This is a genomic window from Nocardia sp. bgisy118 (genome assembly GCF_057708605.1).
This window is the reverse complement of record NZ_JBYISM010000031.1, coordinates 57672-115342: the sequence shown is the minus strand read 5'-3', so window position 1 is coordinate 115342 and position 57671 is coordinate 57672. Positions and strand designations below refer to the sequence as shown.

At 67.4% G+C, this 57671-nt stretch carries 33 protein-coding genes (2 of these 33 cut by a window edge); 13 read left to right on the top strand and 20 right to left on the bottom strand.

The features are described from left to right. Window positions 1–137, bottom strand: the beginning of a protein-coding gene (locus AC3EO7_RS30590; protein ID WP_431971910.1) for an ABC transporter permease. Its footprint begins 673 nt before the window's first position; the window shows 137 of its 810 coding nt (coding positions 1–137); it begins with the start codon at window positions 135–137; its stop codon lies off the left edge, out of view. A 238-nt stretch (window positions 138–375) separates the two neighbouring features. On the opposite strand from AC3EO7_RS30590, the gene AC3EO7_RS30585 reads away from it, so the two are divergent. After that, window positions 376–912, top strand: a complete 537-nt coding sequence (locus AC3EO7_RS30585; RefSeq protein WP_435593109.1) for a hypothetical protein — start codon at window positions 376–378, stop codon at window positions 910–912. A gap of 23 nt (window positions 913–935) precedes the next feature. Here the strand turns inward: AC3EO7_RS30585 and AC3EO7_RS30580 are convergent, their stop codons facing one another. The 3 genes from AC3EO7_RS30580 to AC3EO7_RS30570 form a co-directional block, all read right to left on the bottom strand. Continuing rightward, window positions 936–2288: a cytochrome P450 gene (locus AC3EO7_RS30580; RefSeq protein WP_435593108.1), complete on the bottom strand. Its 1353-nt coding sequence runs from the start codon at window positions 2286–2288 to the stop codon at window positions 936–938. A 90-nt stretch (window positions 2289–2378) separates the two neighbouring features. After that, on the bottom strand, window positions 2379–2933 hold the full coding sequence (locus AC3EO7_RS30575; protein WP_431971913.1) for a DJ-1/PfpI/YhbO family deglycase/protease: 555 nt from the start codon (window positions 2931–2933) through the stop codon (window positions 2379–2381). Between the two features lie 83 nt (window positions 2934–3016). Then, complete coding sequence (locus AC3EO7_RS30570; protein WP_431971914.1) at window positions 3017–4057, bottom strand: Lrp/AsnC family transcriptional regulator; 1041 nt, start codon at window positions 4055–4057, stop codon at window positions 3017–3019. Between the two features lie 115 nt (window positions 4058–4172). Between AC3EO7_RS30570 and AC3EO7_RS30565 the strand changes: the two genes are divergently transcribed. The 3 genes from AC3EO7_RS30565 to AC3EO7_RS30555 all read left to right on the top strand — a co-directional run bounded on the left by AC3EO7_RS30565 (window position 4173) and on the right by AC3EO7_RS30555 (window position 6460). Next, window positions 4173–5336, top strand: coding sequence for an alpha-hydroxy-acid oxidizing protein (locus AC3EO7_RS30565; RefSeq protein WP_431971915.1), 1164 nt, complete (start codon window positions 4173–4175; stop codon window positions 5334–5336). Between the two features lie 65 nt (window positions 5337–5401). Then, window positions 5402–5956 (top strand): class I SAM-dependent methyltransferase, encoded by a 555-nt coding sequence (locus tag AC3EO7_RS30560; protein ID WP_431971916.1) that lies wholly within the window; start codon window positions 5402–5404, stop codon window positions 5954–5956. A gap of 39 nt (window positions 5957–5995) precedes the next feature. Next, window positions 5996–6460 (top strand): MerR family transcriptional regulator, encoded by a 465-nt coding sequence (locus AC3EO7_RS30555; RefSeq protein ID WP_431971917.1) that lies wholly within the window; start codon window positions 5996–5998, stop codon window positions 6458–6460. On the opposite strand, the gene AC3EO7_RS30550 is transcribed toward AC3EO7_RS30555, so the two are convergent. Further along, complete coding sequence (locus tag AC3EO7_RS30550; protein WP_435593107.1) at window positions 6447–7625, bottom strand: cytochrome P450; 1179 nt, start codon at window positions 7623–7625, stop codon at window positions 6447–6449. The genes AC3EO7_RS30555 and AC3EO7_RS30550 overlap by 14 nt on opposite strands. 98 nt (window positions 7626–7723) lie before the next feature. Here AC3EO7_RS30550 and AC3EO7_RS30545 point away from each other — a divergent pair, with 98 nt between their 5' ends. Beyond that, window positions 7724–8536, top strand: coding sequence for an SAM-dependent methyltransferase (locus tag AC3EO7_RS30545; RefSeq protein WP_435593106.1), 813 nt, complete (start codon window positions 7724–7726; stop codon window positions 8534–8536). 73 nt (window positions 8537–8609) lie between these two features. On the opposite strand, the gene AC3EO7_RS30540 is transcribed toward AC3EO7_RS30545, so the two are convergent. Both AC3EO7_RS30540 and AC3EO7_RS30535 read right to left on the bottom strand, forming a co-directional pair. Next, window positions 8610–9563: a DNA polymerase domain-containing protein gene (locus tag AC3EO7_RS30540; RefSeq protein ID WP_431971920.1), complete on the bottom strand. Its 954-nt coding sequence runs from the start codon at window positions 9561–9563 to the stop codon at window positions 8610–8612. 377 nt (window positions 9564–9940) lie between these two features. After that, window positions 9941–10264 carry a hypothetical protein gene (locus AC3EO7_RS30535; RefSeq protein ID WP_431971921.1) on the bottom strand — a complete coding sequence of 108 codons (324 nt, stop codon included), beginning with the start codon at window positions 10262–10264 and terminating at the stop codon, window positions 9941–9943. Window positions 10265–10731: 467 nt separating this feature from the next. On the opposite strand from AC3EO7_RS30535, the gene AC3EO7_RS30530 reads away from it, so the two are divergent. Continuing rightward, the gene (locus AC3EO7_RS30530; protein ID WP_435593115.1) at window positions 10732–12216 is read left to right on the top strand and encodes an AIM24 family protein; all 1485 of its coding nucleotides are present in this window, start codon (window positions 10732–10734) and stop codon (window positions 12214–12216) included. Window positions 12217–12234: 18 nt separating this feature from the next. Here the strand turns inward: AC3EO7_RS30530 and AC3EO7_RS30525 are convergent, their stop codons facing one another. Continuing rightward, window positions 12235–12993 carry an ATP-binding protein gene (locus AC3EO7_RS30525; RefSeq protein WP_431971922.1) on the bottom strand — a complete coding sequence of 253 codons (759 nt, stop codon included), beginning with the start codon at window positions 12991–12993 and terminating at the stop codon, window positions 12235–12237. A gap of 305 nt (window positions 12994–13298) precedes the next feature. Here AC3EO7_RS30525 and AC3EO7_RS30520 point away from each other — a divergent pair, with 305 nt between their 5' ends. Both AC3EO7_RS30520 and AC3EO7_RS30515 read left to right on the top strand, forming a co-directional pair. Further along, window positions 13299–13553, top strand: a complete 255-nt coding sequence (locus AC3EO7_RS30520; RefSeq protein WP_435593105.1) for a hypothetical protein — start codon at window positions 13299–13301, stop codon at window positions 13551–13553. Window positions 13554–13631: 78 nt separating this feature from the next. Then, on the top strand, window positions 13632–15281 hold the full coding sequence (locus AC3EO7_RS30515; protein WP_431971924.1) for an alkaline phosphatase D family protein: 1650 nt from the start codon (window positions 13632–13634) through the stop codon (window positions 15279–15281). 3 nt (window positions 15282–15284) lie between these two features. Here the strand turns inward: AC3EO7_RS30515 and AC3EO7_RS30510 are convergent, their stop codons facing one another. The 3 genes from AC3EO7_RS30510 to sigK form a co-directional block, all read right to left on the bottom strand. Beyond that, window positions 15285–15458 carry a hypothetical protein gene (locus tag AC3EO7_RS30510; RefSeq protein WP_435593104.1) on the bottom strand — a complete coding sequence of 58 codons (174 nt, stop codon included), beginning with the start codon at window positions 15456–15458 and terminating at the stop codon, window positions 15285–15287. A gap of 102 nt (window positions 15459–15560) precedes the next feature. After that, the gene (locus AC3EO7_RS30505; RefSeq protein ID WP_435593103.1) at window positions 15561–16280 is read right to left on the bottom strand and encodes an anti-sigma factor; all 720 of its coding nucleotides are present in this window, start codon (window positions 16278–16280) and stop codon (window positions 15561–15563) included. Beyond that, a complete protein-coding gene (gene sigK, locus AC3EO7_RS30500; RefSeq protein ID WP_431971927.1) occupies window positions 16277–16942 on the bottom strand; it encodes an ECF RNA polymerase sigma factor SigK in 666 nt (221 codons plus the stop codon). The genes AC3EO7_RS30505 and sigK overlap by 4 nt, the downstream gene beginning before the upstream one ends. Window positions 16943–17145: 203 nt before the next feature. Between sigK and AC3EO7_RS30495 the strand changes: the two genes are divergently transcribed. Next, the gene (locus AC3EO7_RS30495; RefSeq protein WP_431971928.1) at window positions 17146–17364 is read left to right on the top strand and encodes a hypothetical protein; all 219 of its coding nucleotides are present in this window, start codon (window positions 17146–17148) and stop codon (window positions 17362–17364) included. A gap of 151 nt (window positions 17365–17515) precedes the next feature. Here AC3EO7_RS30495 and AC3EO7_RS30490 read toward each other — a convergent pair whose 3' ends face one another. From AC3EO7_RS30490 to AC3EO7_RS30475, 4 genes are all read right to left on the bottom strand, one after another. Continuing rightward, on the bottom strand, window positions 17516–18922 hold the full coding sequence (locus tag AC3EO7_RS30490) for an amidase (RefSeq protein WP_431971929.1): 1407 nt from the start codon (window positions 18920–18922) through the stop codon (window positions 17516–17518). Between the two features lie 453 nt (window positions 18923–19375). Further along, on the bottom strand, window positions 19376–20908 hold the full coding sequence (locus tag AC3EO7_RS30485; RefSeq protein ID WP_435593102.1) for a hypothetical protein: 1533 nt from the start codon (window positions 20906–20908) through the stop codon (window positions 19376–19378). Beyond that, on the bottom strand, window positions 20908–21534 hold the full coding sequence (locus AC3EO7_RS30480) for a hypothetical protein (RefSeq protein WP_435593101.1): 627 nt from the start codon (window positions 21532–21534) through the stop codon (window positions 20908–20910). The genes AC3EO7_RS30485 and AC3EO7_RS30480 overlap by 1 nt, the downstream gene beginning before the upstream one ends. 299 nt (window positions 21535–21833) lie before the next feature. After that, window positions 21834–22226, bottom strand: a complete 393-nt coding sequence (locus tag AC3EO7_RS30475) for a VOC family protein (RefSeq protein WP_431971932.1) — start codon at window positions 22224–22226, stop codon at window positions 21834–21836. 348 nt (window positions 22227–22574) lie between these two features. Here AC3EO7_RS30475 and AC3EO7_RS30470 point away from each other — a divergent pair, with 348 nt between their 5' ends. Together AC3EO7_RS30470 and AC3EO7_RS30465 are read left to right on the top strand one after the other, a co-directional pair. Then, on the top strand, window positions 22575–23087 hold the full coding sequence (locus AC3EO7_RS30470; protein WP_431971933.1) for a hypothetical protein: 513 nt from the start codon (window positions 22575–22577) through the stop codon (window positions 23085–23087). A 1-nt stretch (window position 23088) separates the two neighbouring features. Continuing rightward, window positions 23089–24363, top strand: coding sequence for an MAB_1171c family putative transporter (locus AC3EO7_RS30465; protein ID WP_435593100.1), 1275 nt, complete (start codon window positions 23089–23091; stop codon window positions 24361–24363). A gap of 205 nt (window positions 24364–24568) precedes the next feature. Here AC3EO7_RS30465 and pgfA read toward each other — a convergent pair whose 3' ends face one another. The 3 genes from pgfA to AC3EO7_RS30450 are packed head-to-tail and all read right to left on the bottom strand — an operon-like array spanning window position 24569 to window position 26596. Beyond that, window positions 24569–25621, bottom strand: coding sequence for a cell envelope lipid trafficking protein PgfA (gene pgfA, locus AC3EO7_RS30460; protein WP_431971935.1), 1053 nt, complete (start codon window positions 25619–25621; stop codon window positions 24569–24571). Further along, complete coding sequence (locus AC3EO7_RS30455; protein ID WP_431971936.1) at window positions 25618–25785, bottom strand: DUF2613 family protein; 168 nt, start codon at window positions 25783–25785, stop codon at window positions 25618–25620. The genes pgfA and AC3EO7_RS30455 overlap by 4 nt, the downstream gene beginning before the upstream one ends. Window positions 25786–25813: 28 nt before the next feature. After that, complete coding sequence (locus tag AC3EO7_RS30450; RefSeq protein WP_431971937.1) at window positions 25814–26596, bottom strand: Rv1157c family protein; 783 nt, start codon at window positions 26594–26596, stop codon at window positions 25814–25816. 738 nt (window positions 26597–27334) lie between these two features. Here AC3EO7_RS30450 and AC3EO7_RS30445 point away from each other — a divergent pair. Continuing rightward, window positions 27335–28204: a class I SAM-dependent methyltransferase gene (locus AC3EO7_RS30445; protein WP_431971938.1), complete on the top strand. Its 870-nt coding sequence runs from the start codon at window positions 27335–27337 to the stop codon at window positions 28202–28204. Between the two features lie 86 nt (window positions 28205–28290). Then, a complete protein-coding gene (locus tag AC3EO7_RS30440; protein WP_431971939.1) occupies window positions 28291–29049 on the top strand; it encodes a thioesterase II family protein in 759 nt (252 codons plus the stop codon). Between the two features lie 77 nt (window positions 29050–29126). On the opposite strand, the gene AC3EO7_RS30435 is transcribed toward AC3EO7_RS30440, so the two are convergent. Together AC3EO7_RS30435 and AC3EO7_RS30430 are read right to left on the bottom strand one after the other, a co-directional pair. Then, entirely contained in the window at window positions 29127–55829 is a 26703-nt protein-coding gene (locus tag AC3EO7_RS30435; RefSeq protein ID WP_435593099.1) for an SDR family NAD(P)-dependent oxidoreductase, read from the bottom strand. A 124-nt stretch (window positions 55830–55953) separates the two neighbouring features. Next, window positions 55954–57671: the final stretch of an SDR family NAD(P)-dependent oxidoreductase gene (locus AC3EO7_RS30430; protein ID WP_435593098.1), read on the bottom strand. Its footprint extends 22441 nt past the window's final position; 1718 of the gene's 24159 nt are visible here — the last part of the coding sequence; its start codon lies off the right edge, out of view; the stop codon is at window positions 55954–55956.

The following is a 57671-nucleotide window of genomic DNA, read 5'->3' as shown; positions in this document are numbered from 1 at the left end:
AACGCACCGCGGACGGCCGCGCGCGGCGCCACGAACGGTGAGCCCAGCGACGCCACCCGATACACCGCGGCCGCCGCGATCGCCAGCCCGACGCACAACGCCGCCAGACCGAGATCGGGCCGGATCGCCGCGTTCATCCGCGCTCCGCACAGGGACTGGCACTCACCATCCGACGATCACACCACGACGCAGCCGTCGCGCATCCGCCGAACGGGGTCTTCCGCGGCCCTGCCACCGGCCGTCATCGCGGATTACCATGCAGTGAGGGCTCGAAGAGCACGCGCTGACACTTCGATCGCCCCTCCGCCGATCGGCGTCCGGACCGGGCAGCGTCGCCCCTCGCCGATCGTTCGTCCCGCTCCCGGAGGAGGACGCATGTCCTACCCGCTGCACGAGAAGGTCTGTCTCACCGGCGAGGGTTGCCGCTGCCCGTCGGTCACCCTGTTCCTCGTCCCTGAGCCGCTGATGCCGGGCGGGAACATCCTGCACCTGCTGGAACAGGCGACCGTCGACGATTCCGGCGCGCCGCCGCGGCCCGACGTCCCGCTCATCGAGTCGCTGGAGACGCCCTCGGTGCCCGGCCGCTCCGAACCGCCGATCCACGCCGAGCTGCGCCCGTGCACCGTGCACCTGCCCGACCCCGAACGCCTGCACGCGATCCTGCACGATCACCTGATCATCGATCCCTTCGGACTCGATCTCGGCGATCGCGCCGAGATCACCCGGCTGGCGCTGCTGCCCGAACGTCGCATCGGCTTCCGCCGCAGCGAGGATTTCCAACCCGAATCCATCCGCCGGGCCATGCTCGCGGTCTACCGGCACTTCGCTCTCGACCAGCGCGCGCCGCTCGTCTACCACGGCTTCGCGGACCCGACCACCGGCTGGTTCGAGCTGCGCACCGCGCTCGCTTGACCTCACCGCGACCACCGGGGCGGTCATCGGGCGCGCGTGACCGCGGGCGTGATCGCGAAGTCGAGTCCGAAGTGGTCGAGAGTCAACGGAAGGGGACGGTCCGGCGACAGCGCGGGGGTAGGCAGGGAGTGGAAGTCGGCGGCCTCGATGAGGTGCGCGAGCAGGGCGCTGGTGGTGAACAACACCAGGTTGCGGCCCGGACATCCGGCCGGGCCCGCGCTGAACGGCACCAACTGCGGGTACTGCTGCTCGAGTCCTTCCAACCAGAGATCCGGGACGAACCGGTCGGCGAACGGCAGGGAATCCGCATCGCGATGGAACGCGGGCACGACGATCATCAGGGCCGCGCCGCCCTCGATGGTGAATCGATCGGCGCCCGCCCGCCACTCGGTGTCCTCGGTGATGTCACGCAGGATGACCGGCGTCGTCGGCCACAGCCGCAGCGACTCGAGCACGCAGGCGCGCAGGTAGTCGCGGGACTGCGGGGTGTGCGGATCGGCGGCGTCGGCGGTCGCGCGAGCGTGCTGATCGGGGTGGGTGGCCAGCAGCGCGAGGGCCCGGCTCGCGGCGATGCCCGCCGCGTCGAAAGCGAAGAGCCAGTGCGGAATCTGGCCGACCGGATCGACCGCTCCACCGGCTTCGGTCGCGGCCAGCGCGCCGACGAGACTGTCCGGATCGGCGGCCTCGACATAGCGGTAGAGCCGTTCGGTGAATCGGTCCCTGCGCTTGCGGCGCGGTAGCGCCAAGAACGACCAGTTGGCGGCCGAGCGCAGCTTCCACAGCTCGTCGGTGATCGCGTCGTCGTCGCGCCCGCGCCTGCCGAGCACCAGATGACGGACGAGCCGCCACCAGTCGGCGGTGAACTGGTCCGCGTCGAGGTGTCCGCGGCGCAGCGCGGCCGCCGTCAGGTCGCGCGCCTCGTCGGCGATGATCTCGGCGAACGGTCCGGCGAGGCGGTGCAGCGGCGCCGAGGTGTCCAGCGCCGCCTCGTTCACCGCGCGCCGCTGCGCGCGCACCGGCCCTTCCGACAGCAGCACGCCGTGCGGCTGGAATTGGCGCAGCGCGGCCCGCTTCTCCCGATTGGCCGGATCGAACGGCCGCGGCGCGCCGTCCAGCACCATGCCGACGTCACCCGGGTCGAGCACGACCACCACGCGACGTCCCGGTAGCACCAATTCGACTGGGCCCGAGCCGAATTCGTCACGCAACCGACGCATGCGCGTCACCGCGCGCCGGTCGGCCTTCGCCCGTTCCAGCACACCCATGACGGCGCGTCTGCGAGCGATCACCCCCGAGGCGATCGATGCGAAACCCAGATCCGCCAACGTCGCGAACGCTCGCGCGCCCACCAGCTGGTTGTAGTGATTGCCTGCCATACAGCCTCCTCCCATGTAGCTGCCCTCGTCGGGGCCGATGTCGTGCGCGTACCCGGCGCCGCCCGGCCGAAACGAGCAGGCCCGCCGCCGCTACCCGCGCAACTCGGTGGAGATCGCGCCGACGAAATCGGCCAAATCTCTTGGGGCGCGCGAGGTGATCAGCGTCCAGCCGCCATCGGACGAGCGGACCACCGGCTCGTCGACCCACGCGCCGCCCGCGTTGCCGACGTCGGTGCGCAGCGAGTGGTAGGAGGTCAGCGTCTTGCCCCGCACCAATTCGGCCTCGACGAGCAACCACGGTCCGTGGCAGATCGCGGCGATCGGCTTGCCCGCGCTCGCGAAATCCTTGGCCAGCGCGACGGCGCGGTCGTCGGCGCGCAGTTTGTCCGCGTTCACGGTGCCGCCGGGCACCACGAGGACGTCGAAGTCGTCCGCGTCCACCGCGTCCAGCGCGGCGTCCGGCGAGATCGCCTCGTCCTTGTCCACATCGTGCCGGAAGGTCTGCACCGGTTCCGATTTCGGCGCCGCGTGGGTGACCTGGGCGCCGCGCTTGCGAAGTTCGTCGCGCGGTACCAGCAGTTCGTCGTGCTCGACGCCGGTATTCGAGGTCAGCACCAGCACCCTGGCGTCGTCCAGTTCAGGCATGGGCGACTCCTCTCTCGATTCGACAACAACCCCCTCCCCCTGGTCGCATGCCGCGATTCGCCGCCGGTAAACCTCGATCCGGCTCACGCGGTCGCGGCGGGCTCGCTCCAGATGTCCGCGCGTACCACGCGCCTGCTGCGGCCGCGCGGGTCGAGGAGGTGCCCGAACAGCTTGTCGTGGCGCAGGGTGATGGTGCGTTCCGCGATGCGCAGGCCGGGGTGCACGCCCGCGAGCCCGGCCTCGAAGCGCGGTATGTCGGCGAGGCTGTGCAGGTTGGCCTGGATCAGCAAGTTGTGACCGCCGCTGATGGCGGCGCAGTTGCGCGTCTGCGGGAGCCGGATGATCGCGTCGCCGATCTCGGCCAGCCGATCCGGCGGCGCGTCCAGCCACAGCGTCACCGCGACCGGCCAGCCGCCGAGCGGACGCGCGAAATCGCAACGGAACTGGAGCAGTCCGAGCCGGGTGAGCCGGTCCAGCCTGCGCTTGACGGTCGAGGCGGAGGAACCGACAGCGGTGGCCAAGGACTGGTGCGAGGCCCGGCCGTCGAGCGCGAGCTGGGCGAGCAGCGCCCGGTCTCCGTCGTCGATGCTCACCGCCCGCGCAGGCTCCGTCGGCTGCCGCGGCGGAATGTCGAGTTCGGCGCGTTGGTCCGGCGCGAGCGCGTCGATGCGCCAGCGGCCGCCCTCGGTGAACATGTGCGTGACGATCCTGGCCCGCACCGCCGCGACGTGCGGGATGGCGGGCAGCACGTCCAGTGTGTAGTGCGACATGGTGGCCAGATCGCGCGCGCCGACGGTGGCCAGCAGGTTGTAGGTGCCCGCGCAGCGCTCCACGGTGACCATGTGCGGGTGCTCGCACAGGCTGCGGCTGACCGCGGCCGCGGCGTCGGCGGTGCAGCCGATCTCGACGTAGGCGACGGTGATCTGATCGAGCAGCCGCGGGCCCGGCGAGGGACTCACCCACGCCGCGCCGCGCCGCGTGAGCCGTTGCCAGCGGCGGGCCACCGTCACCGGATCGACCCCGAGCGCGTGCCCGAGCTCCGACCATGAACCGCGCGGCCGCAGCTGCAACGCGTTGATCAGGGCGAGCTCGTCTTCGCTCAGCAGTGCGGCGTCATCCTGCATTCGTGCTTCCCATCGTGCCTGATTCCTGCATTCTAGTGGCGTCGAGTGAACGGCGGCCCATGCTTTCTCCGGGCGGCGCGGTGCCGCGCCGACAGACGAAAGGGCAACCGAACCCATGGCCTTCGCCGACTACCAGAACGAGATCTACCTGCGCGGGCTCGGCGGCGTCCAGCCCACGCTGCCCATGTCGTTCGCCGAGCTGGAGGACAAGGCTCGCGCGGCGCTGCCGCCGTCGGTGTGGTCGTACGTGGCGGGCGGAGCCGGTGACGAGCGCACGCAGCGCGCCAACGTGACCGCATTCGACCGGTGGGGACTGGTGCCGCGGATGTTCGTCGGCGCGGCCGAGCGCGACCTGTCGGTGGATTTGTTCGGGCTGACGTTGCCCGCGCCGGTGTTCCTCGCCCCGATCGGGGTCATCGGGCTGTGCGCCCAGGACGGGCACGGCGATCTGGCGACCGCCCGCGCCGCGGCGCGCACCGGCGTCCCGATGGTGGCCTCCACGCTGTCGGTGGATCCGCTGGAGCAGGTGGCGGCCGAAATGGGCGATACGCCAGGCTTTTTCCAGTTGTACACGCCCACCGACCGCGATCTGGCCGCGAGCCTGGTACAGCGCGCCGAGCAGGCGGGCTACCAGGGCATCGTGGTCACGCTCGACACCTGGATCACCGGGTGGCGCCCGCGCGATCTCGGCGTCTCGAATTTCCCGCAGCTACGCGGCCACTGCCTGGCGAACTACTTCACCGATCCGGTGTTCCGCGCCGGGCTGCCCGGCCCGCCGGAAGAGCACCTCCAGGCCGCGGTGCTGCGCTGGGTCCAGCTCTTCGGCAACCCGCTCACCTGGGCCGACCTGCCGTGGCTTCGCGAACTCACCACGCTGCCGCTGATCGTGAAGGGCATCTGCCATCCCGACGACGCGCGGCGCGCGAAAGACGGTGGCGTGGACGGCATCTACTGCTCCAACCACGGCGGCCGCCAGGCCAACGGCGGCCTGCCCGCCCTCGACATGCTGGCCGAGGTGGTCGACGCGGCCGACGGTCTTCCCGTGCTTTTCGACTCCGGCGTCCGCGGCGGCGACCACATCGTCAAGGCGCTGGCCCTCGGCGCGACGGCGGTCGGCATCGGCAGGCCCTACGCCTACGGTCTCGCGCTCGGCGGCGTCGACGGCATCGTGCACGTGCTGCGCGCGCTGCTCGCCGAGGCGGACCTGATCCTGGCCGTCGACGGTTATCGAGGTCTCGCCGACCTGACCAGAGACGCCCTGCGCCGAGTGGCGGTCTGAACAGCCCTTGACTTCAGGTCGACCTGAACTCGCACGCTGAGGGTCGACCTGAAGAAAGGGATGAGATGACCGAGTTCGGAGAACAGGAAAGCCGCGGCTACGACCGGCGCGCCACCAAGCTGCTCGGCGGGCTGTACCGGCACATCGCCGACGAGGCGGCCGCCTCGACCGGCACGGGCGAGGCGGTGCTCGACGTCGGGACCGGACCGGGATTGCTGCTGGCCCACCTTGCCCGCAGGCGACCGGATCTGCTGCTGCACGGGGTGGACCTCTCGCCGCACATGATCGCGCTGGCCCGGGCCAATCTGACCGGGCACGCCGCCGAATTGTCGGTGGGCGATGTGGGCGCACTTCCCTACCCGGACAACAGTTTCGACCTGATCGTCTCGAGCCTGAGCATGCACGAGTGGCCGGATCCGGTCGCGGCGGCGGCGGAGTTGGAGCGGGTGCTCCGCCCGCGCGGGACGCTGGCCCTCTACGACTTCCGGTTCGTCCGCGACGCGTCGATACGGTCGGCGTTGGGCGCGCGCTTCGCGACGCCGACGGTGCGCAGGAAGGTCGTGCGTCCACGCGGGTATCCGATCGGGCTGTACGCCCAGTGGACGGCGCGCGCGGCCTGAGCGGCGCGGCCGGCGCCGAGTGACACATAGGGTGCTGATATGCCGGGTCCTGATATGTCCGAATCCGCCTTGACGATCGGCGAACTGGCCGCGCGGTTCGGCCTGGCCACCCACGTGCTGCGCCACTGGGAGGACCTCGGCCTGCTCGCGCCGCGCCGCGATTCCGGCCGCCGCCGCGTCTACCGCGCCGACGACGCGGAGACCGTGGCCGTCATCCTGCTCGGCAAGCGGGTCGGGCTGTCGCTGGCCGAGATCGCCCGGTTGTTCGAGAGCGCCGCCGATCGCGACGCGCGCCGTGAACTCCTGCGCGCGCACCGCGATCAGCTGGCCGTGCGGATCGCGCGCGCCACCGCGGCGCTGGACACCATCGAGCACGCATTGGATTGCGGCGCACCGGATTTCCGCTCGTGTTCGCATTTCCGCGCCAAGGTCGACGAGGCCCTGCGGCTGGGCGTCGACGGGGTGGCGGGCCACCCCGTCGACGTTCCGCTCAGCGAGCGGTGACCGTGGTGGGCAGGCTCGCGAAGCCGCGGTTGTTCGAGGAGTGGACGCGGCGCAGGTTCGCGGCGTCGATGTCGTAGTCGGCGATCGTGCCGACGATCTCCTCCAGCGCGACGCGCAGTTCCAGCTGCGCCAGGTTCGCACCGAGGCAGTGATGGCGGCCGCTGCCGAAGGACAGCGCGGCGCCGGTGTCGCGGTCCAGGTCGAAGGCGTCGGGGTCGGCGAAGACCTCGGGGTCGCGGTTGGCCGAGCCGGTCAGCAGCAGGATGCGCGCGCCCGCCGGGATGTCGACGCCGTGCAGGGTGATCGGCTCGGTGGTGCTGCGCAGCTGGGACTGGGTGACGGGTTCGTAGCGCATACCCTCGGCGATCCACTCGTCGATGCGTCCGTCGAAGGCCTCGCGGCGCTGGTCGGGGTGCTGCCACGCGGCATGCCAGAGGTTGCCCAGCGTCAGCATGGCGGTCTCGATGCCCGCGCCGACCAGCAGGATCAACACCCCGACGATCTCCTCGGGGGTGAGCCGGTCGTCGCCGTCCGCGGCGTCCAGCAGACCCGAGAGCAGGTCGTCGCGGCGGGTCTTGCTGCGTTCGATGGTGAGCTCGGTGTAGTAGCCGACCAGCGTGCCGATGGCCTGCATCGCCTCGGGGCGCAGATCGGTGGATTCCTCGTCGGTGTACATGATCTCCATGCCCAGTTTGCGGAGCATGTCGCGGTCGGCCTCCGGGACGCCGACCAGTTCGGAGATCACGTCGGTCGGGAACGGACCCGCGAAATCGGCCATCAGATCGAAACTTTCGCGTTCCAGCAGCGGCCGCCACAGCCCGCGCGCGATCTCGCGTAGTCGCGGCTGCAATTCCTGCACCCGCCGGTTGGTGAACGCGCGGGCGACGAGACCACGCAACCGGGTGTGCTTGGGCGGGTCCATGGCGACGAAGGAAAAGAACCGCTCGGCCTGCGGTCCCCAGAACGCGGGCTCCATCCGTAATCCGTTGGCACTGGAGAACCGATCCGAATCACGCAGTGCGGCAACGATATCGGCATACCGGGAGAAGGCGTAGAAGTCGTCGGCCGGGTTGTGGAAGACGGGCGCCTCCGCGCGTAGCCTTGCGTAGTACGGATAGGGATCGCGGTGGACGTCGAAATCGTATGGGCTGTACTGCAACTGCATGACGGAGCCTTCCGGGGGCCGTGCGAGTTCTCACCCTCGCTACCGGTTCGCAACTCGAGCTGACATGATGAGCGTAGTCGAGATGAATTGAGGGCACGGTGGACTCGGAATCGGCAGCTGCCAGGGTGGATGTCAGCAAACCGCACCCGGCGCGCCGGTACGACTACTGGCTCGGCGGAAAGGACAATTTTCCGGCGGACCGGGACTCGGCCGACGCGGTGGCCGAGGCTTTTCCGACCGTCCGGCTCGCCGCGGTGGAGAACCGCAATTTCTTGCGTCGCGCGGTGACGTATCTGGCCGCCGAGGCGGGCATCCGGCAATTCCTCGATATCGGCACCGGACTGCCCACCGCGGGCAATGTGCACGAGATCGCGCAGGGCATCGCACCGGAATCGCGGATCGTGTACGTGGACAACGACCCGATCGTGCTGGTGCACGCCCGCACGCTGCTGGACAGCTCACCCGAGGGCGCGACCGCCTACCTCGACGCCGATCTGCGCGACCCGGATCGGATCCTGACCCACCAGGACCTCACCCGCACGCTCGATCTGACCGAGCCCGTCGCGCTGATGCTGGTGGCCATCATGCACTTCATCACCGACGACGAGGCGCCCTACGGCCTGGTGCGCCAGCTCTGCGAGGCGCTGCCCTCCGGCAGCTACCTGGTGATGACCCACGCCACCAGCGATCACCTCACCGACGAGGACCTCGCCGAGACGAAGCAGGCCAACAAGCGCAGCGGCGTCCCCTTCCAGCTGCGCTCCACTGCCGAATTCCGTCAGTTCTTCACCGGCTTCGACCTCGTCGCGCCCGGCATCACTTCGGTGATGACCTGGCGCCCCGAAGTCTGGCGCGCCCACCCCCGCCCCGAGGCGGTCTCCATGCTCGCCGGCGTCGCCCGCATCCCCTGACTCCCACACACCATTCCCGCGCCTCACAACGCCACCGGTTTTGTGCGGCGTGCACTGGCCTTGTGGGACGGGTTCAGGAGGTGCGACGGGCCTTGGCGCGGCGTTTGCCTTCGTGCATGGCTTGGACCCTGGCGACGGGGATGGTGTGGCCTTCGGCGATCAGGTCGGCCGGAAGTTGTTGCGGGGCAGGCATTTCGTCGGCCCAAGGGTCGCGGTCGCCGAGGTGGTCCGGGGCGGTGCGGAGGGTGAAATCGGACGGCTTCGCGTCCGCGAGGTCGGCCCAGCCGACCGGGAACGACACCGGGACGCCGGGGCGGATGCGCGGGCTGTAGGTCGCGACCACGGTCGCGCCGCCCGCGCGGGTGGAGTCGAGGAAGACCTTGCCCTCGCGGTCCTCGCGGATGAACGCAGTGGTGGCCAGGCCGGGGTCGAGACGCTCGGCGCGGGCGGCGATCGCCCGGGTGGCGGCAGCGGCGTCCTCGACCGCGGTGCCCGCGACGACCGGGACGAACACGTGCACCCCTTTGGCGCCACTGGTCTTCACCGCACCCGAGAGCCCGTCGGCGGCCAGCGCCGCGCGGATCAGCTCGGCGGCGAGCACGGCGTGGCGAAAGGTCTGACCGGGCGAGGGGTCGAGATCGAGGACCAGATGCGTCGGCCCGGCGGAATAGTCGGCAGTCAGCAGCGTCGGGTGGTACTCGACGGCGCGCTGATTGCCGAACCACAGCAGGGTGCGCACGTCGTCGCACAGGGCATAGGTCACCTCGCGGCGGGAGCTCTCGGCCCACAGCGTGGTCCGGGGCACCCACTCGGGGGTGTATTTGGGCAGATTCTTCTGCATGAACGGCTCTTGCCCCGGCCGGATGCGCACCACCGACAGCGGGCGGCCGCGCAGCTGGTTCACCAAGCGGTCGCCGATGAACTCCAGGTAGTCGACGAGATCCCGTTTGGTCGCCTCCGCCCCGTCGAAGAGCGGCTTGTCCAGATTCGTCAGCGTGACGCCCGCGCGCACCTCTTCGCTGCCCATCGCCCCACCCTGCCCGGCGGCCTCGGTGCGGTCAACCCTGTGGGTGGTCGGTGCGGCAGGCGCTGCCGCACGTCCCCGGCACCCCGCGACGAGGGTTACGTTTCGAACTCCCCAGAGAACTTCGTGCCGTCCGGCAGGTTCGCCGGACGGCACGAAACTCGTGTTCAGGAAGCTCCGCACCCACAGTGCGGAACGCTATCTCCTTGGCGGGCAAACAGAATCGAGCGGATTCCCCCGCCGCGCCTACCCCGACGCAGCGGACGAATGATCAAATTCCGGCAAATTCACTGCAATAGCGTGCAATCGCTGATGCTCAGCGGCACGTAGAATCCAGCCCCAAGGGGCAAGGCTGGCGCAGCGGCGAGCTACCGAGAGAATCAGGCGGCGGGCTTGGCCTGGGTCAGCTCGTTGACGCCGGTGATCGCGTCGATGATGTTGACGATGGCGGAGGTGCCGCCGTCGAAGGCCGAGCTGCCGGAGTCGAGCATGCTGGAACCGGCGGACGAGCCGCTGAACGAACCCGAGTCGGCGGAGCCCGAGGCCGAACCGGTGCCGGAGGAGCCCGTGGACGAGTCGGAGGCGACGGGGGTCAGCTCCAGCGGGACGGACTGATCGGCGGAGGCCACCGCGACAGGGCCGAAGAACATGGCGGCGGCAGCGGAGACGGCACCGGCGGTGGCGAGGGCCTTACGAGAGAACATGCGTGGAGCTTCCTTTCACAGATGGATAACGACGCCATCACAGGCGCGCATCAGCAACATTAGGAAAAAGAAAACCACAAATCCACTTTCAATATTGTGCCAATTATCACCGTTAATTCTGGGCTAACAGGGCATTGTGCCGAGGTAACACCATTTGATCTTCATATTCGTGCGAATTCGGTGATCAAATTCGGTTGATTTCTCGAATGCGCCACGTATCAGCTTGCGGCGGAGCCGATCTCACAGTGGACCTTCGATTCCGGCACGGCGCGGCCCGAGCCGACGACGCTCTCGGGGTCGCGGCCACGACGACGATCCGGCTCGACTCACCGGACGAGGTGGCGCGCCGCGCGACGGCGCGACACACTCGTGACCATGAGTTCGATGTCATGGCGACGCGGCGCGACGGCGGGCCCGGCGTGACCGCGCTGGCTCGCGGCGAGAACCGGCCCGCACCCGGTGACCGGATGACGGTCACCGTCACCTGCACCGCGGCCGTCGACGTGTCCGCCCTGCTGCTGAACGCCGCGGGCCGGGTGCGCTCCGACGGCGATTTCGTGTTCTTCAATCAGCCGGTCGGCCCCGGCGTCACCTATCGGCACGGGCGCGGCGCGGGCGACATGGTCGACGTGCAGACCTCCGCGTTGCCCGCCGACGTGGACAAGGTCGTGGTCACCGCCAGCCTGGACGGCAGCGGCCCGCGCACCTTCGCGGGCGCCGGCTCGCTCACCGCGACCATAGGATCCGATTCCGGCACGATCACTTTCCCGGTGACCGGGCTCAGCACCGAGGCCGCCGTGGTGTGCGTGGAGATCTACCGCCGCGGCGGTGGGTGGAAGATCCGCGCCGTCGGCCAGGGATACGACGACGGGCTCGCCGGGATCGCCAGGGCGTTCGGCGTGAACGTCGACGACGAGCCCGCCCCGGCGCAACCCGCGCCGCCACCGACCACACCACAGGCCGCCCCGCCACCGTCGTACCCGGCCGGACCACCACCGTCCTACCCCGCCGCACCGCCACCGGCGCACCACCCCGGCGGCAGCCCCGCGCCAGGCGGCTACGGCGCCCCGTCCTCTCCGGCCCCCGCCTACCCGAGCACCCCGGCGGCCGGATACGGAACACCGCCCGCACCGGGTTATCCCCCCGCCGGGCAGCCACCGTCCGGCTCGTTCCCTCCCCCGCAGATGTCGACACCCCAGCAAGGAGCGCTGCCGATGCAGAGCGATCTGTTCAACCCGAGCCACGCCGAGGTCAGCGGCGTCGGGATCCAGAAACAGGGCGGCAAGATGATCAAGGTCGGCCTCGCGGGCGAGGTCATGGCACGCGCCGGATCCATGGTCGCCTACCAGGGCGAATTGCAGTTCCAGGCGCTGGGCTCGGGCGGCATCGGCCGCGCCATCCAGCAGCGGCTGACCGGCGAGGGGGTGCCGCTGATGAAGGTGTCCGGCCGCGGCGATCTGTTCCTGGCCAACTCCGCCGCCGACGTGCACATCATCGATCTCGACGGCAGCGATGGGCTGACCATCAACGGCAGCAACGTGCTCGCCTTCGACTCCACGCTGCGCTACGACATCAAGATGGTCCAGGGCGCGGCAGGCTTCGCCAGCAACGCCGGACTCTTCAACTGCGTATTCACCGGGCGCGGCCGGATCGCCATCACCACCCACGGCACACCGGTGGTGCTGAACGTCGACCAGCCGACCTACGCCGATCCGCAGGCCGCGGTGGCGTGGTCGTCCAGCTTGCAGACCGGCATCAAGCGCAACGACTCGTTCGGGCTCGGCAGGCTCATCGGCCGCAGCACGGGCGAGGGCATCACGCTGGCCTTCTCGGGCCGCGGTTTCGTCATCGTGCAGCCCTCGGAGCTGCCGCCCGGCGGGATGCTCGGCGGCACCGGCGGCGGCCAGCAGGCCGGGCAGAGCGGTGGCGTGCTCGGCGGCCTGTTCGGCTAGGCGCGAACCCTGCCCACCTCACGACAGCAGCGGACGCCCCTGATCCACGAGCGTCGCCCACACCACCTTGCCGACCGGCCAGCGCGGTGCGCACCCCCATGCCCGTGCCAGCGAGGCGACCACGTGCAGGCCGAACCGGGCCGGGTGCCCGGCGGCTGGTTCGCGCAACATCGCCTCGTGCGGATCGGCGTCGGCGACCGCGATCGTGAGCAACCCGTGCTGGAATTCCAGGCACAGCCGTAGTTCGCCGAAGGCGTGCAGCAGCGCGTTCTCCACCAGCTCGGTGGCCACCAGCAGCGCGTCGGTGCGCACCTGACCTACACCCCAGCGATCGCACATGCGGGTCACGAATCGCCGGGCATTCATCGAGGAGATCGTGCTCGGCGCCAGCTCGATCGACGCCTCCCGCCGCGGGGGCGCGTCGGGCAGCGACCGCAGCGCCGCCTCGACCGACTCGAAAGCCGGCACCCGGTGCCTGGCCGCGACGGTTGCCGTCGGGTTCGCGATCCCGTCGGCGACCAGCACGATCGGCACGTGCGGCCAATCGTCGACCCGCACCCGGGCGGACGCGCAGGCCGTCGCCACCGCATCCTCGACCAGGTCGAGGTCGTCCACCGCCACGATCACCGCGCGCGGGTGGTCGATGGCGTAACGCACCAGGTCGTCGCCGAAACGGCGACAACCGTCCCAGTCCAAGACCCCAGTAGGCCGGAGCACGGTGCAACCGGCCAGTTCGGATGGGCGCCACCGCAGTGCGCCGCGACGGAACCCGGACATTCGCTCTCCGCCCACACCGTGCCGCTCGGCGGCGCGCGGGCGGTGGCCTATCCCGCTCACGCCGCCGCGGGCTGCGCCCGCCGGATGCGGTGCGGCTGGTCGAGGCGCTCGGCGATATCGACGAACAGGTTCCGAGTCACGCTGGACTGAGTCATCGCGCACGCCTTTCTCGTCGTCGGTCCATGTCACAGATGGGCTACCCAGCTTCGGACCGTCGTATCGGAAGCCGCGCGTTTCACTCCGGTGCGATGCGCGGCCGTTCGGCATCCGGGTTTCCCGCCGAGTCCGCAGGGCACACGGTCGGCATGGACGACGACAACAAGAAGCGCCCCCACTCCACGGTCACCGAGGACGATCTGCGCCGGCTGCTCGCCGCCGGTCCTGATGCGTGCCTGGTCCTGCTCGAGGGGCGCGTCGAAATCACCGAGGGCGCCCCGGACGGGCTGACCATCGCCAGCCGCGACGAGGTGGCCGGCCGCACCGGAGCCGCACCGGACAGGACCCGGTTGAGCGAAGTGGCGGCGGAACTCTCCAGCGAGATCCGGCTCCAGGGCGCCTGAGGCCGCGGCCTTCCCCGCCGAGCGCTCGCCGCGCGGTCGGCGGACCAGCGCCGTGCGCGGCCCGATGTACCGTGACATATGGACCTGTCTCGTCGGCAGCTGTTGAGATTCGGCGCCGCGGGATCGGCCGCGGTGCTCGTCGGCGCCTCGGCCGCGAGCAGCGGGCGCTTCCGCACACCGCGCTGGTCGGAGGATCCGTTCACGCTCGGAGTCGCCTCGGGCGATCCGACGCCGGACGGCGTCGTCCTGTGGACCCGGTTGGCGCCCGACCCGTTCGCACCCGACGGCCACGGCGGCATGATGAATCACCCGGTGACCGTCGATTACGAGGTCGCCGACGACGAACTCTTCCGCCAGGTGGTGGTCCGCGGCTCCGCCGTCGCGACCCGCGAACTCGCGCACAGCGTGCACCCGGAGATCGACGGACTCGCACCGGATCGCTGGTACTACTACCGCTTCCGCGCGGGCTCGGTGATCTCGCCGGTCGGGCGCACGCGCACCGCGCCGCCGCCGGGGCGCCCGACCGCGCGCATGCGATTCGGCTTCGCCTCCTGTCAGTCGTGGAGTTCCGGCTACTACACCGCCTACGAACACCTGGCCCACGAAGACCTGGATCTGGTGGTGCACCTCGGCGACTACATCTACGAGCGCGCGTGGACCCAAGGCCGCCAAGGGCTTTCGACGGGACCGGAGTTTCAGGACGAGGCCGTCGACCTGCCCACCTATCGGCTGCGCTACGCCCTGTACAAGGCCGAGCAACCGCTGCGCGACGCGCACGCCGCGTTTCCGTGGCTGGTCACCATGGACGATCACGAGGTCGACAACAACTGGGCGGCGAACTCGCCCGGCCTCGGCATCGACATCCACCTCGTCCCCACGCTGTTCCGTCGCCGCCGCGCCGCCGCTTTCCAGGCGATGTACGAACATCAGCCGTTGCGGATCGCCCAATTGCCGCGCGGTTCCGGCATGCATCTGCACCGCCGCTACCGGTTCGGCGACCTCGCGGAGATCACCATGCTCGACACCAGGCAGTACCGGACGCCGCAGGCGTGCGGCGGCAACGTCACCGCCGACTGCGACGAACGCCTCGATCCCGACCGCACGATTCTCGGTGCCAGGCAACGGGATTGGCTGCTGGACGGTTTCGCCGCGTCACCCGCCCGCTGGCAGATCGTCGGCAACCAGGTGGGCATGAGCCAGACCGACACCGATCCCGGGCCGGATCTGAGCGTGTCCACCGACTCGTGGGACGGGTACGTGGCCGACCGCAACACCGTGCTCGGCGCGGCCACGGACCGCGGCGTACGCAACCTGGTGGTGATCACCGGCGACCGGCACCAGAACCACGCCACCCAGCTGCGTCGGGACTACACCGATCCCGAATCACCGGTGGTGGCTTCGGAATTCACGGGCACCTCGATCACCAGCGGGAGCGACGGCGCGGACATGAACGACATCGGCCGACGCCTGCTCGCCGCCAACCCCGACCTGAAGTTCTTCAATGCGCAGCGCGGCTACGTCCGCGTCGAGCTGGATCATGGTATGTGGCGCAACGACTTTCGGGTGGTGCCCTACATCCGGCGCCGAGGTGCGCCCATCCACACCCGCGCGAGCTTCGTCGTGCAGGACGGGGTGCCCGGCGTCCAGGAGGCGTGGCGGCCCGAGCCTCCGGTCGAGCCCGCCCCGGAATCCGACATCAGCGCGGGACCCACCAGGGGAACGCGCTGACCCTCACCGGTGGGCGGCGTCGTACCAGTGGTGCGGTATCGCCCAATCCCAGTGCTGCGCAGGGGCGTCCGCGCCGAGCCATTCGTCGTGGCAGCGGGTCGAACCGCCGACGCTCGCGCCGTACAGCAACAGCCCGCGTACCAGGTGCCGCCACAGGGCGGACATGCGCGCTCGCATCGTTACCTCCTCGGCAGGTGCGGCAGGGCCCGGATTCGGGCCAGAATACGTGCGCGCACCAGGCCGCGGAGGCGAATTCGGCGATCGCGTCCGCGCCGCGGATCAGCCGAGGGCGAGGGTGGTGATCGGCGTGGACGTCGGCTGCGGCGAGCCGTCGGGCGGTTCGATCGTGATCGCCAAGGTGTCGGTCGGCAGGAACCTGGTGACGAACGGCGCGTCCGGCGCGGGCAGTTGCGGCAGCACACCGGCCGAGCGCGGCGTACCGTCCGCCGGCACCAGCCACAGCTGATAGGACTGTCCCCGCACCGGTCCGGCGACCCCGTCGAAGTTGACCGTCGCCGCGCCGAGCTGCGCGGAGGTGGTCACCAGCAGCGCCCCGCCGCCTTCGACCGCCGCCGAGCGGGTCCTGGTGTCGGGCTGTTCGTGCACCAGCTGGGCCGTCACGTCGAGGGTGATCGGTCCGGTGCCGCGGCCCGCGAAGATCACGGCTCCCGTCCCCGCGCCCAGTGCGACGATGAGCGCGGCCGCCGCCGCCAGCCACCGCCACCTCGGACGACGCGACCGCAGATCCGTGGTCCCGTCGATGGCGGACAGGACGGCGATCTCCAGACCGGCGGCGGGCGTGACGCTGTCGACCACCGTCATCGCCGCGACGGTCTCGCGGACGCCGCGCACGGTGTTCTCGAAGGCGGCGGCGGTGGCCGGGTCCGCCGCGCGCACCCGCCGCTCGATGGCCGCACGCTCGTCGGCGTCGACGGCGTCCATCGCATACGGGAAGGCAAGATCGAGCAGGTCCGGGTCGGGAGACTCGGCGTCGATCAACCGGATTCACCTCCGCTCAGGCAGGTCGCCAATCGCCGCAGTCCGTCGCGAATGCGGCTCTTGACTGTGGGCAGCGGGATGTCGAGCTGGTCGGCGACCTCGCGGTAGGTGCGCCCGCTGTAATAGGCCAACGCCAATGCTTCCCGCTGGGTGCTGGTCAGTGTGCCGAGGCACTCGAGCACCGATTCTTCGTCCAGGCGCTGGTCGACCGCCTCGGCGACGATGTCGTGGTCGCGGCCGAGATGGCTGTGGCCGTAGACGATGTCCCGATCGGCGGTGGACTGCTCGGTGCGGACGCGGTCGACCGCGCGCCGGTGCGTGAGCATCATCAGCCAGCCGATAGGACTGGCCCTGGTGCGGTCGTACCGGTCCGCCGTCGACCACGCCTGGAGGTAGACCTCCTGGGTGATCTCCTCGGCCGCGGCCTGGCTGCGCGCGATGCGCACCGCGAGGCCGAAGACGCGATGGCTGGTCGCGCGGTAGAACTCGGTGAAGGCATCCCGGTCGCCCGATCCGATGTCGGCCAGCAAATCCGCGAGCCATCGACTGCGTTCGGCCGCCGCGCCCGCCTCTCGGGTGGAGCATTGCGGGGCGCGCGTCCCATTGTCCGCCGGGGACTGGCGCAGCCGGATCAGGCCGCGCTTCCCCGACTCATCGGACATTCTTCACCTTTTCCCGCATAAGAGGTGCTTCGCTGCCGATCGAAATATGGATGGGTGTGATGCGGGAAAATTTCGCAGCAGACGACCGCCTTCGCTCCTCACCCTCCGCACCTGGTCGGCAGCGGCACTGCCGTACCCCAGCATCGGGGGCGACGGCATTCACGTCGTGTGCGGCGGGGAGTCTCGCCGAGTACTCCGTGTCCATGATGAGAAAAACCATCGCGGGCCTGGCCATCTCCGCCGTGCTCCTCGTCCCTGCGGGCATGGCGTCCGCGGCGCCGCACCAAACGCCCGCTCCCGTAGCCGACAGCGGGTCGGCGTCCGCCGGATCGGCCACCCAATCCCTCTGCCTGCTGCTGCGCATGCTGCGCGCAGGCTACGTCGACAGCTCCGGCGGCGGACCCGCCTGCACCTTCCTGTGAACCTGCGTCCGGCGGGCGCCTGGCGGACCGATCCGTCGGCCCCTCGCCCGCCGGCCGCCACCACCGCAGGCCGCGGCTTCTCGGCACCAGTGCACAACCGACCGGCGCTACACCCGCAGCAGGTCCGTGTTTCCAGCAGCGGGTTACGGCCCTACTTCGACGCGGTGATCCGCGGGAAGGGGTTGTCCGCTTCGAGAAGGTAGCCGATCTCCAGGAGGGTGCGCTCGTCTCCGTATGCGGCGCTGCACATCACGCCTACGGGCAGGCCGTTGTCGCCGAGACCCATGGGCACCGAAATGGCGGGTGATCCGGTGACATTGTTCATCGGTGTGTAGCCGGCGTATCGACGCAAGCGGTCGATGAGTTCGTCGGCGGGCACCGTCGGACTGAGGTAGCCGAGCGGTGGGACGGTGTGGGTGGTGACCGGTGAGAGCACGATGTCGTAGTGGGTGAAGACGCGGTCGTAGACCCGCCTCGCCCGGCGCAACCGGTACAGCGCGGCAGGGCTGCCAACGAAACGTTCGCGGTGGTAGCGCGCCAGCCCCTTGGTCAGATCGTCGAGGGCGGAGCGATCGAACGAGCGGCCGTGCTGAAGCTTGCCGGTCAGCGCCGCCATATGCGCCAGCAGCGCCCAGTACAGCAGGAAATCGTCGGCCTGCTGCCGGGCGAACGGCACGCCCATCTCCTCGATACGATGCCCCGCTTTCTCCAGCGACAGCGCGGCCCGCTCGACGGCCATGCGGCTCTCGGCGTCCGGCTCGTCGCCGGTCCCCGATCCGAGCAGTACACCGGTGCGCAGTTGCCGATCGGCCGGACCCTCGACCAGTCCGATGGGAGCAAGTCTCGGGTTGTGCCAATAGCGTTCGGCCGCAGCGGTATACGCCGCGGTATCACGTACCGTACGGGTGAGCACGCCCTCCGAGACGAGCCTGATCGGCAGCTGACGAGCCTGGGCATTGTCCAGATGCCGGAACCGGCTCGGCTTCAGCGCCACCAGTCCCGCGCACGCAGCGGGAATGCGCAACGATCCACCGCCGTCGTTTCCGTGCGCCACCGGCACCACTCCCGCGGCGACCAGCGCGGCGGCGCCGCCGGAGGATCCGCCCACCGAGTAGTCCGGATTCCACGGGTTGACGGTCGGCACCGCGGTCTGGAACTCGGTCGTCGGGTTGAGCCCGAACTCCGGCATCCGCGTCTTGCCGAGCAGCGTCACCCCGGTACTCAGGAACTGCCGCGTGTACGCGTCGTCGCGCGCGGCGAGCCGGGGGCGGAACGCGACGCTGCCGTGGCGGGTCGGCATCCCGGCCACATCCGCGTTGTCCTTGATCAGCGTCGGTACCCCGTACCACACGCCCGAACGCTTCCGCGCGTAGCGCGGCGGATCGAAGCACTCGTGCTGGATGGCGTGCAACGTCGGCTCCACCCGCTCGGCGCGCACGATCGCCGCCCGGGCCAGTTCCTCCGGGCTCACCTCGCCGGACCGAATCGCCGCCGCCAGCGCGACGGCATCGTGGTCGGCCAGGACGTCATCGGTAAACGCGTGCACACGGTCAGCCATAACAGCGCTCGCAAGGTGGTCTAGGTTCACCGGACCTTAGGTAGACGACTGTCCAGTTTTGCGCCATGTTACGCCCGCACCACCGCGCGCGAGGTACTTCTGGCAGCAATCGCGACCGTACCTGCGGCGGTAGCGCCCGGCCGCAGGACACCGCACGGCCGGGGCTACGGATCGCAGCTACACCGATGGCCCTCGTCGTCGGCGACTTCTACTTCGCGCCGCACGGCGAGAGCAGGAAGACGCCCTATCCGAGATCCGAGGTCGGCGCGGCATGCGCCGTGGCGGGGCTTCGATCCCTCGACCGGGTCCGGTGCGGGGGCCACAACCCCGGTGCGGCCGGTGTCTCCATGTCGAAGTCGTCGACAGTAGGAGGAGAGATGACCGGCACGCCCCGTATCCCGAAGGCCGAACTCAGCGCCAGGCCAAGGGCACTACGAAAGTTGTTCGGCCCGATCAGGATCGGTTCAACGTCAGATCCAACGCGGCGATATGGAACCCGGCATCGGTGACGGCGACAGAAGTATCCGTGAAACGCTTCCCGCCCAGGATGTTTCGCGCGAAATCGCGCGCGGCGGCGGACTGCGCGTCCAAACCCGCGAGCGCATCCGGTGACAGTTCGATGGTCCCGTCGAAATGCCTCGGCTGATCGGTGATCCCCGGCTGCTGCGGCGTCTGGCGCAGTCCGTCGACGGTGTGCAGGATCAGGCCGAGCCCACCGCCATCGCCGAACTCGATCCGAAGCGGAGTCGGGGTCACGGCCACATCGAAGGCGCGCACCCGCGCACTCCATCCCTGCGGCGAGACACCCTGGTAGTCGTACGGCGACGGAGCCGCCAGCGTGTCCGTCGAACGGTCCGTCGGCGAGTTCTCCAGCACGGCCCCCACGAGGGGTCGATCGGTGGCGACGAACGTCCACGACGCGTCGGTGAGGCGCTTCGTCCAGAAACCGTTCCGACCACCGTCGCGACCTTCGACCCGCAGTTCCCGCGCCGACGAGCCGGGACCGGTCTTGTGGACGGAGATGCGGTCGGTGATCTCACCCGGCACCTTCGGCTGTCGCTCCCAGTCCGGCGCGGGCAGCTGAATGGCGGCGTAGCGGTTGTCCACCCGTTCCGCGAGCATGTCCGGAGCCTCGGGCAGTCCGCGCTGATCTTCGTAGGAGTAGCGGAAGAACACCTTGTCGGCGCCGGAGATGTCGAAATCGTAGAGACGCGTGTAGAAGTCGCCGAAACGGTTGACGACGAGGGAGGTCGACGCGCTCGTCGACAGCGCCACCGCCTGGAACCGGCCGCCGTACGGCGTGGCCATCTCGTAGCTGTGATCCACCGGCAGCCACGGGTCGACGTACTGGATGCGCTGTCCGCCGTGGGTGAGCGCGAACACGTGCGACACCTTCGCCCCGCCGACCGGGTGGTCATTGCCCGCCGTGTCCCGCCAGACGTGGTCCTCGTTGGGCGAGAGCACCGACCAGGACCAGGCGAGTGTGCCTGGTGGCAGTATGTTTCCCGGGCCGGTCCACAACGGCGTGCCGTAGCGGCTGCTCCAGTTCCAGTCTCGGGGCGCGCTGAGCGCGTGGTCCATGGTGAAGAACCGGCCGTCGCGGTCTATCGCCATCACCTCGTCGTCGTCGGCGGAGACACCGGCGACTCGACCGGCCAAACAGCCCGGCAGTTCTACGGTGCGCCAACCAGCCTGGGCGGCAGCCTCTTTCACGTAGACGTTGCCCTCGCGAGTGGCGAATGTCCAACGCCGATTGAACGACTCCGCGGTGGTGCGGACCCAGACCTGCTCGGGCAGGTCGACGGCGGCCGGAGCCAGCGCCTCCAGACCGGCGGTGGATTCGTCGACCGCGACTTCCGGGCTCCCGACCGTGCCCACCGGCGCACAACCGGGGTCGGCCACGGTCACGGAATGCGTTGTCATCCCGGCGAATACCAGCCCGATGACGGCGATGACGGCGGTGCGCTCGATGGCGCGCCGGGACATCACAGCCACCCCGCAGCGCCGAAAGCGACGAGGGCGATGGCATCGATGCCGAAGATCGCGCCGACGACAAGGGCTTTGGACCGCACGGACGGCAGGTCGTGCACGTAGAAGCACGCCGCGAAGAACGGCACGTAGCCGATCAGCCAGATGAGGAACGGGAAACTCGGTTGCCACCAAGACCATTCCCAGGTGAGCACACCGGCCTTGTTGAGCAGCACCTCGATGCCGACCGCCGCGGCCGAGTTGGCCGCGATGAGAACCGGCCGGTTGGGCAGGCCGAAGATCCGGGTCTCCCGCGGCGGAAGCATCTTCGCCGCCGCGATCCCCATGATCGCGAACATGAAGCAGATCTCGATATTGAGACCGATGAGGATCTGATACGCGGTCGGCCCGGCCGCACCCCACACCGGTGCGCGATCGGTGAAGTGGAAGACCAGCGCGTTCCAGATCTCGTTGAACCAGTCCGCGCCCCACAACGCCAGCCCGGCGAACAGCACATTCCAGTTCCGCCGCTCCACTTCGACGGCGTAGACGTAGATGACGAGCAGCAGGAGCGGGATGACATACCACTTGAACTGACTCGCATCACGAAGACTCTCGAGCGCCACCCGGCCGGTGTCGGTCACCGACACACCTCCTGCCCATCATCATCGAACCGGGCGAAGTATGTTACAAATCAACACTGAACGTCAACATGTAATCCCGATTGCCTGGACTGGACCTGGTCGGATAACCCCGTCATGCACTGCGGCGAGGAGCTGTCCATGCCTCGATCGGGGACGATCTCGTCGCCAGTTCTGGACCGATCTCCGCTTCCACCAAGCTGTTTCGGCGGCTGCGGCATCGGCCATTCCGACTTCGACCGGAATGGCCGATGGACCGATAGGCCGCACTCGGTGGGAGGTCGCCGGCAGGCTACGGCCCGTCACTCACCTTCCGTACGCGCCAGAGCGGATTCGGAGGACCTGGCGACGTCCATGTCGATCTCCTGGATCTGGACCGTCACGCCGTCCGGATCGACGACCCGGAGGCTGCGGCCGAAGTCCTCGTCGAAGATCTCGTAGTCGTAGCCCCGCTCACGCAACCGGCTCGCGACCACCTCGAGCTTTTCGTCGGTCGCGAACCCCAATTCGACCGATCCGGCCGGGCGGCCCTTCGACACCGAGAAGTCGTGCAACCCGACCGCCCCGGCGCCAGCCGAAAGTTGCGCCCACACATTGACACTCGCGTCCTCGTCGAAAGCGAGACCGAGACCGGCGTAGAACTCGCGGCACGCTTGCACATCCGAGACGTACCTGATCGGCAGAACAGTCAGCATTTCTTTCTCCTTCTCCGGAACGGACGGACCAACTATGGGGCGACACCCGCTCACCACGCCCTCTTCCGCCGGACGAACGCCGGAATCCGACTCCTAGACGACCGACGCGGCGGAATCCGACAGACGACAGCTGCATCCCCTCCCGGCCGGGCCCCGGCTCGGTTACCTGCTGCGCGCGCACTCGCCGGCGGCACCACGTTATGTCGGCGGTGTGTCCACGGCCGGAGAAACACCTTGTAGGTGTCCAGCATTTGCCTGCGAAATAGACTGTCCACCAGCATGCTCCGCAGGCGACTACGCCCACCGCAATATCGGCATAGGTCACCGTGATCAACGAGGGAAGGCGTCATGGAGGATCTCGCCGCGCGATTCGAGGAACTGGGTCGCCTGGTACCGATCCCCCACCCATGGGACATAACGGAATACATCGCGCGGGTGGCAGAGTATCGGGGACGGCCGATCACGTTGTGCCCGATCGACGTCGGCGCACTCTCGGGGAACGGATGCGGCACCGGAAGTGGCCTGTGGATCGCCCGGGAAGACGACGACGTGATCATGTACGGAGCCGACACCGAATGGCATGCCGATCACATCATCGCCCACGAGATCGGTCACATGCTGCTCGGCCACGGGGGGACTGCGAGCCGTCCCGGTGGCGCCGCGGCTGATCTGTCGTTGCGCGAATTGATGCCCTCGCTGTCGCTGGAATCCATCCGCAGCGTACTGCGCCGCCAAGACTACGGCAGCGAGCGCGAGCACGCCGCCGAGACCTTCGCCGACCTGCTGCTGGTCGAAGCGATGCTGCCGAAGCGGTCGGCGAGCCGGTTCCGCTCGACGTTCTTCCGAAACCGGTACCGCTGAGATGACCTCCCCGATCCCGGGTCTGTTCGCCTGGCCCGTCCTGACATGTATGACGTTGGTGCTCGCCGGTCGGTGGTGGCTGTTGCGGGACAGCATCGTCGACCGGCTCATCAACCGCGCGCTCGTCGCCGGTCTCTTCGAATACCTGTTGCGGGAGGCATGGTTCGAACAGTCACTGGCCTGGCTGCTACCCGGCGACGACAGCGACGTGGTGAACATCGCCCGACAGCTCTCTCTGGGAGCAACCGTGTTAGCCGTCTCGAATATCTACGGCTTTGTCAAGTTGTGGGCCGGCGCCGATCCCGCCCACACGTGGCGCAGGCAGTGGCGCTATTACCTCGTCGCGATCACCGCCACCGCCGTCATCCTGATCGCAGGGACGCCCGCCCGCAACACCGACCAGTTGATCGACCAAGCCCTCGGCTGGCCGGCTGTCGTGGTCTGGGTCGCGTTTTCCCTGCCACTCGGCGCTACAGCCCTGCTCGGCTGCCGGGTAAGTGTGCGCGAGATGCGCGCCGCAGGCGCCACCACCTGGCAGGAACGTGCACTGTACACAGCGCTCCTGGGCACCATAGTCGGCCTGGGGGCCATAGCAGTCGTGTACCCGCTCGAGGCCGCCATCAGTGTCATGACAGGCCAACCGTCATTCGATCCCGAGATGCACTGGAAAGCATGGAGCGGCTTCTTACTCTCGGCAGTCGGCGCTGCCGCCGTGGTCACGGTGCCGCTGATCAGCACCCTGCTCACCCACATCGGATGGGACCGCACCGGCCGATATTGCCGCCGCCTGCAGCCGATGTGGGCCGATCTCACCGCAGCCGTACCCGAAATCGTCCTGGAGATGCGGCGCGACCACCACAGCCGAACAGACCCGGCCATCCGCCTGCACCGCATGACGGTCGAGATCCGCGACAGCCTGCTGCATCTCAAGCGCTACAGCGACAGCCCTGACGATCTGGCCGCCACAGCCGGGGACCCACATATCTATGCCCGCCACATCGCCGAGGCCATTGCCACCAAAGCTGCCGGGCACCCCCCGAGCACGAGCCGGTTCACGCCCCGACACCAAGTCCAGCCGGGCGCACGGGACCTCACCGCGGAGCTGCGCCAGCTACTCGCACTCGCCAAGGCATGGCCACACGCCCGCCGCCTGACCACCACCATCGACCATGGTCCCCAGCCGACTCGGCCGCTGACTGGATGCGCAGATCGAGCGGATTCCCCACCCGCCCGGTCACCGCACTCCGGCGATTCGGCGGTGTACCAGCGCTGTTGAGCTACACATCGACGCCCCGATGCATCTTCGAGCCACGATTCGGCAGTTGACGTCGATCGGCCTACCTGAAGCGTTCGTGCCTGCGCAGCAGGCAGAACCGGAGCCGGACCGCCGGCCTGCCGACGGTTCGGAACTGGAAACACCTCGGCCTCCGGTGTGGGACACGGGAGGCCGAGATGGTGGAGCTATGTGGTCATAGGTTCCGCTAGAACCTTTCGGTTCGGCGGCCGACCGGGCGGCCGCGGGATGCGCCACTCAGGACGCCGAGGACGCTGCCTGCGACGAGGGCGATAGCGCCCAGGATCGCCAGGGCGATGGGGAGGGTCTGGCTGAAGAGGGTGAGTCTGTCGAGACTTTCCTGGGTGACGGCCAGCTGGGATTCGATGGTTTTTTCGTCGAAGACGATGTGGGACTTGAGCGCGGTGACGTCGACCCGGTCCGCGCTGCGACCGTAGAACAGATGAATCTGCTCGCCGCCCCTGAGGACGGCTCCGGTCTTCGGCTCGACCCACAGGTCGCGGGTGTTGGTGTAGAAGCGGGTCATCGTGACCGGCTCCTCGCCTTCGAGGCCCCACTTAGTGGCGGGGAGGGTGAGCTTGTTGGTCGGCGCCTGCACGACGTCCCACATGTTCGTGACCGGGATGGTCTGGCGGAAGTGATAGACCGGCACGCCGTTGATCTCGGACTCGTCGACGTACTCGATGTCGTAGGTGGCGCGGGCGTTGAGATCGAAGTAGGGGTACGACTTCTTCTCGGTGCCGATCGGGAAGCGGTACTGCAGACCGGCGCGCCGCAACGGGTCGGCCACCGAGGCGCCCGTCCTGTCGACGGAGACGGCGATGGAACCGTTGGGAGACATCGGAACCGGCTCGCCCGTCTTGCGATCGATGGTGACACGGTCGATCGAGGCGGTGAGCAGGCCGGTGTCGCCCTCACGGTCGTCACGACGCAGCGTCTGGCCCGCCTGCAGCGTCATCTGGTCGGCGTCGGAGGGCTCTTCGACGGTGACGAAGCGCTGCGAGACGATCGGCACGTTCGTGTCGATCTTGGCCGAGCCCTCCGGCGAAGTCAGCGACCTCGAGTCCAGCACGAGGCTTTCCTCGCCAGGGACGCTCTTGGCGATCGTGGTGATCCGCAAGTCCAGCGGCGTCTTGGCCACCTTGCCGACGGTGTAGCTGGGAATCATGACCGCTGCCACGAGCAGCAGCGCGCCGAGGCCGACGAGGAAGCAGGCGATGGTCCTGCGCCCGTTCCTCATCGGCTGCCGTACGGCGTGTTGGCCAGCGACGAACCCGGGTCAGCGGTCGTCTCGCGCGACGGGATCGAATTCTGTTGCGCGCCAGTGGTGATGCCTAGCACGGCGATCACCCCCAGAATCGCGCCGGCCAGCCCGCTGACCAAGCCGGGAGCGGCGAATTTCATAGAACTAACTCCAATACGTTGCGTCGACTCAGGCGACGGTGAAGAACCCGAGGGTCGGCGCGAAGGTGCAGGTACGAGCGCCGGAATCGGCGGTCGTCGTGGTGAGCGAGCCGGAGATCACCGCGGCGACGCGCCCCGAGCCGGTGTCGGCCAGTGCCGACAGCGTGGCGGGACCGTCGGCGTTGAGCTCCGACTCGTTGGTGAGCGGCTGGACACCCGAACGACGGTTGTCGAGGTTGACCCACTGCACAGTCAGCGGCGTATTTTGCACGACCGCAGGGGATTTGGTGCCAAGCGCGGTGAAGACGAAGCCGGTCTGGCCTGCCTTCGGCCCCGGCGGCGGCAGTTCGGCCGGGCCGGGGACGGCCAGGGCGGCGCCGACGGAATCGGAGCTCGGGCCGATGCAGCCCTTGCCGATGGTCGGGTAGAGGAACTGGGCGATCCGCGGACCGTCCGACGGCGGGAGCTCGGGGCCACCGCCACCGCTACCGTCGAGGAACGTGATGACCCTCTCCAAGGTTGCCTTGACCTGCGCGGGGATGCCGGGCGTGGCGAGCAGGACCCGCGCCTGGGCAAGAATCGCGGCTTGTCCGCCGTCTGCGATGACGCCGGGGGCGGAGATGGCGCTGACGATCGTCGGCGCCAGGGCGGCCAGCGTCTCGGAGGGGACGTTCTCCGCGATCGCCGGAACGGCCTGCTGTGCCGCAGCAGGCCGTGGCGCTGCCATGGTCGGCGTCGGTGCGACGAGTGCAGCGCTCGCCGCTAATACGAGAGCAGACAGAGCGGTCCGCGATCCTCGGGTGGGCAGCATTGGTCAGCCGTCCTTCTTTCTGTGGGATAGGTGGAGCAACCCAGAAATGTCAGTGAGATCCCGGGCCACGCGCTCCCTCGCCGAGGTGCGCGGCGGCCGAACCGAACGGTCGACGGCTCGGCTCGATGGGTGGGGCGGACGCCGCGAAAGCGAGCCCACGTCCCGCGCGGGTGAGGTGACCGGCCGTACCCGACATCGTCGACAACGGCGCGGAATTCATTGTGGACATCTCGCCTTCCTTCCCGCCGCTGCTCGAGCCCCAGCGCACCATGATGAAACAGCATCCGACCCGTCTCGAGCCAGCGTTTCGTGCGATCCAGAAAGTTATCGGCAATACTTTGTGATTAACCACAGTCGCTGCCGATCTACTGACGGGTACGAACGGGCGCTGGCCGCGATGGGCTGTGACAACCCCGAACCGCGCAGAGAACCCCGAGATCAACCGGCATCGCCGACGCCGCCCGACCAACTCGGACCACACTGGGAACGTTCACAACGCCATCAGGTTCAGCCGACCTTCGGCAGAAGACCGGATCCCGGCTCAGTAGCCTCAGCGGCCCGCTGCCGGATCGCCGCCGAACGAACGCACCGGCCGGTGTTGCTGCCGCCGCGAGCGCGAGCATGCCTGCGGACGCGTGTGGCCGGCCGCGGCGTTTCCGGGAGTTGGGCACCGCTGGCCAGCACTTCTGGCAATCCGACCATTGAGCATCGTCTCGCTCGCTGTGCAAGACTGCTCCGGTGGCCGAAACCGCTGAACTAGTTACCAACGTTTCCGACACCGCCCGTTGGGTGGCCGCCTTCCGCGCTGTCGAATCCGCCCGCCCCGACGCCCTTTTCCGCGATCCCCTCGCGGACCGGGTCGCTGGTGAGCGGGGCCGCGCCATAGCCGGCCGCACCCCGCTCTTGATGCACAACGGCTGGAATCTGGTCACCCGGACCAAACTCATCGACGACCTGATCATGAAGACCATCGAGCAGGGCTGCGATCGGGTGCTCAATATGGCCGCAGGTATGGATACCCGACCGTACCGGCTCGATCTGCCCTCCGAATTCCCTTGGATAGAGGCGGATCTCCCCGCGTTGGTCGACGAGAAGAACGAGCTGCTTGCCGGGGAGTCGCCGCGCTGCGCGCTGACCCGCACGGCGGTGGATCTCGCCGATCCCGCAGCGCGGCAAAAGTTTCTGGACGAGGCCCTCGCGGGTGCGCAGCGAGCGCTGGTGCTCACCGAGGGTCTGATCTACTACCTCGCCGACGACGAGGTCATTGGCTTGGCTGCCGCGCTGGCTCGCCCTGAAATCGCTTGGTGGGCATTGGATGTCAATAACAAAGCGATCTTCAAGCGAATGAGTAAGGCGACCACCGAACTGCTGGCCAACGCCCCATGGCAGTTCGGTCCGGTCGATCCGCTGCGCTTTTTCGCCGACCTCGACTGGACGGCCGACGAGGTGGAAGCTCTGGCCTCGGCGGCGCACCGGTTCCACCGGCTGCCCTGGTTCATGAAGCCGATGACGCTCTTCCCGCAACCGGATCCCCGCAAGCCGATCCAAAATGCTTGGCAGCCTTGGAGTTCGGTGGTGCGGCTCAGGCACACACCGGCGAGCAGCTAGCTCGCGAGCCCTAGCCCTCGAGGCGCACCACCGCCGGCACCCGGCGGTGGTGCGTATCCGTGCCATAACGAAAGGCTTCCCGCCCCATGGGTAATAGCTGGCTACGTCGCCTGTCCCCCTCCCCCGGGGGTGGATCCCACAAGTTGTTCTGCTTTCCGCACGCCGGCGGCTCCGCCATCTCTTTCGGACCATTGGCCAAGTGCATCGGATCCGAATACGACGTTCTCGCTGTCCAGTATCCGGGACGACAAGACAGAAGGCATGAACCGCTCGTGGGTAGCATTTCAGGCCTCGTCGACGGCCTGCTTCCCGAGCTGAGAGAAGCTGTCGAGGACGCCGAGAATTTCTCCATATTCGGGCACAGCATGGGATCTGTCGTAGCTTTCGAGGCATGCAGGCGACTCGAGCGGGAATTGGGAGCGAGCGCGCGGGTCCTGTTCGCCTCCGGTCGGCGCGCGCCTTCGGCGGCGCAACCTGAACTGCGAATGCATCTGCTGAGTGATCGAGAACTCTGTGATCACCTACTGCAGTTCGGCGGTACACCAGCGGCGCTGCTCGAGGATCCCGAATTCCGAGAGCTGATCCTGTCCATCGTCAGGAACGACTACCGAGCCATCGAGACTTACGAGTGCAGTACGGACGCGATGGTCAGCAGCCCTATCGTCGCGATTGCCGGCGATCGTGACCCCGATGCGAGTCTCGCGCAAATCGAGGTATGGGGCTCGCACACCTCTGGAAGCTTCTCAGCGAGACCATTTCCGGGCGGTCATTTCTTCATCGATGCGAATTGCCAAGCAGTAGGGCAGCTGATCCGCGATCACTGCGCTCGAGCGCTGTCGAGCTGATCCAGCACGTCGACCGCACCTCTACCGCGTTCGACAGGCCCGACCGGGTGGGCAAGTCGCCCACCCGGTCGTTGTTCCTAGCTCTCGAGCCAATCCTCGATCGCTTCGGCGACATCCGCAGAGCCGTCCTCCAGGATCGTGATGTGGTCAGCCTGTACCGAAACAACGGTATGCGTCGAATCCCACGGTTCGGCCTGCCAGTTCACGCGATCCGATGAGCTCCCCAGGAAGTTCTGGGCGCACTGGATGAACAACGTCGGCGTGGCGACGGAGCCGGGCACCATCTCCTTCAGGAGCTGCACATACCGGCCCATCCCGGTCAGCCGGGCCTGATCGAAGCGACCGAACGTACCCTCCGCCGACACCATGTGTTCGAACATCGCCCGAAGCAGCCATTCACTGTCGTCGTTCACCTTGTAGGTGTCCACCATGACCACCGCGGCGGGCGCTGGGCCACCAGCCGCTTCCATGTGCTCGGTGACGAGGTAGGCCAACAGGCCGCCCGAGGAGTATCCGACCAGAACGAACGGATCTCCCTGCGCCGCCTCCAAGACGGAGCGCGCCACTGCTTCCGCCGCCGCCGCCGGCGTTGTCGGCAGTGGCTCTCCCGTCCGGCAACCGATCGGCGGCAGCGCCAAAACGTCACGGGCAGTTCGCAAGTGCGATGCGATCCGGGCGTACTGATGCGCGCCGCCGGTGGCCAGAGGCGGAGCGAGGCAAATGATGCGTGGCCGGGTGGAACCCGTGGCGATTCGCGTGGGCACCGGCAGTCGATCCAGTTCGTGGGCCGACGAGAACTGCTCGCGCAGCTCCGCCGCCGCCCGCAACAAAGCGAAACCCTTGTCGGCCTGGCCGGACGCTACCGCGCCACGGAACATCCCGTACAACGAGTCGTCCGCACCACCTGGTTCGTGGTCGGTTCGTGAGTCTGCGGTGAGCTCCTTCTGCAGGTATCGGGCCAGTGCCGCCGGCGTTTTGTGATCGAAGATCGCGGCCGTCGGCAGCGTCAGGCCGGTGGAAGCGTTGAGGGCGGTTCGCAACTCCATGGCAGCCAGGGAGTCGAACCCCGATTCGAGGAAGTCCCGCTCGGGATCGAGTGCCTCAGCGCTCTCATGTCCCAGCAGTCTCGCCGCGTTCTCGAGGATGTGCGCCCGGAGCCACTGTTCCTGTTCTGGCTCGGACAGTTGTGCCAGTCGCCTGCGGACCGCACTCGCATCCTGTGTTCCAGCGCTCTGCCGCCGCCCGGTCCGCTTGGCCAAGTCGCGCAGCAGCGCGGGCACCGCGTCCTGAGCACGCAACGTGGCAAGGTCGATCTCGACCGGAACGTGCACCGGACGGTCCGTGGACAATGCCGCGTCGAACAGCTCGAGCGCCTTGTCGGCAGCCAGTGGCGGCAGACCTTGGCGGCGCATACGCTGCCGGTCGGCCTCACTGAGCCACTGCGAGAGTCCGGTTTCGATGTCCCACAGACCATAGGCGAGCGAGGTGGCCGGCAAACCTTCGACACGACGGTGGGTCGCGAGCGCGTCGAGGAACAGATTGGCCGCCGCATAGCCGCCCTGACCTGCGGGCAGTATCAAGCCTGCCACCGAGGAGATCATCACGAAGGCGGACAGCCCGGCGTCACGGGTGAGCTCGTGCAAGTACCAGGCGGCGTCGGCCTTGGCACCGAGGGAGTAGTCGATCTGCTCCGGCGTCAAGGTATCGACCAGCCCGTTGTAGGCAACACCAGCCACGTGGACGATCGCGCCGAGCGGATGCTCCGCGGGTATCGAGGCCAGCAGGTCTCGCAGCGCATCACGGTCCGTGACATCGCAGGCAACTACGCGAACCCGGGCGCCGAGAGCATCGAGTTCCTCGATGAGATCCTCGGCGGCTGCTGGTCCGCGCCTGCCTGCCAGCAGCAGGTGCCGCACACCGTGCGCGTTCACCAGGTGCTTGGCGAGGTGGCTACCGATCCCGCCGGTACCACCGGTGATCAGCACGGTCCGCTCGGAATCCCAGGGTGCCTGCCGCTCCGATTCGGGCGACGCGGCACGAGTGAGCCGCGGCACCCGTGCCCCATCCGTGTGGACAGCCAGTTCCGGTTCGCCCGACATCGCCGCGGCGACAAGATGATCCGTCGCTGTCTCCGCGTGAGCCTCGATGAGCACGATCTGCCCTGGGTTCTCCGCCTGCGCGGCGCGCACCAGACCCCACACCGCGGCCGCGGCCGGATCGGTGGAGTCGGTGATCACCGCCAGAGTGCTTGCGGCATAGCGTTCTTCGCGCGCGAACTCCTGGATGACGCCGAGCGTGCGGTGCAAGGCCGTGCGCAGCCGGACCGGCACTTCCACGCCGTCGACCGGGGGCCGGAAGAGCGAGACCGAGGCCGACTCCGCCGCACCCCACTCGGCCCAGGAGACGCCTGCCACGGATCGCAGCTCCGGACCGGGCCGCCAAGCGACCTCGTACAGCGAGTCCCGCGAAGACCGGGTCGCGGCCGAGAGCAGGTCGGCGGACAACGGGCGCAACGCGAGGGACCCTACGGAAAGCAGTGGCGCGCCATCGGAATCGGCCATCGCCAGGGCAACTGTCCCCTGATCCGACCAGGTCAACCGAACCCGCACCCGCCGGGCGCCGTCGGCGTGCAAACGCACCGAAGACCAAGCGAAGGGAACGAGCGTCGGCCGCTCGGTGTCCTCGTCCACGCCCCGCCGAAGTCCGAAGGGCAGTGCGTGCATGGCCGCGTCGAGCAGTGCCGGATGTATGCCGTAGCCCTGGGTAGCGGTCTGCTCGGGCAGAGCAATCTCCGCGAAGAGATCCTCGCCTCGGCGCCAAAGTGCCACCAGCCCTTGGAAAGCCGGCCCGTAGTTGTATCCGTTGTCGGCGAGCTCGTCGTAAGCGCCTGCCAAACCGATCTCGGAAGCACCGGCCGGTGGCCACTGAGCGAAGTCGGCCAAGACTTCCGGTTCGTCGGACTCTCCGCTCGGGCTCACGGTGCCTTGCGCATGGTGCGCCCACGGGACCGACGGATCGTCCTCGTCACGGCGCGAGTAGATGTCGAGCCGTCGGCGACCGGACTCGTCACCGTCACCGACGATCACCTGGATCTGTACTCCGCCATGCCCTTGGAGCACGAGCGGCGCGAGAAGAGTGAGCTCCTCCAGTTCCGGACAGTCGACCTGGCCTCCGGCGTAAACGGCCAGCTCGACGAATCCGGTGCCGGGCAGCAGCACGGTACCGAGCACGTCATGATCGGCCAGCCAGGGATGGGTGACCGTGGACAGGCGGCCGCTGAATCTGGCGCCCCCACTCTCCGGCTGCGCCATCAATGCGCCCAGCATGGGGTGCTCGGTGGACCGCAGACCGAGCGCATGTGCCCCGCCTGTGTGCAGCGGGCCCGTGACCCAGAAGCGGCGGCGCTGGAAGTTGTATGTCGGTAGGTCTACCTTCGTGGCTCCGGCGCCGGCGTAATAGCTCGTCCAATCCACCGCCGAACCTGTGACGTGCAACCGGGCGAGACCCGTCAGCATGGTCGCGGGATCCGCACTGTTTCGTCTGGTCAGAGCGATTGTGGTCGCGCTGTCGAGGGTCTGGGCGATCATCGGGGTCAGCACCGCGTCGGGCCCGACCTCGGCAAACCGGGTCACACCCATCCCTGCCATCGTGGCGACCGCATCGGCGAAGCGCACCGTGTCCCGGACCTGACCGACCCAATACGACGGATCCGACATCTCCTCGACGATCTGAGCACCGGTCACCGTGGACACCAATGGGATGCTCGGGCGAGCGAACGCCAAACCATCGATCGCCGTGGCGAATTCAGCCAGCATCGGCTCCATCGACACCGAATGGAAAGCGTGCGAGACCCGCAACCGATGCGTCCGCCAACCACGCGCTGCGCACGCCTCGACGACAACGGCGACGGCGTCCTCGACACCGGAGAGCACCACCGACGACGGACCGTTCACCGCCGCGATCGATACGCCATCAACCAGCATCGGCAGCACGTCGGCCTCCGACGCACCGACAGCCACCATCGCCCCACCCGCGGGCAACGCCTGCATCAACCGGCCACGCGCCGCTACCAGCACACACGCATCCCCGAGCGACATCACCCCCGCCACATGCGCAGCCGCGATCTCGCCGATCGAATGACCGGCCACCACATCCGCACGCACGCCCCACGACTCCAGCAGCCGGAACAACGCCACCTCGAACGCGAACAAACCCGCCTGAGCGAACACCGTCCGATCGATCAGAGCCTCGTCGGCCAACGCCACGTTCAGCGAAACCGACTGCCCCAACAGCGGATCCAACTCAGCCACGATCGCATCGAAAGCCTCGGCGAACACCGGATACGCACCACGCAGCTCGGCAGCCATACCCGCCCACTGCGCACCCTGACCGGAAAACACCACACCAGTCGAACCCGACACCACACGACCGGACACCACACCCGGTGCCTGCACGCCGGCGGCCAACGCCCGCGCACCCTCGAGCAGACCATCGCGGTCATCGGCGACGATAACCGCGCGATGCTCGAACACAGCACGCGTGGACGCCATCGAGAAACCGGCGTCCACCGGATCCAGGTCGTGATCGACGACATGCGATGCCAGCCGGGCAGCCTGTCCGGCAAGAGCCGCACCGCTACGCGCCGAGACCACCCACGGCAGCACGCCACCGGCCGGGACGGTCTTGGCCACCGGCTCCGGAGCCCCCACCGGCGTCGGAGCCTGCTCGAGGACGACGTGAGCATTCGTGCCGCTGATCCCGAACGAGGACACACCAGCCCGACGCGGCCGATCCACCTCCGGCCACGCCACCTGCTCGGTCAGCAACCGGATATGCCCCTCGGTCCAATCGACCTTGGTGCTGGGCTGATCGACATGCAGCGTCCGCGGCAACACACCATGGCGCATCGCCATCACCATCTTGATCACACCACCCACACCCGCCGCGGCCTGAGCATGACCGATATTGGACTTCAACGACCCCAACCACAACGGACGATCCGGGTCCCGGTCCTGACCGTAAGTAGCAAGCAGCGCTTGGGCTTCGATCGGGTCCCCGAGGGTGGTGCCGGTGCCGTGAGCCTCGACCACATCGACCTCGACCGGCGACACCCTCGCATTCGCCAGCGCTTGACGGATCACCCGCCGCTGCGAAGGACCATTCGGCGCGGTCAAACCATTCGAAGCGCCATCCTGATTCACCGCCGAACCCGCAACCACCGCGAGAACTTCATGACCATTACGGCGGGCATCGGACAACCGCTCCAACACCAACATTCCAGCGCCCTCGGACCAGCCCACACCGTCGGCGGCATCGGCGAACGACTTGCACCGCCCATCCGGAGCCAAACCCCGCTGACGACTGAACTCGAGGAACATCTCCGGGGTGGCCATCACCGCGACACCACCGGCCAACGCCAGATCACACTCACCCGACCGCAACGACTGTGCAGCCAGGTGCATCGCCACCAACGATGACGAACACGCCGTATCCACCGACACCGCCGGGCCTTCCAGCCCGAGCGTGTAGGCGATCCGACCCGACACCAAACTACCGCCGGCGCTGCTACCAGTGCCCTGCGCGTAGTCGTGGTACATCACACCGGTGAACACCCCGGTCGAACTGCCACGTAGCACGACAGGATCGACACCGGCCCGTTCCAACGCCTCCCACGACACCTCCAACAGCAATCGCTGCTGCGGATCCATCCCCGCGGCCTCGTTCGGACCGATCCCGAAGAAATCCGCATCGAACTCCGCTGCCGAATACAAGAACCCACCCTGACGGGTATAGGTCTTGCCTGCCTTGCCAGGTTCGGGGTCATAGATACCGTCGATGTCCCAGCCACGATCCACGGGCATCTCGCCGGTGGTGTCGATACCCGAGGTGACCAGATTCCACAGGTCTTCGGGCGAGACGACACCACCTGGATAGCGGCAGCTCATCGCCACCACCGCGATCGGCTCGTCGTCGGCTCGTACCCGACTGATCGCGAGTTCATCGACAGCCCCGGTACCGGTGAGTTGGGAATCGATGAACTCGGCGACGATCTGCGCGTTGGGGTAATCGAAAATGAGAGTGGCCGGCAATTGCAGACCCGTCGCGGCGTTGAGCCTGTTACGGAACTCGACAGCGCCCAGAGAATCGAACCCGAGCTGCTGGAACGCTTGCTGGGGTTCGACAGCATCGAGAGAAGCGTGCCCGAGGATGTCGGCGGCGACCGATCGGACCAGGTCGAGCAGGGCGCTCTTGCGAGCGGTATCAGAGAGACCGGCCAGCTTCTGCGCGAATGCCTGACCTGCCGGGGTTCGGCTGTGGCGGCGCACCGGGACAGGGGCGATCGCACGGACCAGGGCCGGGATCTGCTCGCCCCGGGTGCGAAGCACAGCCGGGTCGATCCGCAAAGCCACCAGCTGCGCGGTATCAGTCGCTATCGCGGAGTCGAACAGCGCCAGACCGTCGGCCTCGGTCAGCGGAGGGAAGCCCTGCCTGCGCATCCAGTTGAAGGCGTCCTCGGAGAGCTCGGCGCCGAGCGCGGTCGATCGCGCCCACATCCCGTAATCGAGGGAGGTCGCCGGTAGTCCCAGGCTGTGACGATGTGCGGCGAGGGCATCGAGGAAGACGTTCGCGGCAGCGTAGTTCGCTTGACCGGCAGCCAGCACCAGCCCACCCGCGGAAGACAACAGGACGAACAGGGACAGCGAGTGCTGACGAGTGAGTTCGTGAAGGTGCCACGCGGCATCGAGCTTGGGTCCGAAGACATGGTCGATCCGGTCCGCCGTGATCGACTCGATCAGCCCGTTATCGGCGGTTCCGGCCGCGTGCACCACGCCAACCAGCGGATGCTGGTCAGAAATGGTGTCGAGCAGCGCCGCCAGCGCAGACCGATCGGACACATCGCACGCGGCGATGGTCACCTGCGCACCGAGCTCGACCAGCTCCGCACACAATTCAGCCGCGCCGTCAGCATCCGGTCCACGCCGAGATGTCAGAAGCAGATGTCCCACACCGTGTTCGGTCACCAGATGTCGAGCGATCACCGCACCCAGACCACCGGTGCCACCGGTAATCAGCACCGTGCCAGGCTCGGACAGCCGCGCAATCGTGCCGGGTGCGTGACGGGTCAAGCGCGGCGCGAGCAGGGTCGTCCCGCGTAGCGCGGCCTCCGGTTCTCCAGCTGCCGCTGCGGTCGCGACAGAGACCGGGTCACGGTCCTGATCCAGATCGAGGAGCTGGAATCGACTCGGGTGTTCGGCCTGCGCGGCACGCAACAGACCCCACACCGGCGCCTGCCCCAGATCGACCTGGTCCGAATCGGCAGTGGACATGGCTTTTCTGGTGAGCACAACCAAACGGGAACCGGCGAAACGAGAATCGGCCAGCCACCGCTGAACGGTGCCGAGAACACCGGCCACAACCTGCCGCACGGCCTCCGGCGGCGCACCATCATGGTGCGGGCACTCGAGCAACACGATCTCAGGAACAACCAGGTCGGGAGTCGCATCCAGATCGGCGATCAACGCCGCGAGATCACCATAACGCCGCACCTCACCGGAACTCTGGTCACCGGAACCCCGGCCAGAACCGAGTACCGCAACACGACCCGGCTCGACACTCGCCGCCGACGACAGCGGAACAGCGACCCAATCCACGCCGAAGAGGGCCTCCGACACCCGGCCCGCGCCCAGGCGTTCAGGCGACACAGGCCGAGAAGCCAAGGCGCCCACCGACAGTACAGGTTGACCCTGCTCGTCGGCGATCTGCACAGCGAACCGATCGCCCTGAAGCACAATGCGCACCCGCGCTACGGCAGCACCGGCCGAGTACAACACCACCCGGTTCCAAGCGAAAGGCAGCGCAGGGACGCCACTACCACCGCCACGAAGACCATGAATTATCCCGGCATGCAACGCAGAATCGAAGAGCGCAGGATGAATCCCGAAACCCTCCGCGTCCCGCGGATCCGACAGAGCGACCTCGGCGAACAACTCATCGCCGCGCTGCCACGCCGCCCGCAAACCCTGGAAGAACGGGCCATACCCGTACCCGAGTTCGAGCAGCTCGTCATACACACCGTCGACAGGCACCGGCTGCGCGCCCGCAGGAGGCCACGAGATCAGGTCGAAATCAGCCACCACATCGCCCGGCGCAAGCACACCTTCGGCGTGCAGCACCCACGGACCCTCGCCCGCCTGCCGAGAATGGATACCCAGCCGCCGACGACCAGCCTCGTCAGCAGCGGCCACCACGACCTGCACCGAGACACTGCCCTCGGCCGACATCGTCAACGGAGTGTGCAGGACGAGCTCATCCACCACACCGCAGCCCAACAGGCCGCCGACGTAGCTGGCCAGCTCCACAAGTCCGGTTCCGGGCAGCAGCACGGTGCCGAGCACGCTGTGGTCGGCCAGCCATTCGACGGAGTCGAGCGACCACCGGCCGGTGAAGCTCACCCCACCCGAATCCGGGTGCGGCACAACCGCACCCAGCAACGGATGATCCACCACATCCAGCCCGGCCGAGCTGACCCCACCCAGCTCGGCCGCCAGCCAGGACTGCGCCAACATCTGCCTGGTATCGATCCAGAAACGCTCGTGCTGGAAGGCATAGGTGGGCAAGTCGATTCGCTGGGCCCCGGAATCAGCGTAGAAACCAGCCCAATCCACCTCGGCACCAGAGACGAACAGCGCTGCCACGCCGCCCAACACCGTGGACCGATCGGCATGGTTTCGACGAGCCAGCGCCACAACGGCAGAAGCGCCTACCTGCTCGTCATCCACGATCTGCGCGATCATCGGAGTCAACACCGCATCAGGCCCGACCTCGGCGAACCTGGCGACACCCGTGCCTGCCATTGTCGCGACCGCATCGGCGAAGCGCACCGTGTCCCGGACCTGGCCAACCCAATACGACGGATCGGACATCTCGTCGTTGATCCGGACACCGGTCACCGTGGACACCAACGGGATACTCGGGCGACTGAACGCCAAACCATCGATCGCCGTGGCGAATTCGGCCAGCATCGGCTCCATCGACACCGAATGGAAAGCATGCGAGACCCGCAACCTGTGTGTGCGCCAACCACGTTCGGCACACCGATCAGCGACAGCCACGACATCGTCTTCGACACCGGACAACACCACCGACGACGGACCATTGATCGCCGCGATCGACACCTCGCCGGCCAGCATCGGCAGCACGTCGGCCTCCGACGCACCGACAGCGACCATCGCCCCACCCGCGGGCAGCGCCTGCATCAAGCGGCCACGCGCGGCGACCAGGATGCACGCATCCGCGAGCGACATCACCCCGGCGATGTGCGCAGCCGCGATCTCGCCGATCGAATGACCGGCCACCACATCCGCACGCACGCCCCACGACTCGAGCAGCCGGAACAACGCCACCTCGAACGCGAACAAACCCGCCTGAGCGAACACCGTCCGATCGATCAGTTCATCGCTCGACAGCGCCTCACCCAGCGAAACCGACTGCCCCAACAGCGGATCCAGCTGAGCGACGATCGCATCGAAAGCCTCGGCGAACACCGGATACGCTCCGCGCAGCTCGGCAGCCATACCCGCCCACTGGGCACCCTGACCAGAAAACACCACACCAGTCGAACCCGACACCACACGACCGGACACCACACCCGGTGCCTGCACCCCCGCAGCCAATGCCCGCACACCCGCCAGCAGATCGTCACGGCCCTCGGCCACGACAACTCCGCGATGCTCGAACACACTGCGCGCCGACGCCAGCGAGAAACCGGTATCAATCGGATCGTGCTCGCCCGCGCGCGATGTCAAACGATCAGCCTGAGCGGCAAGAGCATCCCTACTGCGTGCCGAAACCACCCACGGCAGCACAGCCGGGACGGTCCGCACAACCGGTACCGCGGCAGGCTCCACCACCGGGGCCTGTTCCAGGATGACGTGGGCGTTGGTGCCGCTGATACCGAACGAGGACACACCAGCCCGACGCGGCCGATCCGCCGCCGGCCACTCGACCGCCTCGGTCAACAACCGCACATGCCCCTCGGACCAATCGACCTTGGTGGAGGGCTGATCCGCATGCAGCGTTCGGGGCAGCACGCCATGGTGCATCGCCATCACCATCTTGATCACACCACCCACACCCGCGGCGGCCTGAGCATGGCCGATGTTGGACTTCAACGACCCCAACCACAACGGACGATCCGGGTTCCGGTCCTGACCGTAAGTGGCCAGCAACGCTTGCGCCTCGATCGGATCGCCCAGGGTGGTCCCGGTGCCGTGGGCCTCCACCACATCCACCTCGACCGGCGAGACCCCGGCGTTGGCCAATGCTTGGCGGATCACCCGCCGCTGCGAAGGACCGTTCGGCGCGGTCAAACCATTCGACGCACCATCCTGATTCACCGCCGAACCGGCCATCACCGCAAGAATCCGATGGCCGTTGCGCTGAGCGTCGGACAACCGCTCCAACACCAACACACCGGCACCCTCGGACCAGCCCACCCCATCGGCGTTATCGGAGAAGGACTTACACCGCCCGTCCGGCGACAACCCTCGCTGACGGCTGAACTCCACGAAAGTCTCCGGTGTCGCCATCACCGCCACACCACCGGCCAACGCCAGATCACACTCACCCGACCGCAACGACTGCGCAGCCAGGTGCATCGCCACCAACGATGACGAACACGCCGTATCCACCGACACCGCCGGGCCTTCCAACCCCAGCGTGTAGGCGATCCGACCCGACACCAAACTGCCGGTAGCGTTGCTGCCGCTCCCCTGGGCGTAGTCGTGGTACATCACGCCGGTGAAGACACCGGTCGAACTGCCACGCAGCACAGCCGGATCCACACCGGCCCGCTCCAACGCCTCCCACGTCGTTTCCAGTAGCTGCCGCTGTTGCGGATCCATCATCGTGGCCTCATTGGGACTGATCCCGAAGAATTCGGCATCGAAATCGGCTGCGGAGTACAGGAATCCACCCCGGCGCGTGTAGGTCTTGCCCGCCTTGCCAGGTTCGGGATCGTAGATACCATCGACGTCCCAGCCACGATCCATCGGCAACTCACCGATGCTATCGACGCCCGACATGACGAGACTCCACAGGTCTTCGGGCGAGGCGACACCACCCGGGTAACGGCAGGCCATTCCGACCAGAGCGATCGGCTCGTCGTCAACAGCCTTGCTGGCAGTAACCTCGACATCGCGGCTGGTGCCGGCGAACTCGTCGGCCAGATACTTCGCCAAAGCCTGCGGTGTCGGGTAGTCGAACACCAGCGTCGCAGGCAGCCGCAGGCCTGTCACGTTTTTGAGAGCATTGCGGAACTCGATAGCAGTGAGCGAGTCGAAACCCAACTCACCGAAGGCCTTGTCCGCCGCAATCGCATTCGCGTCCTGATGACCCAGAATCGCCGCGACCTGACCACGCACGATCTCCACGAGCACACCGAAACGTTCACCGTCGGGAGTGTTCGCCAAACGAGCGCGTAGCGCCGTGAAAGCACCTGAGGCCGCTTTGCGGCGATGCGGGATCAGCGCGGAAAACAGTGCGGGCACCGCGAATCCCGTACTGCGCATCGCGTCCAGGTCGAAACGGGCAAGGAGAGGGGCAGCTGTGTCCAACCCTGTCGCGGCATCGAACAGCGCGAGGCCTTGTTCCTCCGAGATCGGCAGCAAACCCGAGCGAGACATGCGGTGACGGTCCCGGTCGCTGAGTTCTGCGGCCATACCCCCGTCCATGCTCCATACACCCCAGGCGTAAGACTTGCCGCAGAGCCCGGATGCCCTGCGGTGCGCCGCGAGAGCATCCAGGCACGCGTTGGCCGCGGCATAGTTGCCTTGACCAGGGTTGCCGAACGCACCGGCCACCGAACTGAACAGCACGAACGCCTTCAACGGCAGATCGGCGGTCAGTTCATGCAGGTGCAGGGCAGCATCGACCTTGGGCCCCAACACGGCATCCATCCGGGCCGGGGTCAACGAACCGACCGCACCGTCGTCGAGAACGCCGGCCATGTGGAACACACCGGTCAGCGGGTGACCGGAAGGCACCTCGGCCAACACCTGCGCAAGCGCGCCGCGATCGGCGACATCACAAGCCACGAACCCGACCTCGGCACCGAGACGCTGCAACTCCGCCCGCAACTCGGCAGCGCCGGAAGCGGATTCACCGCGGCGGCTCAACAGCAGAAGCCGGCGCACACCATGTGCGTCGACCAGGTGCCGGGCGAACAACCCACCCAGGTAGCCGCTGGCACCGGTGACCAGAACAGTATCGTCCGGGCCGAAGGACGAACTCACAGCCGAAGCTGCCGCGGAGGAACCCCCAGCTGAAGTGGTCGTCGGAGCGGAGATTCGGCCGACGCGCGCAAGGTGTACTCGCCCATCACGCACCGCCACCTGCGGTTCGGCCACGGCGACAATCCCGCCCAGCAGCCCGTCGAGTTCGGAATCGGTGTCGATCAACACGATCCGGCCAGGATTCTCCGCCTGGGCGGAACGAACCAGACCACACACAGCCGCACCGGCCAAGTTCGTAACGTCTTCCCCGGCAACCGATACCGCACCACCGGTCCGGACTACCAGCACCGATTCGGCGAATCGATTGCCCGCAATCCAGGACTGCAATACCTCGAGGACCTCATGAGTCGCAGCATGGACAGCGGCGGGATCATTACCCGTCGGGCACTCCAACACCACCGCCTGCGGAACCTGCTCACCGAGCTCCGCCCACGCCACCGCGGTGACTTCGGCTTCACGCACCGCGATCGGTGTCCAGCCGATCTGGAACAACGCATTACCGACGACGGATGCGCCGGCCATGAGCTGCGCGGGATCGATCGGCCGGGAAGCCAGATGCCGCACCGTCGCCACCGCAGCACCGGTCGAGTCCGCCAGATCCAGAGCAACACCGTGCTCGCCGACCCGGGTGAGCCGAACGCGCAACGCATCAGCACCCGCCGCACGCACCGTGACACCGGACCACTCGAACGGCAACGCCACACCGGTTCCGTCCGCCGACATGCCATCGGCGAAACGCAAGGCATGCAACGCCGCATCCAGCAACGCCGGATGCACACCGAAACGCTCCGCCTCGGTTCGGGCCTGCTCGGGCAATTCGACCTCGGCATAGAGCAGACCGTCGGATCCGCGCCACACCGACCTCAGTGCCTGGAACACCGGACCGTAGTGATAGCCCTGTGCGTCGAGGGAGTCGTACACCCCATCGATATCGACCGCGACCGCACCGGCGGGCGGCCACTGCACCAGATCGGCAGCCGCGCTGTCGATTCCGGACGCGAGCACACCCTCGGCGTTCAACGTCCACGACGCCACCGAATCGACACCATCATCGGGCCGGGAGAAGATACGCACCGCGCGACGGCCGGTCTCGTCCTCGGCGCCGACCACAACGCGCACCGCGAGTCCGGCGGACTCCGGCAGTGCCAGTGGGGCTTGTAGGACCAGTTCCTCGAGGGTCGAGCAGCCGACCTGTTCTCCGGCGTACAAGGCGAGTTCGACCAAACCGGTACCGGGGAACAGCACGGTGTCCACAACTGTGTGGTCGGCCAGCCATGGGTGCGTCTGCACCGACAGGCGGCCGGTGAGAGTTACCGCGTCGGAGTCCGGTTGCGAGACGACCACCGAGACCAAAGGGTGCCCGGTGGCGACGAGCCCCATCGCCCGGGCATTGCCACCGGCGGCGGGCCCTTCGGTCATCCAATAACGTCGACGCTGGAAGGCGTAGGTGGGCAGGTCGATTCGCGCGGCACCGGTACCGGCATACAGACCGGCCCAGTCCACCTCGGCGCCGGACACGAACAGTCCAGCCACCCCGCCCAACACCGTGGCCGGATCGGCATGGTCTCGACGCGCCAACGCCACCACCGCAGGAGCCGCCACCGCAGCCCCCGCGCTCGCCTGCCCGCCGTCGAGGGTCTGGGCGATCATCGGGGTCAGCACCGCGTCGGGACCGACCTCGGCAAACCGGGACACTCCCATACCCGCCATCGTGGCGACCGCATCGGCGAAACGCACCGTGTCCCGGACCTGACCGACCCAATACGACGGATCCGACATCTCCTCGACGATCCGGGCACCGGTCACCGTGGACACCAACGGGATGCTCGGGCGAGCGAACGCCAAACCATCGATCGCCGTGGCGAATTCGGCCAGCATCGGCTCCATCGACACCGAATGGAAAGCGTGCGAGACCCGCAACCGATGCGTCCGCCAACCACGCGCTGCGCACGCCTCGACGACAACGGCGACGGCGTCCTCGCCACCGGAGAGCACCACCGACGACGGACCGTTCACCGCCGCGATCGACACCTCGCCGGCCAGCATCGGCAGCACGTCGGCCTCCGACGCACCCACGGCCACCATCGCCCCACCCGCGGGCAGCGCCTGCATCAACCGGCCACGCGCCGCTACCAGCACACACGCATCCCCGAGCGACATCACCCCCGCCACATGCGCAGCCGCGATCTCGCCGATCGAATGACCGGCCACCACATCCGCGCGGACGCCCCACGACTCCAGCAGCCGGAACAACGCCACCTCGAACGCGAACAAACCCGCCTGCGCGAACACCGTCGCATCGACCATGTCCTCGGACGACAGCGCCTCACCCAGCGAAACCGACTGCCCCAACAGCGGATCCAACTCAGCCACGATCGCATCGAAAGCCTCGGCGAACACCGGATACGCACCACGCAGCTCGGCAGCCATACCCGCCCACTGCGCACCCTGACCGGAAAACACCACACCAGTCGAACCCGACACCACACGACCGGACACAACACCCGGAATCGATTCGCCGCGACCCAACGCTTGTATGCCCGCCCAGAGACCGTCGCGCTCGGGTGACAGCACCACGGCCCGATGCTCGAAAACACCGCGCGTGGACGCGAGCGAGAAGCCCACATCCACCGGATTCAGGTCGTGATCGTCCGCGTACGACGCCAGACGCCCGGCCTGACCGGCAAGGGCCGCACCGCTACGCGCCGAAACCACCCACGGCAATACGGCCGGAACGGACTCCACCACCGGCGCCGACTCCACCGGCGCCGGTTCCACGACCGGAGCCTGCTCCAGGATGAGGTGAGCATTGGTGCCGCCGATACCGAACGAGGACACCCCGGCACGACGCGGCCTATCCACCTCCGGCCACGCCACCTCCTCGGTCAGCAACCGGATATGGCCTCGGGTCCAATCGACTTTGGTGCTGGGTTGATCGACATGCAGCGTTCGGGGCAGCACCCCGTGCCGCATCGCCATCACCATCTTGATCACACCACCCACACCCGCGGCGGCCTGCGCATGACCGATGTTGGACTTCAACGACCCCAACCACAGCGGGCGATCCCCATCACGGTCCTGCCCATACGTCGCCAGCAGCGCCTGCGCCTCGATCGGATCACCCAACGTGGTACCCGTACCGTGGGCTTCCACCACATCGACGTCGACCGGCGACACCTTGGCATTCGCCAAAGCCTGCCGGATCACACGCCGTTGCGACGGACCATTGGGCGCGGTCAAGCCATTCGACGCACCATCCTGATTCACCGCTGAACCGGCGATCACCGCGAGAACTTCATGACCATTGCGGCGGGCGTCGGACAACCGCTCCAACACCAGCACACCGGCGCCTTCGGACCAGCCGACACCATCGGCGGCATCGGCGAACGACTTGCACCGCCCATCCGGGGACAACCCCCGCTGTCGACTGAACTCCACAAAGATCTCCGGTGTCGCCATCACGGCGACACCACCGGCCAACGCCAGATCACATTCGCCCGACCGCAGCGACTGCGCGGCCAGATGCATTGCCACCAGCGATGACGAGCACGCCGTGTCCACGGTGACCGACGGCCCTTCCAGACCGAACACATACGACACTCGCCCGGACACCAAACTCCCGGCAGCGCTGTTACCGGTTCCCTGGGCGTAGTCGTGATACATCATGCCGGTGAAGACACCGGTCGAACTGCCTCGCAGCACAGCCGGATCGACACCGGCGCGCTCCAGCGCCTCCCATGAGGTCTCCAGCAGCAACCGCTGCTGGGGATCCATGATCACGGCCTCGTTGGGGCTGATCCCGAAGAACTCCGCATCGAAATCGCCTGCCGAATAGAGGAATCCACCCTGACGGGTGTAGGTCTTACCGGCCTGACCGGGTTCGGGATCGTAGATGCCCTCGATATCCCAGCCACGATCCACCGGCAACGCACCGGTGGTATCAACGCCCGAAACGACCAGCCGCCACAGGTCCTCCGGCGAGGCCACACCACCGGGATAGCGGCAAGCCATCGCCACCACCGCAATCGGGTCGTCGCCAACAGTTCTGCTGGCAGCGACCTCGACGTCCTGCCCCGTGCCGGTGAGCTCGTCGGCCAGATATTCGGCCAAAGCCTGTGGTGTCGGGTAGTCGAACACCAGAGTCGCGGGGAGGTGTAGGCCTGTCACGGTCTTGAGGGCGTTGCGGAACTCGATAGCGGTGATCGAATCGAAGCCCAGCTCGCCGAAGGCCTTGTCCGCTGCAATCGCGTTCGCGTTCTGGTGTCCCAGAGTCGCCGCGACCTGTCCACGGACGATCTCGACGAACACACCGAAACGTTCACCGTCGGGAGTGTTCGCCAAACGAGCGCGAAGCGCCGTGGATGCGCCCGAAGCCGCCTTCCGGCGATGCGGGATCAGCGCGGAAAGCAGCGCGGGCGCGGCGAATCCCGCGCTGCGCAAGGCATCCAGGTCCAAACGGGCAAGGACGAGGGCGGCTGTATCCGCTCCTGTCGCGGCATCGAACAGCGCGAGGCCCTGTTCCTTCGACAATGGCAGCATGCCCGAACGAGACATGCGGTGCCGGTCGACGTCGCTGAGCTCTGCCGCCATGCCTCCGTCCGCGCCCCAGGGACCCCAGGCGAAAGACTTGCCGCGTCGCCCGGATGCCCTGCGGTGTGCCGCCAGGGCGTCCAGGCACGCGTTGGCCGCGGCATAGTTGCCTTGACCGGCGTTTCCGAATGAGCCGGCCACCGAGCTGAACAGCACGAACGCCTTCAACGGCAGATCGGCGGTCAGCTCGTGCAAGTGCAGGGCGGCATCGACCTTGGGCCCCAACACCGCATCCAACCGATCCGAGGTCAGCGAAGCGATGGCACCATCATCGAGCACCCCAGCCATGTGGAACACGCCGGTGAGTGGATGACCGTCGGGCACGCCCGCCAGCACCTCGGCGAGCGCGCCGCGGTCGGCGATATCGCAGGCGACGAACTCGGCCTCGGCTCCGAGACGCTGCAACTCCGCGCGTAGCTCGGTGGTGCCGGGAGCAGACTCACCGCGCCGACTCAACAGCAACAGACGGCGCGCGCCATATGCGTCGACCAGGTGCCGGGCGAACAACCCACCGAGGTAGCCGCTGGCGCCGGTGATCAGAACTGTGTCGTCGGGGTCGAAGGCGTCGGTCGCCGGAGCGGTCGCGGCGGTGGAGACGACTCGGGCGAGTCGCGCTCTGTGTACCTGCCCGCCACGCACGGCCACCTGTGGTTCCTCCGCAGCCAGAATCCCACCCAGCAGCGCATCGAGTTCGGAACCGGCATCGTGGGAATCGGTGTCGATCAACACGATCCGGCCAGGGCTCTCCGCCTGGGCGGAACGCACCAGACCACCCACGGCGGCACCCGCCAGGTTCGTAATGTCCTCCCCGGCAACCGATACCGCACCACTGGTCCGGACCACGAGCACCGACTCGCCGAACCGATGATCGGCAATCCAGGACTGAAGCACCCGCAGCACATCATGGGTCACGGCATGAACGGCGGCGGGATCATTACCCGCAGGGCAGTCCAGTACCACCGCGGCGGGGACCACGTCACCGAGATCCGCCCATGCAACCGCGGCGACTTCACCCTCGGACACCGAGATCGGCGTCCAGCTGACATCGAACACGGCAGTGCGAGCAATGGATGCACCGGTGGTGAGCTGCCCGGGATCGATCGGCCGGGAAGCCAGACGCCGCACCGTCGCCACCGCAGCACCGGTCGAGTCCGCCAGATCCAGAGCAACACCGTGCTCGCCGACGCGAGTGAGTCGAACCCGCAGCGCATCGGCACCCGCCGCATGCACCGTGACACCGGACCACTCGAACGGCAACGCCACACCGGTTCCGTCCGCAGGGGTGTCATCGGCGAAACGCAAGGCATGCAACGCCGCATCCAGCAACGCCGGATGCACACCGAAACGCTCTGCCTCGGTTCGGGCCTGCTCAGGCAATTCGACCTCGGCATAGAGCAGACCGTCGGATGCCCGCCAGACCGACCGCAGCGCCTGGAACACCGGACCGTAGTGATAGCCCTGCGCATCGAGGGAGTCGTACACCCCATCGATGTCCACGGCGACCGCACCGGCGGGCGGCCACTGCACCAGATCGGCAGCCGCGCTGTCGATTCCGGACGCGAGCACACCCTCCGCGTTCAACGTCCACGACGCCACCGAATCGACACCATCATCGGGGCGGGAGAAGATCCGCACCCCGCGACGCCCCTCGTGGTCCTCGCCACCGACGACGACACGCACCGCAACGCCCGCCGACTCCGGCAACACCAGCGGAGCCCGCAGAATCAGCTCATCCAAGCTCGAACAGCCCACACGCTCGCCGGCGTGCATGGCGAGTTCGACCAAACCGGTGCCGGGGAACAGCACGGTGTCCATGACCCTGTGATCGGCCAGCCACGGATGCGTCCGCAGCGACAACCTGCCGCTGACGGCGACCACGTCGGAATCCGGTTGCGACACCACCGCGGAGACCAAGGGATGTCCGGTAGCCACCAGACCCATCGATCGAGCGTCACCACCACCGGCAGACCCTTCGGGCATCCAATAACGCCGACGCTGGAAAGCGTAGGTGGGCAAATCGATTCGCTGGGCCCCGCTACCGGTGTAGAAACCGGCCCAGTCCACCTCGGCGCCGGAGACGAACAACCCGGCCACCCCGCCCAGCACCGTGGCCGGATCGGCATGGTTTCGACGCGCCAAAGCCACCACGGTAGAAGCCGAAGCAGCCGCGCCCGCCTGGCGCCCGTCGAGCGTCTGGGTGATCATCGGGGTAAGCACCGCGTCGGGCCCGACCTCGGCGAACCTGGCGACACCCAGGCCCGCCATCGCGGCGACCGCATCGGCGAAACGCACCGTGTCCCGGACCTGACCGACCCAATACGACGGATCCGACATCTCCTCGACGATCCGGGCACCGGTCACCGTGGACACCAATGGGATGCTCGGGCGAGTGAACGCCAAACCATCGATCGCCGTGGCGAATTCGGCCAGCATCGGCTCCATCAATGCCGAATGGAAAGCATGCGAGACCCGCAACCTGTGTGTGCGCCAACCACGTTCGGCACACCGATCAGCGACAGCCACGACATCATCTTCGACACCGGACAACACCACCGACGACGGACCATTGACCGCCGCGATCGACACCTCGCCGGCCAGCATCGGCAGCACGTCGGCCTCCGACGCACCCACGGCCACCATCGCCCCACCCGCGGGCAACGCCTGCATCAAACGGCCACGCGCCGCTACCAGCACGCATGCATCCGCCAACGACAACACACCCGCCACATGCGCAGCCGCGATCTCGCCGATCGAATGACCGGCCACCACATCCGCACGCACGCCCCACGACTCCAGCAGCCGGAACAACGCCACCTCGAACGCGAACAACCCCGCCTGAGCGAACACCGTCGCATCGACCATGTCCTCGGACGACAGCGCCTCACCCAGCGAAACCGACTGCCCCAACAGCGGATCCAACTCAGCCACGATCGCATCGAAAGCCTCGGCGAACACCGGATACGCACCACGCAGCTCAGTAGCCATACCCGCCCACTGCGCACCCTGACCGGAAAACACCACACCCGTCGAACCCGGCACCACACGACCGGTCACCACACCGGGAATCGTTTCGCCGCGACCCAACGCTTGTGTACCGGCCCGCAGGCCATCGCCTTCGGGTGACAGCACCACGGCCCGGTGGTCGAACAACACTCTCGAAGTCACGAGCGAGAAGCCGATGTCGATCGAGTCGTGGTCGTCGTCGATATGCGATACCAGGCGCCTGGTCTGCTCGGCAAGCGCCTCGACACTGCGCGCCGAGACCACCCACGGCAGCACGCCACCGGCCGGGACGGTCTTGGCCACCGGCACGGCAGCCGGGTCAGCTGTCGGGGCCTGTTCGACGATGAGGTGAGCGTTGGTGCCGCTGAGGCCGAACGAGGACACACCGGCACGACGCGGCCGATCCACCTCCGGCCACGCCACCGCCTCGGTCAGCAATCGGATGTGGCCTTCGGACCAATCGACCTTTGTGGAGGGCTTATCGACGTGCAGGGTCTGCGGCAGCAGCCCGTGCCGCATCGCCATCACCATCTTGATCACACCACCCACACCCGCCGCGGCTTGGGAATGACCGATGTTGGACTTCAACGACCCCAACCACAACGGACGATCCGCATCACGATCCTGCCCATACGTCGCCAGCAGCGCCTGCGCCTCGATCGGATCACCCAACGTGGTACCCGTACCGTGGGCCTCCACCACATCCACCTCGACCGGCGACACCCCCGCATTCGCCAGCGCTTGACGGATCACTCGCCGCTGCGAAGGACCATTGGGCGCGGTGAAACCATTCGAAGCGCCATCCTGGTTCACCGCCGAACCCGCAACCACCGCGAGAACTTCATGACCATTGCGGCGGGCATCGGACAACCGCTCCAACACCAACATTCCAGCGCCCTCGGACCAGCCCACACCGTCGGCGGCGTCGGCGAAGGACTTGCACCGCCCATCCGGGGCCAGCCCCCGCTGACGGCTGAATTCGAGGAACATATCCGGGGTGGCCATCACGGCGACACCACCGGCCAACGCCAGATCACACTCGCCCGACCGCAACGACTGCGCGGCCAAATGCAGAGCCACCAATGACGACGAGCACGCCGTATCCACCGACACCGCCGGGCCTTCCAGCCCGAGCGTGTAGGCGATGCGACCGGAGACCAGACTTCCGGCAGTGCTGCTACCGGTGCCGGTTCCCTGGGCGTAGTCGTGGTACATCACACCGGTGAAGACACCGGTCGAACTGCCACGCAGCACAGCCGGATCCACACCGGCCCGCTCCAACGCCTCCCACGACACCTCCAACAGCAACCGCTGCTGGGGATCCATCATCGTGGCTTCGTTAGGGCTGATCCCGAAGAAGTCCGCATCGAAATCGGCGGCCGAATAGAGGAATCCACCCTGGCGGGTGTAGGTCCGCCCCGCCTTGCCGGGCTCCGGATCGTAGATGCCTTCGATATCCCAGCCACGATCCACCGGCAACTCACCGGTGGTATCGATGCCCGAGACGACCAGTCGCCACAGGTCCTCCGGCGAGGCGACACCACCGGGGTAGCGGCAGCTCATCGCCACCACCGCAATCGGGTCGTCGCCAACAGTTCTGCTGGCAGTGACCTCGATGTCCTGATTTGTGCCTGTCAGCTGGGAATCGATGAAGTCAGCAACGATCTGCGGGTTGGGCTGATCGAAGACGAGGGTGGCCGGTAGTTGCAGGCCGGTCGCAGTGTTGAGCCTGTTACGGAACTCGATTGCCCTCAAAGAGTCGAACCCGAGCTGCTGGAACGCTTGCTGGGGTTCGACAGCATCGAGAGAAGCGTGCCCGAGGACCTCGGCAGCGACCGATCGGACCAGGTCGAGCAGAGCGCTCTTGCGAGCGGTGTCAGAGAGACCCGCCAGCTTCTGCGCGAATGCCTGACCTGCCGGGGTTCGACCGTGGCGGCGCACCGGGACAGGGGCGATCGCGCGCACCAGAGCCGGGATCTGCTCGCCCCGAGTGCGAAGCACGGCCGGGTCGACCCGCAAAGCCACCAACTGCGCGGTATCAGTGCCAATCGCCGAATCGAACAGCGCCAGACCGTCAGCCTCGGTCAGCGGAGGGAAACCCTGCCTGCGCATCCGATCGAAGTCGTCGTCGGACAGCTCGACGCCGAGCCCGCTCGATCTCGCCCACAACCCGTAATCGAGGGAGGTCGCGGGTAGTCCCAGGCTGCGGCGATGCGCCGCGAGGGCATCGAGGAAGACGTTCGCGGCAGCGTAGTTCGCTTGACCGGCAGCCAGCACCAGCCCACCCGCGGAAGACACCAGCACGAACAGGGACAGCGAGTGCTGACGAGTGAGTTCGTGAAGGTGCCACGCGGCATCGAGCTTGGGTCCGAAGACATGGTCGATCCGGTCCGGCGTGATCGACTCGATCACGCCGTTGTCGGCGGTTCCGGCCGCGTGCACGACACCCACCAGCGGATGCTGGGCCGGGATGGTTTCCAGCAGTGCCGCCAGTGCGTCCCGATCGGACACGTCACATGCGGTGATGGTCGCCTGCGCGCCGAGCTCGAGCAGATCGTCACGCAGTTCAGCCGCGCCAGGGGCATCCGGGCCACGCCGAGATGTCAAAAGCAGATGGCGCACACCGTGTTCGGTCACAAGGTGTCGAGCGATCACCGCACCGAGGCCACCGGTGCCACCGGTAATCAGCACAGTGCCGGGCTCGGACAGCCGGGCGATCGTGCCGGGTGCGTGACGGGTCAACCGCGGCACGAGCAGGGTCGTGCCACGGAGCGCGGCCTCCGGTTCCGTCGCAGCAGCCGTTGCCACGGTCGCGATAGAGACCGGGTCACGGTCTCGGGCCAGGTCGGGGTGGTCCAGGTCGAGAAGCTGGAATCGCCCTGGGTGTTCGGCCTGCGCGGCACGCAACAGCCCCCACACCGGAGCCTGACCCAGATCCACCTGCTCCGAATCGGCAACAGCCACTGCTTGTTCGGTGAGTACGACCAAACGAGAACCAGCGAAACGACTATCGGCCAGCCAGCCCTGAACAGTGTCCAGAACACCGGTGACAACCTGGCGCGCAGCCTCCGGCACCGCACCACTGTGGGAGGGGCACTCGAGCAACACGATGTCGGGAACAACCGAGTCGGAAGTCGCGTCCAGATCGGCGATCAACGACGGAAGATCATCGTAACCCCGCACCCCGCCAGAACTCTGGCCCCCGAGTACCGCTACGCGAGCCGGTTCGACTTCCCCCGCCGACAGCGGGGCAGTCAGCCATTCCAAGCCGAAGAGGGCCTCCGACACCCGATCCGCGCTGAGGCGCTCAGCCGATACCGGCCGAGAAACCAAGGCCCCCACCGACAACACCGGGTGGCCCTGCTCATCGGCCATCTGCACGGCGAACCGATCGCTTTGAAGCACGATCCGGACCCGCACCGCGGCAGCGCCGACCGAGTGCATCACCACTCGGTTCCAGGTGAACGGCAGCGCCGGGAAACCCTCGACACCACCGCGCAGACCATGAACTATCCCGGCATGCAACGCCGAGTCGAACAATGCCGGATGAATCCCGAAACCGTTGGCGTCCTGCGGATCCGGCAGCGCGACCTCGGCGAACAACTCATCGCCGCGCTGCCATGCCGCCCGCAAACCCTGGAAGAACGGGCCATATCCATAGCCGACATCGAGCAGCTCGTCATAGACACCGTCAATGGGCATCGGCTGCGCACCGGCGGGAGGCCACGAGGCGAGGTCGAAATCGGCCACCACATCACCCGGCGCAAGCACACCTTCGGCGTGCAGCACCCACGGACCCTCGCCCGCCTGCCGAGAATGGACACTCAGCCGTCGACGACCGGCCTCGTCAGCAGCGGCCACCACGACCTGCACCGAGACACTGCCCTCGGCTGGGAGCGTCAACGGGGTATGCAGGACGAGCTCGTCCACCACGGCACAGCCCAGGATATCGCCGATGTAACTGGCCAGCTCGACAAAACCGGTTCCCGGCAGCAACACGGTGCCGAGCACGCTGTGGTCGGCCAGCCACTCGACAGAGCCCACCGACCACCGGCCGGTGAAACTCACCCCACCCGAATCCGGGTGCGGCACAACCGCACCCAGCAACGGATGATCCACCACATCCAACCCGGCCGAGCTGACCCCACCCAGCTCGGCTCCCAGCCACGACTGCGCCAGCACCTGCTTGGCATCGAGCCAGAAGCGCTCGTGCTGGAAGGCATAGGTGGGCAGGTCGATTCGTTGAGCCCCGGTACCGGCGTAGAAACCAGCCCAATCCACCACAGCGCCGGAGACGAACAACCCGGCCACCCCGCCCAGCACCGTGGACGGATCGGCATGGTCTCGACGCGCCAGCGCCACCACCGCGGCAGCCCCGTCGTCGAGAGTCTGGGCGACCATCGGGGTCAGGACCGCATCGGGACCGACCTCGGCGAACCGGGACACTCCCATACCCGCCATCGCGGCGACCGCATCGGCGAAACGCACCGTGTCCCGGACCTGACCGACCCAATACGACGGATCGGACATCTCGTCGACGATCCGGACACCGGTCACCGTGGACACCAACGGGATGCTCGGCCGAGTGAACGCCAAACCCGCGATCGCCGACGCGAACTCATCCAGCATCGGCTCCATCGACACCGAATGGAAAGCGTGCGAAACCCGCAACCGATGCGTCCGCCACCCACGCTCTACGCACACCTCGACAACAGCGGCAACCGCGTCCTCGACACCGGAGAGCACCACCGATGACGGACCGTTCACCGCCGCGATCGATACGCCATCAACCAGCAGCGGCAGCACGTCGGTCTCCGACGCACCCACGGCCACCATCGCCCCACCCGCGGGCAACGCCTGCATCAACCGGCCACGCGCCGCCACCAGCACGCATGCATCCGCCAACGACAACACACCCGCCACATGCGCGGCAGCCACCTCGCCGATCGAATGACCGGCCACCACATCCGCACGCACGCCCCACGACTCGAGCAGCCGGAACAACGCCACCTCGAACGCGAACAACCCCGCCTGAGCGAACACCGTCCGATCGATCAGAGCCTCGTCGGCCAACGCCACGTTCAGCGAAACCGACTGTCCCAACAGCGGATCCAGCTGAGCGACGATCGCATCGAAAGCCTCGGCGAACACCGGATACGCACCACGCAGCTCGGCAGCCATACCCGCCCACTGCGCACCCTGACCGGAAAACACCACACCCGTCGAACCCGGCAGCACACGACCGGTCACCACACCGGGAATGGTTTCGGCGCGACCCAGCGCCCGCACTCCCGCCAGCAGACCATCACGGTTATCGGCCACGACAACAGCGCGATGCTCGAACACAGCACGCGTGGACGCCATCGAGAAACCGACATCCACCGGATCCAGATCGTTCTCACCCGCATGAGACGCCAAACGGACCGCCTGACCCGCAAGAGCCTCACCACCACGCGCCGAAACCACCCACGGCAGCAACCCACCGGCCGGGACAGTCTTCACCACCGGCACCGAAGCCTGATCCACCACCGGCTCGGTCGCGGGGGCCTCTTCCACGATGACGTGAGCATTCGTGCCGCTGATACCGAAGGACGAGACACCGGCACGACGCGGCCGATCTGCCACCGGCCACGCCACCGCCTCGGTCAGCAACCGGATGTGGCCTTCGGTCCAATCGACCTTGGTGCTGGGCTGATCGACATGCAGGGTCTGGGGCAGCACACCGTGCCGCATCGCCATCACCATCTTGATCACACCACCCACACCCGCCGCGGCTTGGGAATGACCGATGTTGGACTTCAACGACCCCAACCACAACGGACGATCCGCATCACGGTCCTGCCCGTAGGTCGCCAGCAGCGCTTGGGCTTCGATCGGATCGCCCAGAGTCGTACCGGTGCCGTGAGCTTCGACCACGTCCACCTCGCCAGGGGACACCCCGGCATTCGCCAACGCCGCCCGAATGACCCGCCGCTGCGACGGACCGTTGGGCGCGGTCAAACCATTCGAGGCGCCATCCTGATTCACCGCCGAACCAGCGATCACCGCAAGAATCTGGTGACCGTTACGCTGCGCGTCGGACAACCGCTCCAACACCAGTACGCCGACACCTTCCGACCAGCCCACCCCATCGGCGGCATCGGCGAAGGACTTGCACCGCCCGTCCGGGGCCAGCCCGCGCTGTCGGCTGAACTCCACGAAGGTCTCCGGCGTGGCCATCACCGCCACACCACCGGCCAATGCCAGATCACACTCCCCCGACCGCAACGACGCCGCAGCCGAATGCATTGCCACCAAAGACGATGAACACGCCGTGTCCACGGTGACCGAGGGCCCTTCCAGACCGAACACATACGACACTCGCCCGGACGCGATCGATCCCGAATTCGCATTGGCCGGATAGTCGTGATACATCATGCCGACCCACACACCGGTCCGGCTTCCCTTCAGCGAGCCGGGATCGACGCCGGCCCGCTCGAACGCCTCCCATGAGGTCTCCAGCAGCAGAAACTGCTGCGGATCCATCAGCGCGGCTTCGTTGGGACTGATATTGAAGAACGCCGGATCGAACTCGCCGGCGGAATGCAGGAATCCACCCTCGCGGGTATAGGTGCTGTTCGGTGTCTCGCCGGTGTGATCGTAGAGACGTTCGGTATCCCAGCCTCGATTTTCGGGGAACTCCGACGTCGCGTCGGTCCCGTCCGAGACCAACCGCCAGAGGTCCTCGGGAGAGCCGACACCACCCGGATAACGACACGCCATACCCACAATCGCAATAGGTTCGCGAAGGGCTGCGTCGAGCTTGCGGTTGCGGGCACGCAATCTCTCGGTCTCTTTGAGTGAGACGCGCAACGCCTGAGCGAGCTTCTGGGTATTGTCGTCGGGCTTCGTCATTATTGTTCCAGCTCTTCCTACGGTCACCGTGACTCGTCGACGAAATCTCGTCTACGAGACAGAATTCCGATGCATTACGGGTGATCGCGGCACGGGTTTTCCACCCGTGCCGCGGACATCGCCGTCAGTCCTCTGATGAGTTGTTGTAAGCCATGTCGATCAAGTCATCGATATCGAGCTCGTCGATCGATTCATCCGAGATGCTCTGATCGATCTCGCTGTGGCTTTCCTGTCCATGTGCGAGCTGCATGAGTGCATCCAGCAGGCCCGCGTCGCGGAGACGGGCGACGGGGATCGTTTGCAGGGCTCTGCGAATATCGTCTTCCGACGAATCCGTCGATCGGCCGGAGTTGCGGTGGTCGGTGAACTCGTCGGCCAGGTATTTGGCCAAAGCCTCCGGTGACGGGTAGTCGAACACCAGAGTCGCGGGCAACCGCAGACCTGTAACGGATTTGAGGGCGTTGCGGAATTCGATAGCGGTGATCGAATCGAAGCCCAATTCGTTGAAGGCCCGGTCCGCCGCAATCGCATTCGCATTCTGATGACCCAGCACCGCCGCGACCTGACCGCGAACGATTTCGACGAGCACACCGAGACGTTCGCTGTCGGGTGTGTTCGCCAAACGGGCACGAAGCGCCGTGGGTGCGCCCGAGGCTGTTGCGCGGCGCGCGGGTACCAGGCCGGACAACAGGGTCGCGGCGAACCCCGTGCTGCGGAGACTCGCCAGATCGAGACGGGCGAGAATGGGAGCCGCCGTGCCGATCTCGGCAGCGGCATGGAACAGCGCCAAGCCCTGTTCTTCCGACAAGGGCAGCATGCCCGTACGAGACATGCGGTGCCGATCGACGTCGCTGAGCTCCGCGCCCATCCCGCCATCCATGCTCCACAGACCCCACGCCAGAGACCGGCCGGAGCGCCCGGATGCCCTGCGGTGTGCCGCGAGTGCGTCCAGGCAGGCGTTGGCCGCGGCATAGTTGCCCTGACCAGGGCTGCCGAATGCTCCGGCCGCCGAGCTGAACAGCACGAACGCTTTCAACGGCAGATCGGCGGTCAATTCGTGCAGGTGCAGAGCGGCATCGACCTTGGGCCGCAAAACCACGTCCATCCGATCCGCGGTCAGCGAAGCGATGGCGCCATCGTCGAGCACACCGGCCGTATGGAACACGCCGGTGAGCGGACGGCTCGCGGGAACGTCCGCCAACACCTCGGCAAGCGCCCCACGGTCGGCGACATCGCAGGCGGCGAACTCGACTTCGGCGCCGAGACCCTGCAACTCCGCCCGCAGCTCAGCAGCGCCGGGAGCGGATTCACCACGGCGGCTCAGCAACAGCAGGTGACGGACACCCAGCGCGTCGACCAGATGCCGGGCGAACAATCCACCGAGGAAGCCGCTGGCACCGGTGATCAGAACCGTCTCGTCCGGACCGAAAGTGGGGCTCGGAGCCGAAGCGGTCGCCTGAGTGGCGGCCGCTCGGGTGAGTCGCGCGCCGTGTACCTGTCCACCGCGCACGGCCACCTGCGGTTCCTCCGCGGCCAGAATCCCGCCGAGCAGCCCCTCGATGTCGGAATCGGTGTCCACCAACATGATCCGGCCCTGACTCTCCGCCTGCGCGGAACGAACCAGGCCACCCACAGCAGCACCGGCCAGATTCGTAATGTTCTCCCCGGCAACCGATACCGCACCACTGGTCCGAACCACCAGCACCGAATCAACGGACCGCTGATCGGCAATCCAGGACTGAAGCGCTTGCAGCACATCGTAAGTCGCGGCACGAACGGCTGCGGGATCGTTGCCCGTCGGGCATTCCAATATGACCGCCGCCGGGACCTCGTCACCGAGAT

What these genes read in the sequence shown, in the direction of transcription:
- AC3EO7_RS30525 (WP_431971922.1), bottom strand. Translation starts at nt 12,993, where the DNA reads ATGTCCGGGTTCCGTCGCGGCGCACTGCGGTGGCGCCCATCCGAACTG.
- AC3EO7_RS30555 (WP_431971917.1), top strand. Translation starts at nt 5,996, where the DNA reads ATGCCGGGTCCTGATATGTCCGAATCCGCCTTGACGATCGGCGAACTG.
- sigK (WP_431971927.1), bottom strand. Translation starts at nt 16,942, where the DNA reads ATGTCCGATGAGTCGGGGAAGCGCGGCCTGATCCGGCTGCGCCAGTCC.
- AC3EO7_RS30485 (WP_435593102.1), bottom strand. Translation starts at nt 20,908, where the DNA reads ATGTCCCGGCGCGCCATCGAGCGCACCGCCGTCATCGCCGTCATCGGG.
- AC3EO7_RS30565 (WP_431971915.1), top strand. Translation starts at nt 4,173, where the DNA reads ATGGCCTTCGCCGACTACCAGAACGAGATCTACCTGCGCGGGCTCGGC.
- AC3EO7_RS30520 (WP_435593105.1), top strand. Translation starts at nt 13,299, where the DNA reads ATGGACGACGACAACAAGAAGCGCCCCCACTCCACGGTCACCGAGGAC.
- AC3EO7_RS30570 (WP_431971914.1), bottom strand. Translation starts at nt 4,057, where the DNA reads ATGCAGGATGACGCCGCACTGCTGAGCGAAGACGAGCTCGCCCTGATC.
- AC3EO7_RS30440 (WP_431971939.1), top strand. Translation starts at nt 28,291, where the DNA reads ATGGGTAATAGCTGGCTACGTCGCCTGTCCCCCTCCCCCGGGGGTGGA.
- AC3EO7_RS30550 (WP_435593107.1), bottom strand. Translation starts at nt 7,625, where the DNA reads ATGCAGTTGCAGTACAGCCCATACGATTTCGACGTCCACCGCGATCCC.
- AC3EO7_RS30495 (WP_431971928.1), top strand. Translation starts at nt 17,146, where the DNA reads ATGATGAGAAAAACCATCGCGGGCCTGGCCATCTCCGCCGTGCTCCTC.
- AC3EO7_RS30475 (WP_431971932.1), bottom strand. Translation starts at nt 22,226, where the DNA reads ATGCTGACTGTTCTGCCGATCAGGTACGTCTCGGATGTGCAAGCGTGC.
- AC3EO7_RS30465 (WP_435593100.1), top strand. Translation starts at nt 23,089, where the DNA reads ATGACCTCCCCGATCCCGGGTCTGTTCGCCTGGCCCGTCCTGACATGT.
- AC3EO7_RS30585 (WP_435593109.1), top strand. Translation starts at nt 376, where the DNA reads ATGTCCTACCCGCTGCACGAGAAGGTCTGTCTCACCGGCGAGGGTTGC.
- AC3EO7_RS30470 (WP_431971933.1), top strand. Translation starts at nt 22,575, where the DNA reads ATGGAGGATCTCGCCGCGCGATTCGAGGAACTGGGTCGCCTGGTACCG.
- AC3EO7_RS30490 (WP_431971929.1), bottom strand. Translation starts at nt 18,922, where the DNA reads ATGGCTGACCGTGTGCACGCGTTTACCGATGACGTCCTGGCCGACCAC.
- AC3EO7_RS30575 (WP_431971913.1), bottom strand. Translation starts at nt 2,933, where the DNA reads ATGCCTGAACTGGACGACGCCAGGGTGCTGGTGCTGACCTCGAATACC.
- AC3EO7_RS30515 (WP_431971924.1), top strand. Translation starts at nt 13,632, where the DNA reads ATGGACCTGTCTCGTCGGCAGCTGTTGAGATTCGGCGCCGCGGGATCG.
- AC3EO7_RS30560 (WP_431971916.1), top strand. Translation starts at nt 5,402, where the DNA reads ATGACCGAGTTCGGAGAACAGGAAAGCCGCGGCTACGACCGGCGCGCC.
- AC3EO7_RS30535 (WP_431971921.1), bottom strand. Translation starts at nt 10,264, where the DNA reads ATGTTCTCTCGTAAGGCCCTCGCCACCGCCGGTGCCGTCTCCGCTGCC.
- pgfA (WP_431971935.1), bottom strand. Translation starts at nt 25,621, where the DNA reads ATGAGGAACGGGCGCAGGACCATCGCCTGCTTCCTCGTCGGCCTCGGC.
- AC3EO7_RS30435 (WP_435593099.1), bottom strand. Translation starts at nt 55,829, where the DNA reads ATGACGAAGCCCGACGACAATACCCAGAAGCTCGCTCAGGCGTTGCGC.
- AC3EO7_RS30455 (WP_431971936.1), bottom strand. Translation starts at nt 25,785, where the DNA reads ATGAAATTCGCCGCTCCCGGCTTGGTCAGCGGGCTGGCCGGCGCGATT.
- AC3EO7_RS30510 (WP_435593104.1), bottom strand. Translation starts at nt 15,458, where the DNA reads ATGCGAGCGCGCATGTCCGCCCTGTGGCGGCACCTGGTACGCGGGCTG.
- AC3EO7_RS30450 (WP_431971937.1), bottom strand. Translation starts at nt 26,596, where the DNA reads ATGCTGCCCACCCGAGGATCGCGGACCGCTCTGTCTGCTCTCGTATTA.
- AC3EO7_RS30530 (WP_435593115.1), top strand. Translation starts at nt 10,732, where the DNA reads ATGACGGTCACCGTCACCTGCACCGCGGCCGTCGACGTGTCCGCCCTG.
- AC3EO7_RS30540 (WP_431971920.1), bottom strand. Translation starts at nt 9,563, where the DNA reads ATGGGCAGCGAAGAGGTGCGCGCGGGCGTCACGCTGACGAATCTGGAC.
- AC3EO7_RS30580 (WP_435593108.1), bottom strand. Translation starts at nt 2,288, where the DNA reads ATGGCAGGCAATCACTACAACCAGCTGGTGGGCGCGCGAGCGTTCGCG.